Source organism: Mediterraneibacter catenae (assembly GCF_008691045.1).
Lineage (GTDB): Bacteria > Bacillota > Clostridia > Lachnospirales > Lachnospiraceae > Mediterraneibacter > Mediterraneibacter ornithocaccae.
Window position 1 is genome coordinate 1 of the sequence record NZ_VMSO01000015.1, and the last position, 57,671, is coordinate 57,671.

Below are 57,671 nucleotides of genomic sequence, written 5' to 3' on the forward strand. Positions count from 1 at the left end.
GCCATTGCCGAGTATGCGAAGCATGACCGAGCCGAGTTTGTCCGTGTGGTGCAGGAAGCGCAGTCCAGCCAGCAGACAGCAGAGGTTAAGAAACAGCGGATACGCCTTGCCACCGCAAAGCAGAGAGTGTCCGAGCTGGAAGTCCTGCTCTGTAAAATCTATGAGGACAACATTTTAGGAAAGCTGTCCGACAGCAGATACGCCACTCTGGACGCTCAATACGAAAAGGAACAGTCCGAGCTTACCGCCGAAATCTCTGCTCTGGAAAAGGCTGTCAAGAGCTATGAGAAGCACGAAAAGGACGCTGATCGTTTTATCGCTCTGATTGACAAGTACGAGAACTTCGACAAGCTGACCATTGCCATGCTCAACGAGTTTATCGAGAAAATCCTTGTGCATGAGCGTGACCGCAAAGGCAGTATACAGACCACACAGGAGGTCGAGATTTACTTCAATTTTGTTGGGCGATTCGTTCCCCCGGCGTTTGGAGAAGTGGAGCTGACCCCGGAAGAATTAGAGGAAATCCGCAAGCGTGAGGAACGCAAGGACAGGCTTCATCAGAACTACTTGAAGCGGAAAGCCAGCGGAGCGCAGAAGCGATACGAGGACAAAATCAAGGGGAGAAAAAAAGCAGAAATCGAAGCCAAGAAAGCCGCCATTCGTGCAGAGGACATTGCAAAGGGCGTGTTCGTCCCTGTCAGCAGTTTACCGCAGAGAGAGCCGCAGAAAGGAGCGCAGATAGCATGAATATCACTTACAGGCAGAACGGCGATTATCTTATCCCGAACATCATTATCCGCAAGACCAAGCCCATCGGACACTACGGCAGACTTCGCAAGGCGTATTTAGAAATGCACCGCCCGATACTGTTCAATGAACTGGTGCTATCCGACAAGCTCTTTGAACATTGCGCCGAGATTGAAGAAGCGGCACGAAACCGCATGGAGCTGATCGTGCGGTCACTGGCAGAGCAAAACGGCGTGACCGAGCAACTGAAAGCTGAAAACCAAATGGAATGGGTGCGGCAGATGAACGCTTGCAAGGCGCAGGCAGAGGAAGTTGTGAAAGCAGAGTTGATTTATAATTGAGCGAGGAAGTCCGGGCAGAAAACTGTTCGGACTTTTCTCATATAGTCCAAAGTTGCGGTAGAATTGTTCACAAGTTTTATGGTATAATTTGAATACGAAATTGAGCAACAAATCGGAATTTGAAAGGAGAAAACTCATGTATCCGTTAATATCTGTTTTTATTATAGTAGTTGGTGCGCTACTATTGGTTTTTGCAAATAAAATTATAAAAAATAACAAGGTTAATCGAATTGGCATTAAAGTGGTTGGCGGTATTCTAATTATAGTTGGTTTACTTCTGCTGTATTTTTTATTATCAGGAAAATTGACATTGCCATTATCTAAGTAAGTGAAATTCAAGTTTATTGGGAAGTCGCAGAGAACGAAAAATCGGAATTTTGCGGAGATGATAAGATGGTCAATATAACAGATGTAAAACAGATTCTTCAATTTGCAATAGATGCGGAGATTAAAGTCTTTCTTGATGGCGGCTGGGGTGTAGATGCTCTTCTTGGATATCAGTCAAGAGCCCATAACGATATTGATATTTTTGTAGAAAAGAAAGATTATCAGAACTTTATAGAGATGATGAAAGCTAATGACTTTTATGAGATTAAGATGGAATATACAACATTGAACCATACTGTATGGGAAGATGCGAAAAACAGAATTGTTGATTTGCATTGTTTTGAATATACGGGCGAAGGTGAAATTCTTTATGAGGGGGATTGTTTTCCGATAGAAACTTTTTCGGGCAAAGGAAAAATTGAGGAGATAGAGGTTTCCTGTATTGAACCATATAGTCAAGTAATGTTCCATCTGGGATACGAATTTGATGAGAATGATGTGCATGATGTGAAGTTATTGTGTGAGACATTTCATATCGAAATTCCAAATGAGTATAGATAACTACAAATTTCAGTTTGTCGCACTGATAAAATCCCTTTAGGAACTAAAGGGCGCACTTCTATACTCTCCTATCGGGAGTATCGTGCGTCCTGCGGAGCTTCATTCTCCGTCAGCAGAAGAAAACTGCTTGACCGAGAATGTTGCGTCACTTCGTTCCGTCAAGGTGGCTACACCCCCTTGCGCCGCTAAAGCGGCTATCCCTTGTGGACTTGCCGTCCGCAAACAGCATAAAATGCTGTTCGTCGCCAGCAAGTTTGAAAAACTGAATACCGAAAAACTGACCGTTGACTGGTCGCACTATGCGAAAAGTTGACGGTCTTTTTTTATCCCCAAAATCAAAAAAGGAGGTCAAGCACAATGACAAAACCGAAAACCCTTGAACAGCTCCGAGCCGAAAAGGAACGAGCTGAGACGCAGCTTGCACAGGAGAAGCACAAGCTCAACCGTCTTGAGAACAGAAAGAAATATCTGGAGAAAGGCGAAAGGCAGAAACGCACCCATCGTCTTTGCAATCTGGGCGGCACGATTGAGAGCCTTGCCCCGGAGGTCAAAGATCTCACACGCACCGAAATGACAGAGCTGATGGAGTACATCTTTTCTCTGTCCGAAGTCCAGCGAGCCGTCCGTCACATGGCGATTACCCACATCAAGCAAGCAAACAGAGAAAAGGAGTTGAAAGCCAATGGCGCTATTTCATCTGAGTGTCACACAGACTAAGCGAAGCGCAGGACAGTCCGCTATTGCTTCTGCCGCCTACCGTGCCGGGGAGCGATTGTATAGCGAGTATTACGGAGAGTACAGCGACTACACCCGAAAGGGCGGCGTGATCTGCTCTGACATTCTCCTGCCGTCCCATGCACCGCCCGAATACGCAGACCGCCAGACGCTATGGAACGCCGTGGAAAAAGCCGAGCGTGGAAAGAACGCCCAGCTTGCATACAGCTTTGACATTGCCTTGCAGAATGAATTTTCCCTTGAGGAAAACATCGCTCTTGCAAGGCAATTTTTGTTGGAGAACTTTGTGAGCCGTGGCATGGTGGTTGACTTCGCCGTACACCAGCCAGACCGTGAGGACGGCGGCATACCAAACCCGCATTTTCATGTGCTTTGCCCTATCCGCCCCATCGAGCAGGACGGCAAATGGGGGCTAAAGCAACGCCGGGTGTATGAGCTGGACGAGGACGGCAACCGTATCCGAGACCAGAACGGCGAGTTTGTTTTCAACGCCGTTCCCACTACCGACTGGGGCAGTCCCGAAACGCTGGAATACTGGCGGCAGACATGGGCGGAGCTATGCAATGCCAAGTTTGCGGAAAAGGAGCTTGACGTTCGTATCGACCACCGAAGCTATGAGCGTCAGGGCGTGGAGCTTCTTCCCACCGTTCATGAGGGCGCAACCGTCCGGGCAAAGCACGTCGAGGACACCATAGAGCAGAACGACAACAATTTTGACGGGATTATCAATAACACGCCGCAAACGCCCACCGTCGCAGATTTGGAGCAGCGGGCAAAGGCGGGCGAAGCAATTTCCGTTACCGACCTTGCGAAAGCGGTAAAAGCCGAGAAACGGGAGCAGCCGCAGAAAAAGCCCTCTATTCTGAAAAAGCTGGACGAGTATAAGAAACAGGCGGCGCAGCAGCCGAAAGATAAACAGAAAGAGCATAAAAAGGATTTGGAGGTTTGATAGCATGAATATCTGCTTTACCATAGAGGAAGAAAACATTGTTGCGATCTACGCCGAGGACAGCCGAGAAACAACGCTTGAAAATATCCTTGCCGCCATGCCCTACATGGACGAGGATATGCGTCAGCTTGCCGCCGCAACGGTAAACAAGCTGCAAGCCATGACGGACAGCGAGTTTTCTGAACGGGAGTTTATCTTGACCGACGAGGAATAGTCCATAGAAAACAGGGGCGCGGTTGCCGATTTCCGGCGCCGCGCCCCTGTTCTTTTTTGTCCTTGCGTGGACAATTAGAAAGCCGTTTTTGCGGGTTTGAATATAAAGTATCGTCTACGCCGTTTCCCCGCGCTGGAAGCCGCAGAAATACAGGCGTTTTCAGCCCTTAACATTCCACTTGTTACCCTTGCTTTTCTAAATTAACCGAGCAACAATTTTGAATTTGCATGGGTGATAGTAAAACCCATTTTCTTTAATCCATGTCTTTTCATATTTCTTGGTAGAATGAAACAGTTGGATATGGTATAATAAAAAAGCACATTGTGCTTTTTAGAACTCTAAATTCAATAAATGAGGTGCAAAGGAATGAGGAAACTTCTATGTGCCATTTCGATGGCAGCTTTATTGGTAAGTATGACGGCCTGCAATTCATCGCAGGATAATTTTACGCCTGATTATGAATCGGCGATAGGGGCAATTTTTATAAACAATGAGCAAGAGTTGCCGGAAAATACAAAGGTCTATGCGGATTTTGCAGATAATAGCTACTCATTTGATTTGGACGCTGCTTGCGTATATTATTTCTCTGCCAGTGCAGATGTTGCTTATGCTGGAGATCAGAACTTTACCAGTATGACGTTTGGGGCAAACTTGGACAATGATTCCGTGGGTGCTGAAGGCGCGATAGCATATCTTCCGCAAGAGGAATCCGAAAACTCTGTTACAGCTTACTATCTGTATCATGATGAAGAAGGGGTATATTTTGATACAGAAACTTATTTTGACCGCATGGAAATCACTGATCAATGTGCCATGACAGGAATTGATTATTCCTGCCAAGTTACATTTGAAATTCAACAACCGACAACATCTTTTTCCATGATATATTATGATGAAAACCATTCGGAAATCTCCAAAACAGATTACACCCCAGAGGAAGTTACTGACTATCAAACCTTTGAATTAGGGAGTGAAGTTGGTTCGGTGGAAATCATTTGTTATGACGCTAATGGTTCAGAATTAGAAACAATGACAATTACTCCGGATAATCCCAGTACGGTGATTTGTTTTGATGATGGAGGGCAGATTCTTGCCAGCCGGTATCTCCGCTTTACTTGGGAAAAGTAATCTTGAGTTATCAAGCAGTACCAGTAAGGACAGCCGAGTAAATCGACTGTCCTTTTTATTTATGTTTGGTTTATCGCTCCTGCTCCCGCGCCTTGCTTTGGGACGGGTAAAGAATACTATCGACGTTCTTTTTGACAATGCCGTACTCCTGCATTTGCTTTTTCGCTTGGCGGTAATCCTCATACAATTTGCTTTTCCTGTCGTTTAAGCTGCTATACTCCTTGCGCAGCGCGGCGAGATCGGGCAGCTTCTTTATCTGCATTTCCCGGAGTGCCTTTGCCGCAGCTTCAAACAGGATAATTTCGCTTTCATGCCCCCGCAGATACTTTTCCTTGTCCCGCGACTTCTTGTATTCCTCGTAAATCGGTTTTAACTGTCGGTATGTGGTGGTGTGCTTGATAAGCAGCGACAAATCAGACATACGCTGTTCTACCTCTTTAACCGCCCTTGCCGCCGCGTCATGGGCGGTCATAATATCCGCAATTTTGCTTTCAAGGTCGCTGTAATACTCAATCTTGTTTTCGGTTAGGAAGTTCATGCTTTTAGCAGCCTGTTTCAGATTATGGATTTTCGCCCACCGTTCATAGCCCGCCGACTGTTGGGCTTTGATACTGTTTTCAAGATCGACGACAAGCCGGATTTTCTTATCTTCCCGCAGCGTTTTTGTTTTGGCAACATACACGCCCTTGATACGCTCCTTTATCGCTTCTTCCGTATAGGCCGCGCCGAGCGTCTTTGTGCGGGTAAACCGTTCCTGTCCGGCAGCGCGAAAGGAAATGTATTTGCCCTGTTTGATTTCATACCCCATTTCCTGCAAGCGGCGCAGCAGTTCGTCAAAATCTTTCACTTGGGGAATGAGAGTATCTATCGCCGTTTTCAGCTTTGCTTTGTAGCTTGTCCCTTGCTTTTCGGCGGTGTATTCTGCATAGCTTTTTCCCTTGTCCTGTCCCGGTACGACGACGGATAGCCCATGCTCTTTACATATCCTGTCGCTGGTGCGCCGGATAAAGTGATAGCTTTGCTTGTTGGAATGGTACTTTTTGTAGTCAACGAAGCTAACCGCGTTGAAAATCAAGTGATTATGCAGATGGTCTTTATCGACGTGAGTTGTCAAAACAAACTCATACTTGCCGCCTAATACCGCCCCGGCAAGTTCCATGCCGATTTTGTGCGCTTCTTCCGGTGTGGTTTCTCCCACCGCAAAGGATTGTATCAAGTGCCGCCCTAAATGTGTGCCGCGATCTCCGGCAGCTTCCCGCGTCCATGCAAACTCAATATCGGCGGTTTCCAGCCCGCAGCCGAAAGAGGACGCAAGCAGCTTCCCGTCTGTCTTTTCGGGATTTAAGATATAGTCTATCGCAGCCTTTAAGGTTGATTTAATAGGGTGCGTCTTTGTAACCGCCATATCTCGTCCACCGCCTTTTTAATGTCCTCTATATCCTGCCTGTAAACCGTCCCCGTCGCATTGGCGCGTTTTGCAATTTGGTTGATGTTCCGGCTCACCGCTTGCAGTTCCCGGATATATGCTTTTGTGTCGCTTCGGTCAACGACAAGAATATACCCGTCTATCGCCATTTTACGGAAGTATGCCCCATACTGCTTTATGGGAAGCTGCTTCATCTTCTCGTCGATCAGCCGCTTTTCTTCTTCCGTAACGTAAAACTTCATCTGTATATTTCTCTTTCGGTTTTCCATTTCCGCACCGCCTTTCGGTATAAGGGTTTGGGATTATCCCAACAAGCATTTTCCGCAAACGGGTACTCGTTTGCTGTGCTTGCTATCTACTCCATACCCCCACCGAAAGGCGGTATTTGTTGCGCGTTCCTTTGATTTTGGACGCAAAAAAAGATTGCAGCCGCCATGCGCTGCAATCTCCCGATTTCTCATATTGTGAGGTTAATCCTCTGCTTTTTCGACTTCCGTTATCTCCCTTGCTGTTGCGGTTACAATCCGTATGCCTTTATCGCTCATACCGTCCAGCAGCGCGTCAAGCTGCCGCCGCCCGGTGGATTTCTCCGCATTGCTGTTCGGGAAGAAAAATTGATCTACCGAAATATGATACCGGGTTACAAGGTCATAGAATACCTGTAAACTCGGCTGTTGTCCCTTGTTCTCGATATTCGCAAGGTAGCGCGGGGAAATATATAACTCGTCGCTTACCTTTTTGCGGCTCTCGCCGTATTCATTTCTCGCGGCTTTTATAGCTGCCCCGAAAGCCTTAAAGTCGTACAATGGTACGGGTCTTTTTGCCATTTTCATTCACCCTGTTACATTTTACAGTTCACCTTTCTTTTTGGATATGTCCACACAATTCATATCATTAGGTTAAATACTTCCTGTTGTGTATTGACAGTAGACTGATTTTCTGATAAAATAAAATTTATGTAAAAGGAGGCGGCGTTTATGTTGCATAGCATGCGTATTAGATAAGCATTGAAAAAAAGGATTTTCCCATTTTCAACATGGGCTTTTTTGTCATGCTTATTTTGCGGATGCTATACAAAAAACTAACGACGTATAGATATAGTATAGACATAGTGCAAGCTATGCCTTAGTTTTGTTGTACTGCTCTGTGCATTATAAATGCAGGTCAATGCTCATGTTGAGGATTGACCTGCATTTTTTTGTGTAAAAAGGACGAGTGAAATATAATGCTTAAAAAATATTGGATAAAATGTCCGATTTGTAACGGAAAGACGAGAGTTCAAGTATTTCATAATACTGTATTAAAAGATTTTCCTCTTTTCTGCCCTAAATGCAAATTGACGCATATCATTGATGTAGAAAAATTAGAGATTGTAATCAAAAATACAGAAAAACAAACTTTTATTATTTAGAAGAAAGGATATAAAAATGAAACGTTTACCTAAATATACGCCTGCGGAAGTACGGAATGATCCATACGGATTTACTTACAAAGAAATGTCGGAAGTTATTGGCGAGAATGAAGCAAAAGCCTTATATGAAGAATTATATAAGCAATTACCACGCAAAAAAAATCTATCAATGTTGGTAAAAAATATTTGCAAAAGCAGTGATACTGAAAAGTATGTTTACGAACTGAAAGACAACAAATACATTGAAACGGTTTTTATCAAGCGGCGAGATGGTGGAACTGTTTGCGTGAGCACACAAGTCGGTTGTCCTGTTGGTTGTATTTTTTGTGAGTCCGGGCGAAATGGCTTTGTTCGTAATCTAACATCGTCAGAAATCGTACAACAGATTATATTGTTGCGTCGAAAAGTAAACCGTATCGTTTTTATGGGTATGGGAGAGCCTTTATTCAATTATGACAACTTGATAAAAGCAATCCATATTCTCCGAGATAGATATGGGCTCAACTTTCCAACCGACGGCATTACCATATCAACAGTTGGTCCGGTCGATCAATTAAAAAAATTGCGCGAGGAACATCTTAAAATTCAGTTGACAATATCTTTACACGCAGCAACACAATCTGCAAGAAATCGTATTATTCCTCACATGCGCATATATGCTATTGAAGATGTTGTTAAGCAAGCCTTATCCTATTCTGAAAGGCATAATCGCAAAATTGTCTTTGCGTATTTGCTTTTACCGGGTATAAATGACCGGCCCTCAGATGTAAGACAACTTGCAAAATGGTTTCGGGGCAAAAAAGTTATGATTAACGTGTTACAATACAACCCAACAAGCAATTCAAGAATTAAAGCACCACAGAAACGGGAAATAGTTGCATTCAAACATCAATTAGAGCAAGCAGGACTTGAAGTTACTATGAGAGTTTCTCATGGCAGAGAGATTAACGCGGCTTGTGGACAGTTAGCTAACACATATAATAAATTCAAAAAAAAATGATTAAAAGTGCCAGACGCATAGACGCAGAGCCGATAACGCATTAGGTCAAAAAACCTATGTGTTATCGGCTTTTTTATTTAATATTGCGCAAAAGCCGCTGTTCCCTATTATAGAATGGATTGCGGGTAGTGTATTAAAGTCGCCCTTTTTTAAGGATACGGCGGTATCGGGGAGGTATCGCCGTGTCCATTTTTATTTACTGTAACCCGCCTAATGCTTTGCGGTCAAAAAAAGCTATGCTCCGCAAGCGGGATATTCCGGCTATGAATGTGAACTGTCAATACATTTAGCTACTGCTTACATTTCCTTTGCGCCCGTCCGCGTCTTGCGGACGGGCGCATTTTGCTTTTTTCAACTTTTTTCTGAAAAGCGCACTCAAGAGCCATCTCCCGAACGGGTACGGAGCGAAAGGGGCAGAGAGGACAAGCCCTTAACTCCCGTCCTCTACTCCACGCGGGAAGGAGGTGAACTCTATGGAGCTATCTTCTTCCGACAAGGAAAGAATACAACATCAGTACGACGCATTAGCAAAGAAAACTTTGGTCGGCGAAGCGAAAAGCCACCGCCGCACTCTTGCGAAACGCGCAGCACGCGAAGTTACTTTTTCGGATTTGAGCGAAAGCGAACTCGCGCAGCTTTTCACAACGGACGAATACGAAAGCGATTATTTCCGTTTTCAAGTGTCCGGCTTTGATGTACTCGTCAAAAATGAACTGCTTGCCGAAGCCCTTAACGCTTTGCCCGAAAGGAAACGCGACATTATCCTTTTGTCCTACTTCTTGGATATGAGCGACGCGGAAATTGGCGAACTGCTGAATGTTGTACGCACGACGGTTTTCCGGCACAGGAAATCCGCGCTTGCGAAAATCAAACAGTATTTGGAGGGAAAAGCAGATGATGAATACCGTTAGGAAATCTGAAAATCTGTTGCCGTTCCCTGTCATTTCCGCAGCGGCAAACGGCGACACAACCGCCATGTGCGCGATCTTGAAGCATTACGAGGGTTACATAGCGAAACTTTGTACCCGCACGCTGAAAGACGACGCGGGCAATACCTATTCCTATGTGGACGAGGAAATGCGTAACAGGCTGCAAGTGCGCCTTATTACCCGCACCCTTGCTTTTCATGTAGGATAATCTTTTAGCCCATGCGGGGAGCGTGTCCCCTTTCCACGATTCCCGTTATGGGCTATTTGTCGTTCCGCAAAAGCATATCCGCTGTTGATGTGCTTTTGCAGGCCGACAAAGCCTATTGTAACTTGACAAAGAAAGCGACCTTTGGTGCGCAGCATAACAGGCAACGGGTACATTCCGTCTGTATCGAGCCAGTCGGCGGGTACGCCATGACAGCTTTTCCCCTACGGGGAAAAGTCGAGCGACAACTACCGCGCCGTAAAACAGGTTTAGCAGCTTGTGGGCGACGACATACAAGGCGGCACAATGATACTCCCGCGTTGAACACCCTCAAAGTATTGCGCGGCGCACCCATAAGCATGGGCCGGGGTGAAACTCCCGTGAGGTTGCAGCTAACAACCGCCCGTTTCAGCCTTATTTCTCATATCGTACAAGCCGGAGCGCATATTCTGTACTATGCCGCTAACCGGGAGGGAAAGAAGATGATTACCAAGTTACAACTTCAACAAATGAGAAATGTTGATATTACACAGGTTGACCGCAGCACTTTGGTTGATATTCGTAATATCCATATTGACAGTTCTTTGCCAGCAGCAAAGAAAATGCAAAGCTACTTTGAGCAGATTGTAAATCCATACTGTTTTCTTTGTGGTGATACACCCGTAAGAATACGGTTTGTCGCAGAGGATAGAACGCTAAAGCAATCATTGTGTGATTACTTTTTAAGTCTGAAATAACCGCCGACTTTCCCTAACTCTACGGGTAAAGACCTTGTGATTACGGGGCGAAAATGGTATAATTAACTCGTAATTATAGGGGGAAAGGAGGTATAATGCCCCGCATACGCAAAGACAAAATGGCACGCAGTTATGCAGAGCCGTTTTGGAAAATTGGGCTATACATTCGACTATCCAGAGAGGACGACAACGAGGACGAAAGCGAGAGTGTTATCAACCAAGAAAAGATACTCCGCGACTTTGTAGACAGCTATTTTGAGCCGGGAACCTATGTGATTGTAGACGTGTTTGCCGACGACGGATTGACAGGCACCGACACAGCGCGACCAAACTTCAAACGGCTTGAGGGCTGCATTGTCCGCAAAGAAGTAAACTGCATGATTATCAAATCCCTTGCACGCGGTTTCCGCAACCTTGCCGATCAACAAAAGTTTTTGGAGGAGTTCATACCCATTCACGGCGCAAGGTTTATTTGCACAGGCACGCCATTTATTGACACTTACGCTAACCCCCATTCTGCAAGCGGTCTTGAAGTACCTATTAGGGGAATGTTCAATGAGCAGTTTGCCGCGACCACTTCCGAAGAAATCCGCAAAACATTCAAGATGAAACGGGAGCGCGGCGAGTTCATAGGCGCGTTTGCCCCTTATGGCTACAAGAAAGACCCAAACGACAAAAACAGCTTGATTGTAGATGAAGAAGCAGCGGAAGTTGTCAAAAGCATTTACCATTGGTTTGTCAATGAGGGGTACAGTAAAATGGGGATTGCAAAGCGGCTTAACCAAATGGGAGAGCCGAACCCCGAAGCCTATAAGAAGAAAAAAGGCTTTAAGTATAACAACCCTAATTCCGACAAAAACGATGGTTTGTGGTCTGCCAGCACGATTGCAAGGATATTGCAAAATGAAGTTTATACGGGCGTAATGGTGCAAGGCCGTAACCGCGTAATAAGCTACAAAGTACACAAGCAGATCAACGTCCCCGAAGAAGAATGGTTTGTCGTCCCCAACACACACGAAGCGATTATTGACAGGGAAACATTCGAGAAAGCGCAAGCCCTACATAAGCGCGACACAAGGACAGCCCCCGGCAAACAGGAAGTCTATCTCATGTCCGGCTTTGTCCGTTGCGCGGATTGCAAAAAGGCCATGCGGCGCAAAACCGCCCGTGATATTGCCTACTACTCTTGCCGTAGCTACACCGATAAGAAGATTTGCAGCAAACATTCTATCCGGCAAGACAAGTTGGAAAACGCGGTATTGGCAGCGTTGCAAATGCAAATTGCCCTTGTAGATCGGCTTGCAGAAGAAATTGAACGGATTAACAACGCGCCTGTTATCAACCGGGAAAGCAAGAGATTATCCCATTCCTTGAAACAGGCAGAAAAGCAGCTAAAACAGTACAATGACGCTTCCGACAGCTTGTACCTTGATTGGAAAAGCGGTGAGATTACCAAAGAGGAATATCGCCGCTTGAAAGGCAAGATTGCAGAACAGATACAACAGCTTGAAGCGAACATCTCCTATCTGAAAGAGGAAATGCAGGTAATGGCTGATGGTATCGGAACCGACGACCCGTATCTAACCGCCTTTCTGAAATACAAAAACATTCAGAGCCTTAACCGCGGGATTATGGTTGAACTCGTAAAAGCGGTTTGGGTGCATGAGAACGGGGAAATAACGGTTGACTTCAATTTTGCCGACGAGTACCAGCGAATTATTGATTACATTGAGAATAACCACAACGTTATCCGAGTGATTGAGAACAAGGCAATCTAACGGCTTGCCTACTCAACACAAAGGAAAATCTAATGTTGTGCATAAATACACGGCTCTACTGCTGCCAATGCGCCTGTACCGACAAACTTACCGACAATCACAGCATCCGCCATATTATAAAACTGCTGAAAGACATTGCCGATAAAAATCGGCAGAGTAAAATTAATGATGATCTTCATCGGCTTTCCTGATGTCATATCCTGCTGTACTGTCTTCATGATAAATACCCTTTCTGTTATAAAATCATAGTGGCCCAACAGATAGCTGAACTGTTACGCCAAAGGCAGATTATATAGCAGAAAGGGTATCTTGTAAATACTGTTTTATAAAATTTAACTCGTCTTTTTCACATGTTTTATTTAGGTCTGGAAATCAGCTGCTTTATTTCAAAAATAGAAGTTTCTCCTCATCAAAGGCGAGATAATCCGGCATTCCTCTCTCCTCCAGTTCCCTCACCTTTTCTCTCTGTACAAACCAGCAGACCGTCTTTCCGGCATTTATGTAATAATTCTTCTCAAACGGGAGTTCTGCGCTGCTCTCCAGCTCAAACCGCAGCATACCATTTCGGTCGCTGCCTGCTCCGTCCGCCCCGCCCTGTTCTGCATTCCAGACCGGTATGAAATCGTGCGCACGGTAACCGATGTACTCTGTATAATCCGGTATTCCCCGCTCCGTCGTGAACGTGATGCCCCAGTCTTCTGCTTCGATCGTATGCGAGTCGATCCTGCGGGCTTTCGAGAAGTTTTTACACCCGGTCAGGTGGGCTGCCTCTTTACTTACAGGATTCTGGAAGATCTCTTTCGTTTTTCCCGATACCGCAATCTTCCCCTGATCGATGACAAGCAGCTCTTCACTGAAACGGTAAACCTCATCTCTGTTATGGGACACCATAATAACAGTGCCCTCATAGTCTGAAAGCATCTCTGCAAGTTCCCGCTGAAGCTGGTCTTTCAGATACATATCGAGCGCGGAAAACGGCTCGTCCAGCAGTATCATATCCGGCTCATACGCCATAATACGGGCAAGCGCAACTCTCTGCTGTTGTCCGCCTGAAAGCTGTCCCGGCAGCCTTTTCTCCAGTCCCTGCAGACGGAACTTGTCTGACATCTCACGGACACGTGCCTCTTTCTCCTGTTTGGTACCCTTCAGCCCTGCGGCAATATTTTTTTCCACCGTCATAGTCGGGAACAGGGCATAATTCTGAAAAAGATATCCCACATTTCTCATCTGCGGCTTCAGGTTTATCTTTTCGGTCTTGTCAAACAGAGTCCTGCCTTCAACTTCGATATGCCCCTCATCCGGCAGTTCAATACCCGCTATACTCTTGAGTGTCATACTCTTCCCGCATCCCGAAGCACCGAGGATGCCGATTCTTCGTGAATCACTGTGGAAATTGATATCCAAAAGGAAATTATCAAGTTTCCTTTGAATCTTTACCGTGACTGCCATAGTCTACCACCTCCCGATATGCTTCATCTTACTGCCTGATATGAGATTCATAAGAAAGATGACAAGAAAGGCGATGATCATGACAATTACGACCCATATGCCGGCTGTAAGGTAATCGCCATCCTGAATGACCATAGCGATCTTCTGGGAAATCGTCCCTGTCTTGCCGGGTATATTTCCGGCGAGCATGGAGGTAGCCCCATACTCTCCAAGAGCCCTTGCAAATGTAAGGATCGTTCCTGAAGCGATTCCCGGTCCTGCCGTGGGTACTATAACCGTCCAGAATATTTTCGTATCTGACATTCCAAGCGTTCTGCCCGCATAGACCAGATTCATATCAATCTGCTCCATAGCCGCACGGGCATTTCTGTACATAAGAGGGAAAGCAATAACTGTTGCCGCGATCACGCAGCCAAGCCACGTCTGTACAACTTTAAAATCAAACTGTTCAAACAGGAACTCCCCCAGAGGTCTTCTCCGGCTGAACAGAAGGAGAAGGAAGAAACCCGCAACCGTAGGCGGCAGCACCATCGGCAGTGTAAGAATACCGTCGATGACCGCCTTCTTTCCCGGCGTTGCCTTTACCACTTTTCTTGCTGCAAATATCCCGAGAAAAAACGAGATAAACGTCGCTACCACTCCGGTCTTCAGGGATATAAAAAGCGGACTCCAGTCCAGGTCTTTTAATATCTGCATGATTTCTTCCATAACTTCTCCCTTTATACGTTCGTATCAAAATAGTATGAATCAAAAACAGCTTTCGCCTCATCCGAAAGGATAAACTGAAGGAAATCTTCTGCCGCTACTGTCTGTGCATCGTCTGCTTCCTCATTTACCACGCGTGCAATCGGATAAATAACATCGCCTGTCAGATCATAGCTTACAGTCTGCAGGATATCAAGGTCATCCTCGTATCCGTATGTATCAGAATAATAAGTCGTTCCTACTTCACAGGAACCTTCCACGACTGCAGTCAGCACCTTGCTCACATTGTCCTGCTCGCTGATCTCAACGCCGCCAAGAGCCTCGGATACTTCTTCTGTGGTGATAGAAGCCGGGTCATCTGTCTCTGGCAATGTGCCGAGATTGACGAGCGCCTGTCTCGTGTACCGTCCTACCGGAACGCTTCCGCCTGCCAGAGCGATACTCTCCGCTTCGTTCAGGTTCTCCAGTCCCGTCACCTTTGTTCCGCTGTCTTTTAATGATACCACTACAACCTGGTTGTTGACAACGTCCGTCCTTGTTCCTTCTACCATAAGCCCGTCCGCCTCGAGATCGTCCATCTGCTTCTGTGCCGCAGAAAAGAAGATATCACACTCGTATCCTTCCTGGATCTGTGTCAGGAGTGTACCTGAGCTGTCCGGATTGTATGTGATCTTAACCTCCGGATGTTCCTCATTGTACATATCGGCAAGTTCAGTCATTACTGTATTAAGGCTTGCCGCTATAAATACCTGAATCTCCGTCTCTTCTGCCGTTTCACCAGAACCGCTGTCTTCAGAAGATGCGCTGTCAGACGCCGTATCATCACTGCTGTTGTCCGCGCCGCCGGAGCATCCTGCCATTGATAATACCATTGCCCCTGCAAGCATTGCTGCCAAAATCTTTTTCTTCATACTTTTTATCCTCCTGTTTTCTTCTAAGTCATATGCGCACATTTCTACTCATAAGTATAACCGATTATTTTTTAAAAAACAATCGGTGTTTAATAAAAATCTGCTCCTGTGATAATCCGGCTCTGTGCTGTCAGGAGGCAGATTTATACATATATTAGAGGTCCGCCAGCTGGGAGGCACAAATATTTGGCTGCTATACCTTATCCTCCTAAAAGATTTCCCTGAATTTCTTCTCGGTAAACTCCGCGACTTCCCTCTCCAGACGCTCATACTTCTCCATAAGGATGTGTCCTGTGTCGCTCACCTGTGCAATCCCGCCAGATTTCCCGCCGGGGCTTCGCTCCACAACGGGACAGCCAAGCTCCTGTTCAGCAGTCCGGATCAAAGACCAGCCCTTGCTGTACGACATCCCCGCCTTCTCACATGCCTCACGCACATTACCGAGCATATCAATCTGCTTTAGCAGCACCATCATCCCAGGCCCGAAGAATGCTTCATTTCTCATGATCTGAAGTTTCACTTTCGGGTGGATAGCAGTCTTCTTCTCCGTCGCCGCCAGTTTCTCAAAATTATCCTCGCTGCGCGCGCGCACGAGCACCCCTTCATCATCCACTGACAGAAAACATATCTCCGCTCCCGATGCATCGATGGCTCCCTTTAAGCCCCGATTGCCCTGATATCCTGCGATACCATCCGTCAGACCCGCATTGATCAGAACAGGATGTCCTTTCCTGCCGTCACATACCGGAATTACCACCTGAGTATCCTGCAAAAGCATCAATTTCAGTGTATTCTCTGTAAAAAGCGGGACATCAGCCGGACAAAAAAAGAACTTCCCACAGTTTTTCAAATACTGAAATCCTTTAACTGCAAGATCGAGCATCTGCACATTCTCATAATCGGCGCACCTTAAGAATACCGCTCCAAGCTTAGCAAGACTCTTCTCCGTCTCTTTCGCCCTGTATCCGGTCACTACTGCCACATCCTCCACTCCCGCATGGCGGAATGTGTAGATCATCCTTCTCAACATGACATTTCTGTCTGTATTTTTCAGTTTGTCATATGCCCGGAAACCGCCCGGCCTACCCGCGGCGGCGATCACTGCTCCGACTCTCATGTGGTGGTCTCCTTTCTCCCATCATCACTGACATTATCACTATATCATCTGTAGGTCTGTCTGTTAATCGAAACATCACTCTTCACCATTTCTTTATACTAGCATTTCCTTTCTGTACCAGATAGTCCTAATCTATTATTCTAATGCCTTCTTCAGATCCATGATGAACTGTGCCTGCTGTTTTTTCAGGTAGGTTTTTAGAAATGGCTTCATAAAGATTTTTTTAGCTAATACATACTCTGTAAAATCTATTTCTGTTTCTTCCCCTTGGGATGTAAAAACACCTGTCCAATGTCCTGTCATATTAGTATTATCCATATCAAACTCCCATCGTTTATATAGTTTCATAACAGTAACAGTAAATTTAGTAGGATAGCCTGTCCGGGAATATTCAATGAACTGCTTTTCATTTACAACTTCTGTTTTGCTCAGATCACTTCGCCACATACTATACTTCTCAACTGCTAAAACAGTTTCCCATACTTTATGAATATCACTCTTGATAACTGCTTTGACGTTCGAAGTTGTCATTTTGCTCTGTCCTTTCTTGCCTTTGCATGTATATATACGCATACCAATTTATCTCATGCAGGCTTTTACAAATTTAAGTGGCACGTTCATGCGCTCTGCCATCTGTTCCGGCGTCATCCCGCTATTCAAGAAACGCTTACAGACAACTTTCATATTTTCACCAACCTCAATAATATGCATGTCCGGATCATAAAAGCGTACTACCCGCTGTCCCCATGAATGCTCTTTGATTGGATGCACATATTCAACATTACATTCTTTCAGTTTCTCTGCAAATCTGTCAAAATCATCCTCTTCAAAATAAAGTTCAAAATTGTTTCCACCAAAAAATATATGATCCGTACTGATAAATTCTTTGTATGTTTCTGCCGTCTGTAATGACAAACCGCCGGTTAATGTTTTGTTTGCCCCAAAATCCATAATAACGTGAAGCCCAAACACTTTTTTGTAAAATTCTACTGATTTATCTATATCAGTTACCACTATCATAGGATTTTTAAATTTCATTCTCATTCCACCCGCTTTCCTTATTACCAGTAATTCTTCTATAGCGCCATAATATATCCTCAAGAACAATTCATTAATGAATCTCAGACTCTGATTTCATAATTAAAATACTGTTCCTGAAAATCAACCTGCGCCTTTATTTCTTCTACTGAATACGTTTTCTCCACAGGTGCCACCACCCATTTTTCTTCTATATCATCATAGCGGTGGATAACAGCAATTACCCTGCCTGTAAATTCATCTACCGGATGATCTACTCCTAATATATATGCATCCTGTTCCTCCCCGTCCGGCGACATTATACCTTTTATGTATCCATAATTAACCGGATAGCATATATCTCTGTGGTTTGGGTGATAACTTCCCAGAGGTCTGTCGACTGTTACTTTTACGATTTTTCCCATCATATCCAAATAACACTCTCTTTTACTTTCTGTTTCACATCGTTTTCATCTGCAGCAACATCTTTCAATTCCATATCTCAGGATTCATCTGCAACCAGTTCTAATATATTCTATTAAAGTTTCCACGTCATCAAAATCATCATAGTCGCCATTTATGCCTTCACGATGATAAACTATTCCTCTATTTTCATTTCTTTCAAGGCAGTCTAAGAGGCAATCTTCACCATATCTTCTGACAAACTCAGTGAACGCATACGGTTTGATTTTACTTAATAACCCTTTTCTACACTTTTCATTGCACTCATAACAATGTTCAATCTTTTTAGAAATTGAACATTTTCTGTTTTCACACCATTCTTTATCAGGACACTCTCCTGAATCGCAGCCTTTACAGCTTATATTTTCAGAACATAAACAGCAGGCAAGTCCGCATCTGGCGATTCCTAATTCTCGTTTCATGACAACGTCTCCCAATACGTACATCTTATCAATTTATCCATTTAAGACAGCATTATAAATCTATCTGACAATTTCTCACCGTCTTTAACATTGAGCACATTTCTTCTTATTTCTTCCTAAGAAATGTCCATCGTGTTCTGACCATATCTGTTTAAAAAGAGTTTTTTCTCCCTAAATTATATAGGCAGATACTAACGCATAAATTACAGTACAAATCTTAATCTCTAATCCAGTGTTTAAACATTTTCCAGAAGTTCCAGTGCTCTTTTATACAGTGGGTCCAATTCGCATCCGCACCATCCTTCCACACAAACAAATTGATCACTGTTGCGGCGTCACTACCGGTTTTCCCTCTTTATCCAGCAATGGCGTAAATCCCGCCGCATTCCCGTTTCTATGAAATACATAATTTACACCTGTTTCTGTGTCGATTCAGATTTCAACCACATCAATAGCTCCCTGCTGATAAACTTTTTTAAATCGTTCCATAAATTTCACCCTCCTGTATAATTTCTTTCAAAATAAAAATTACTGTTTTCGATTCGGTTTTCTCTTAACAGCCAGTAATTTCATATAATCATCAAATTCAGAAGTATCTGTCGGTTCAAACATTACCCATTTTCCATCACGATAGGTCTTTGCTTCATCATACCGCCTGCAGACAGCATCAGAAAGAGTATCCCTTATATCCTCAAATTTTTCTCTTTCATTTTTTCCAAAAATAATCATGAAACCAAGACAATTATTTTTTGCATACAGACTGCAAAGTGTTTTACCGCCCAGGTCATTGTCGAAGAGCCGACAAGAGAGGATGCCGAGTTGAACATCCAGAAATTAATCACCCCGTCACAATGATTCGTTCCGGGAATGAAAAAGAGAGGAATGTGCCAGAAAATCCAAATAACTCCGACTAAAACAGATGCTGAAAAAAAAACATATTTTTTGTCCAACCGGGGCTGCAACACATACATCCATCCTGCTTCCTCCAGTCCGCCAATGATAAGATTACCCGGTAATGAAAGGAAAAACATATACATGGGAAGTATCATTTCCACACGCCCTGCCGCTATCATATGACACCCGAAAAACAGCACGATTCCTGCAGCAATAACCAAATATACAGAAATCTTATTTTTTACAAAAAATACAGTTTTGACCCACTCTTGCACATTTACTGTTCCGCTGCCCTTCAAAACAATATAGGAGGCAATCGCAGGAGATAAAATATAAACAGCAAACGGGATGTTCATCGCAAATTGCTGTATGGAATCAACCAGACCATAAACTCTATACCCAAATTGTCCGAGAGCAATCAACACGCCAGATACGCCATAAGCAATGCAAAAAGTCAACGCTACAAACCGCAATGCAACTTTCTCATCTGTTTTTAATCTCGAATACATTTTTTAATCAATCACTCTTCCATTTTTCATATAATCCGTCTTTCGTCCATTATACCTTTGCCGATTCTTATTGAAAAGCTATTTCACTTACGATATATTTAAAAATCCACAATCGCAGAAAGGGGATCATGACCTCCACAGATCATAATCCCCTTGGTTTTCTCTATTTGACAGCTTTCTGTTTCTTTGAGTAATATGTATCTTCCATCGGCAGTTTCGTCCTGAGCACATGATCCATCGCGTAGTACGCGCCCTGCGCCGCCGGAGCTGTCGGGATGGTCGCGATCTCTCCGATTCCCTTTGCGCCGTATGCGAACGGAAGGAGTTCTTCTTTCTCCACGTAGATTGCATGGATATCCGGGATCTGGGTAGATCGCATCAGTCCCAGTGTACCGTATTTCGCCTGAGGCACGCCGTCTTTAAGCGGAAAATCCTCAGTTAACGCATAACCAAGTCCCATAAGCACACCACCCTCGATCTGCCCCTGTATGGAAATCGGATTTACGACTTTTCCGGAATCATGAGCTGCATACACTTCCTTCACCCGTCCGTCATCGTCGAGGATAACTACATGAGTGGCGAATCCGTATGCCACATGGCTCTTCGGATAAGGCACGTCAGCTCCTAACTTGTCTGTCGGATCGAAGAATTCTGCAAAGTATTCTTTTCCTTCCAGTTTCGACAGGTCGCCGCCCGCCTCCTTCAAATCTTCGTTCAGGTCAGCGGAAGCCATACGAACCGCCTCGCCGGTGATAAGCGTCTGTCTGGAACCGGACGTTGTACCGGAGTCCGGCGCCACCTCGGAGTTAGCGCCCTTGTTAACGATCATCTCTTTTCCCAGGCCGGTCGTCTCGGCTACCATCTGGACGAATACCGTGGCGCATCCCTGTCCGATATCGGATGCCGCACTGTACAGCTCGACTTTCCCGTCATGTACGATCAGTTTTGCACGGCCTTTATCCGGCAGGCCGACGCCGACGCCTGCGTTCTTCATGGCACAGGCGATGCCCGCCCTGCCCGGGTTGCTCTCATAGGCATCCTTTACTGCAAGGAGTGTCTCTTTCAGTGCCGTGGAGCAGTCTGCGATCTGTCCGTTTGGCAGTACCTTACCCGGCTCGATGGCGTTGCGGTAGCGGATCTCCCACGGGGAAATTCCGACTTTCTCTGCAAGCAGATTGATATTGGACTCCAGAGCGAACTCACTCTGGCACACACCAAAACCACGGAATGCTCCTGCCGGCGGATTATTTGTATAGTATCCGTATCCCCGAATATCTGTGTTCTGGTAACAGTACGGTCCTACGGAGTGAGTACACGCCCGCTCAAGGACAGGTCCGCACAGGGATGCATATGCACCTGTGTCAAAATAAATCTCGCAGTCCAGTCCGGTAAAGATACCGTTCTCGTCGCATCCAAGGGTGAATGTCCCCTCCATGGCATGACGCTTCGGATGGAAGTTGATCGATTCCTGTCTGGAAAATGTCACTTTCACCGGCCGGTTCACCTTTAACGCCGCAAGCGCCGCGATATGCTGTGTGGACACATCCTCTTTTCCTCCGAAACCGCCGCCGACCAATTTGTTTTCCACGACGACACGCTCCGGATCCCATCCGAGCATGATGGAGATTTCCTTTCTTGTATCGTAAACCCCCTGATCAGATGAAAGGACTTTAACGCCGTCTTTATATGGAAATGCGACTGCTGACTCCGGCTCCAGAAAAGCATGCTCTGTAAACGGAGTCCTGTATGTCTGCGTGACAACATATTTAGATTCTGCCAACGCCTTTTTTGCATCTCCCCTCGTCACGTGACGGCTCTGGCAGAGATTTCCTTTTGAATGTACTTTCGGTGCATCTTCCGCCATGGCTTCTGAAATCGAAGTGACAGGTTGCAGCTCCTCATAATCTATCTTCACGAGCTTCTTCGCCTTCTCCAGTATCTCCCTTGTCTCGGCAACCACCAGGCAGATAGCGTCACCCACGCACCTTGTGATGCTTCCCTTTGCGATCATCACATCCCAGTCCTGCTGCAGATGTCCCACCTTATTATTCGGGACGTCATCCGCTGTCAGGACGGCGAGCACGCCGGGCAGGGCTTCTGCCTTCTCCGTGTGGATATCAAGGATACGTGCCCGCGGATATTTGGAGCGGACTGCCGATGCATAGACCATGCCGTCCATCTCCACGTCATCCGGATACTCTCCATATCCAAGCACTTTTTCACGCACGTCGAGACGGAACGCATGCTGCCCTACGCCGTAGACATCTCCTTTTTCCAGATCTGTCTCGATCTTCGCGTCTCCCCGCAGGATTGCAGCGGTAAGCTGAATGCCTTCAATGATCTTCTTGTATCCGGTGCAGCGGCATATATTTCCCTTTAACGCAACTTTGATCTCTTCCTCTGTCGGGTCGGGGACTCTGTCGATGAGTGCTTTCCCTGCCATGACCATGCCCGGGATGCAGAATCCGCACTGGACTGAGCCTTTCGATCCGAATGCATAGACAAATGCTTCTTTCTCCTCATCGCTGAGTCCTTCTGTGGTTATAATGTTCTTTCCCACGGCGCGCTTCGTCGTCAGAACGCAGGATTTCACCGCCCTGCCGTCCACAATGATAGTACACGTCCCGCAGGCGCCCTCGCTGCATCCGTCTTTCACCGAATGGAGATGCAGATCATCCCTCAGATATCTCAGGAGAGGTTTATCCTGATCCGTACTTCTTTCAATACCGTTTACTGTAAAAGTGTAAGTCTCTTTCATGATCACACCTTCGCTTCCCGGACCGTAAAGATCCCGTTATAGTCTCTGATCACCCCGCGCGGACATTTCACAGCGCACATGCCGCAGGTGATACATTTTTCCTCATCGATCACAGCATGATTATTCTCAATGCTGATCGCGCCCATCGGGCAGTTCCTGACACAGATCCCGCAGGCGATACACCCGGTATCGCAATTCTTTCTCGTCTGCGCCCCTGCGTCCTCACTGACACATGCCGGATAAATATTATATTCTTCTGTGGTGATCCGGATCAGACCGCGGGGACAGGCTTTCGCACATAATCCGCACCCCACGCATTTCTCCGGATCCACTTCGGCAGCGCCTCTGTCATTGATGTGGATTGCCTCAAGCCGGCAGGCTTCCACACAGCTGCCGCCGCCCAGGCATCCACACTCGCACGATATCACAACAGACTCTGTCTCGATCATCTGCTGACAGTTCACACCGTTCTTACTTCCGCCCTTCTCCTTTTCCTGCTTTCCATCTGCCAAAGCGCCCGCTGTATCTGCGGACTGCACCGCCATCTGTCTGACGCAGCCGCCCAGACACTGTACGACCGCCACTTTCTTTTTCCGTACCCGCGCCATACGACTCATCTCCTCTCTTTTATATCAAATCTTCCCGCCTGTCGATATCCTTTAATTCTTCGGGATCTGCCTGTACGATTTTCACTTTTTCTCTGTACTTTCTCATGATCTGTCTTCCCCCCTCATCTCCTTCAAGAGTGAGGAGTTTCGGGAAAAACGTCCGGTCCCAGCACACAGGATTGCCGGTCCGTTCTCCGCTCCCCGCACATACGATACTTCCCGGATGACGGGATGCCGTGCGGAAGATCTGCTGCATAGTCGACGTATCAAGTCCCGGCTGATCGCAGACAGTAAAGAGAATGCCTTTTAATCCAGGTCTGTCCTCTAACGCCTTCTTAAGGCCGAGCGTAAGGGAAAGCGCTATGCCTCGTTCCGGCTCTTTGTTCCACACCGTCGCGATGTCTTTCTGTTCTGCTTCCCGGGCGATTTCCTCTGATCCGGTGACAATATATGCCGGAAATGCACTGAATGCCTCTACTCTCTCTAGTGTATGCTCGTAAAGAGGCTTATTCCTTACAAGTGCGTTCAGCTTGTTTCCGCCGAACCTTGTTCCCGCTCCCGCGGCAAGGACGACAATGGCAAACTCATCTTTCATCCGCTCAAATCCCGTGACTGCTTCGAGCACGCCACCCCCGATGGCTCTCGCCTTGTCGGAAATCGTATAGCAGTGAGAGATTTCCGCCCTTGCATCGATATCCCCGATCTTAAGATTCTTACTCACCTGTACACCGGGTTGGAGCATCCCGCGCACAATCCCTGTCATCTGTGCATATACCGGTACTCCCCCTGTCACTGCAACAACTGAGCTTTTCTCAACATAATCACCAATCTTTGCTTTCGGCTCCAATATACCGGCAGCTTCTGCACGGATCAGACGCTCAATTGTATATCCTGCCACATTTCCCGGAACTCCGGTATTTGGAATAGCCGCTCCTCTCCAGATAATATTTCCCAGAGTGTGACCTCGTTTTGTCTCCACCACACAGTTACAGTCAACTCCGGCTGTAAATCCCGGGCCCACGCCAATGACAAACGGAGCGTCCGTGATCTTCGTCCCGAGATTTTTCTTTGCAAGGATCGCGTCCACGATCACATCCGGTCGGAACCATTCACAGCAGACGGCTTTTTCGTCCACCACGACCGCAATATCACCGTTCTCCATGACTTGCTCTGCCCCCGCCTGGTCTTTCACAAGGACGCCCTTCATCTCCTCTACCTGCGCGCTCCCCTCATAAACTGCTCTCGAGAGCGCTACCGTACGCCGTACAGTGAGCGGAACAGCTATCTCGGTCATAAGGATCTGATGCCCTGCCCCGTAGAGTCTGGAGGCGATCCCTGTCGCCAGGTCCCCGGCTCCTCTGATCAATATTTTCATTCGTCTGTATCTGCCTTTCTGCTGTACCGTTCCAGTCCCGCATGACCGGACCAGTGTTACTGTTATATAGTCCCCGCCCTCTGTGCTCCGGACTCCTGTCCGGTCACGATCACCTGCCGGATTCCTCTTTTCCTAAGCTCCCGGCATATCTCAAGGGCGGTATCTATTCGTCTTTTATCGTCTGCTTTATTCAAAACGACTGTATATACGGCTGAACCAGGACATCCTTTTCTCCCCGCAGATCTCGCTGCGGCGAGCACTGCAATATCCTCAGCCGTAACACATTCGGTTCTTTTCTTATTCAGTAGTTTCTCCGCCAATTCCGAGCGGAATACGGTTTCCTCTATCCTTTTCCCGACACTGTCCAGACCATACACGGACAGGACATGCGTCGTCTCCGGCAGGATGACCGGTTCATGGTCTGCAGGCACTTTAAGCGGAAGCCTTTTCGCCCCATCCGCCTCTATGAGCAGGGGAACTTCCCACCGCAGGAGTTTCTCAATCTCATGATCGGAAAGCCTCGCAAGCTTCCCGCCGGGCGCAGGCGCTCCAATCCACACCTGACCTGCCTTCTGTAATTGTTCTCTTATCTTCTCTTCCAACAATCCGGACAGGAACCACTCTCTGTCCTCTTTCATGATATGTGTCGTGGTCGTCACGATCACAGGAATACCCGCGCGGACATACTCATCAGCTAACCGGTGCAGGGTTGTTGTCTTTCCCCCTGCTCCGACCGCCGATACGACCGGGCGCTGTCCCCGGATCCCTTCGGTCTCCAGTTTCAGCGCCTGTCTTAAGGAGTCTGTCTCACACAGCCTGTCCTCATTGTAAATATAAATCATCTCAGTTGATCCTGAACTGTTATTTCTCTCACTCTGCTCCGTGGCGGACATACACACCGCTTTTTTCCTCAAGCACTCTGCCGTTCTCCGCAGCCAGCCTGCCTCTTAAATAAACCTGTTCCGCTCTTCCGTGGATCTCTGTTCCTTCCATAGGGCAGTAATCACATGCAGACTGCTGCTCCTCTGCCGTCATCGTCCACTCGGTATCCGGATTCCAGACAACGATGTCCGCATCACTTCCGGGGATGAGGGCTCCTTTCCACGGATAGAGTTTATAAAGCTTCGCAGGATTCTCCGACAGATAGATACACATCTGCTCTGCCGTGATCTTATTCTCCTTTACACCGAACTGCCAGATGAGCGCCGGACGTTCCTCTGCCCCCGGCATACCACAGGGCGTCTTTGAAAAGTCTTCGGCTCCCGCCATTTTCTGCTCCTTCGTAAAGCTGCAGTGGTCAGTCGCAATTGTCTGGATACGTCCTTCTTTCAACGCCTGCCAGAGCACTTCCTGATTTTTCTTCTTGCGAAGCGGCGGCGCGATCATGTAATGTCTCGCTTCCTCTGCGGGAAGGGAATATTTGCTCTCGTCCATCACAAGGTACTGCGGACACGTCTCGATATAGACAGTCTGCCCCGCCTCTCTGGCGCGCAGGATCTCGCGGTATCCCGCCGCAGTGCTCAGATGTACGACGATGACCGGTGTATCTACGCATTTCGCGATCTTGAGAAGCCTTGATACAGCTTCAGCCTCGGCTTCTTTCGGGCGTGTCCACGGATAATCCGATACATCCTTTCTGCCGCCTTTTGTCTTCTGGACTTCTTTCAGCCTTGCCTGGATGATGCCGTTATTCTCACAGTGCACTCCGGCGATCCCGCCCAGTTCTTTCAAACGGGAGAGGATCTCGTACATTGTCTCATCGTCCACCATCGTATCATAGGTCATATACAGTTTGAAAGAGCATGTTTCCTTCTGCACGATTTCTTCCAATTCGCGGCTGATGTCTTCATTCCAGTCTGTAAGCGCCAGGTGAAATGCATAATCGCAGGAAGACTGTCCGTCCGCCTTCTTATGCCAGTTATTGAGCGCTTCTCTCAGGCTCTCACCCGGATACTGGGTGGCGTAATCCACGATACAGGTCGTTCCTCCTGCAAGTTCCGCCTTTGTTCCGGTTTCAAACTTATCCGCCGTGATCGTATTGCTCACTTCAAGCGCCATGTGGGTGTGTGCATCAATAAATCCGGGGAAGAGAAGCTTCCCGCGAACATCAACGATCTGAGCGTCTCTGAACTCCAGATCTTCACCAACCGCAAGGATCTTTTCTCCTTTTACCAGTATGTCCAGTTTCTTCATGCCGTCGCCGCTGACGATCGTACCGCCTTTAAATAAAAGTTTCATGCCAACTCCCTCTTTCTGTTATCTCAAAAGATATGCATACTCCTTGCAGACCGTCTCCATCAGTTTCTGAAGTCCGTCCGGTATCCTTGTCTCCTCGCCTTTTGTCCAGATATATGTCTCGCCGAAGAAGCGTACCTTACATTTCACCTGATCTTTGTCGAGCACCGTGAATCCCTGGTTCCTGCTGTCTTCCATATCTTTCTCATCTGCGAACAGTGTGAATTTATCAAGATACGGAGCGCTGTCATACGGACAGAAGCTCTTACAGTTGCCGCACTCGTTGCACATGTAGTCCACATGGATGATCTGATGTTTCTCCATGCCCGGCACACGGATGGAGATATTTGCCCGGTTTGGACATACCTCGACGCAGTTCTCGCAGATACCGGAGCATCCGAGACATCTTCCGCTCTCCTCTCCGCCGTCTTTCTTGTCGGAGATATTGCCTTTTCTTCCGTAGATCGTATCTTCGTCTGTCTCCGGCTCAAAGTCTCTGACCAGAGTCTCACCGAGGATTGCCTGTGCAGCTCTCAATGCATCACTGATGCCCTCTACTACAGTGGCCGGTCCGCCCAGTCCGTCTCCTGCAAGATAGACGCCTGCACGGCTCGTCTCACATGTCTCCTCGTTGACAATGGCACGTCCTCTCTCATTTACATTGATACCGCAGGACTCATAGAATGCTGTCGGCACTCTCTCGCCTACCGCTGCGATAACTGTATCTGCCGGGATCTCTTTCTCTTCGCCGGTCTCCACCACGCCCCTTCTTCCGGAAGCGTCGTAGTCGCCCAGTTTCATCACTTTACAGAGGAGTTTGCCGTCTTCCAGTTTCACCGGGGAAAGCAGTTCCATGAACTCTACGCCGTCGTCCACTGCCATGACAAGTTCTTCCTCATCGGCAGGCATATAGCGCTTTGTCCTTCTATATACAAGGTACGCGTGCTCCACGCCTTTCGTGCGCTTCGCAGCTCTCGCCGTATCCATCGCCGTATTTCCGCCGCCGATGATGACAACATTCTTACCGATATCAAGATTTCCGTCCTTCGCCTTGAAGTCTGAAAGGAACTCAAGCGCATTGATCGGCTCACCTTTTTCCAGTTTCAGAACACCCGGCTCGGAAGCACCGACTGCCAGGACGACTGCTGTGTATCCTGCATTTTTCAGCATGTCCAGATCTGTGATTTCTGTGTTGAAGCAGATATTCACGCCCATTTTCTCAAGAAGTGCCGCATCTTTGTCGATAGCGCTGTCGGAGATACGGAATCCGGGGATCACGTGGCGCACTACGCCTCCGAGAGCATCTGTCTTCTCGAACAGCGTCGTCTCCATGCCTGCACGGCGGAGGAAATATGCCGCAGCCATTCCAGCCGGTCCGCCTCCGATCACAGCCGCCTTGCCGCTCTTTGTCACAGCCGGAGCTGTGAGACTGTCTGTCAGGGCATCATATCCGTTCTCTGCCGCGATCAGTTTCATGCCGCGGATATAGACGGACTCTTCGTAGAAGTTACGGGTACATTTGCTCATACACGGATGCGCACAGATCGTTCCTGTAATGAACGGAAGCGGGTTCTTCTCCGTGATGACTTTCATCGCTTCTTCATATCTGCCTGCTTTTACAAGCTGTAAGTATGCCGGAATATCCTGATGGATCGGACATCCTTCTTTACATGGTGCCACGAAGCAGTCAAGGAGCGGCACCTGTTTCTTCATCTTTCTGGACGGAAGCGGTTTTACTGCCTTCACATGATGAGGGTTTGTTCTTGCATCATCTGCAAGCTTACGCACCGCTTTCGGATCTACGCCTGTGAATACGACATTTTCCTTTTCCAGAAGTGATACCATCTGGGACATTCTGTCATATCCGCCCGGCTTTAACAGCGTTGTAGCCACAGTTACCGGCCAGATACCTGCATCAACGATCTCTTTTATATTATGATAATCTGCGCCGCCGGAGTAGGATATGCGGAGTTTCCCGTCAAACTCTTCCGTGAGCTTCGCTGCCAGTGAAATTGACAGAGGATACAGGGATTTTCCCGACATATACATCTCTTCACTCGGAAGTTCGTTCTGCTTTACATCCACCGGGAATGTATTAGTAATTTTTACACCAAACTCGAGATTTCTCTCCTCACAGACTTTCATCAGTCTTGTCAGCATGGGCACTGCATCCTCATACTGCAGGTCGTCCTTAAAGTGGAAATCTCCGAATGCCACATAATCATAGCCCATTTCGTCCATGATTTTTCTGGCAAATTCGTATCCGAGCAAGGTCGGGTTGCATTTAATAAATGTGTGGAACCCTTTCTCCGTGATCAGATACATAGCGATACGCTCGATCTCCTGCGGAGGACATCCGTGCAGTGTTGAGATCGTGACGGAGTTACAGATATCGCCTGAAATACTCTCAATATCTTCTTTTGTCACTTTTTCGAACAGATCTGCATGACCCATAAGATATTCCTTGCAGGAATTAAAAATATCCGAGTCCTGTGCATGCTGCATCGTATTTAAAAAATTGTCGATCTTCTCGGATTTGATACCGGCAAGGTCGTATCCCACACTGATATTGAACTGAAATCCGTCCATGCTGCCCAGCTCAAACTCCTTTGCGATCACTTTGCACAGGAACCACGCCTTGATATACTCTTCCATTGCCTGGGGAACATAAAGTTCTGTTGACCACTCGCAGTTATAACACTCGTCATCCGCTTTGATACACGGTTTATTCACACATGCAGAAAGCTCCTCTCCGTCCATGATCTGCACCGTCTTTAATTCGAAGAAACGGCTGCCAGTGTAATATGCTGCCACAATATTCTGTGCAAGCTGCGTATGCGGTCCTGCCGCCGGTCCGGCAGGCGTCTCAAGCGGTCTCTCAAAAATCGTCCGGTTATACTTTGAATCCGCATGATAGGGATGATGTTCCCCGAATACAGTTCCGTTCTTCTTATATTCTGTCAAAGTCCAGTTTAAAAGCTGTTCAAAAGACATTGGTCTCATAATATCACTCATTATCATTTCCTCCTGTTATTATGGCCGGATTTCCTGTCCGGCAGCCGCTGCGTCGGCACCGTCCGGTATCCGGCCTTATTTCCGATATGCATTTTGTCTACTGTGCGTCCGGTTTGTCTTTTGGCAGAATCAGGTTCAGAATTACTGCAAATATCGTCGCCAGTACGACCGGCGATGATGCAAATGTATTGTTGATAATGGACTGGAAGCTCTCAAGGCTCATGCTCATGTTGAGTGCGTCATGGATGCTTGCCGTCATCTGGTTTAAGCAGCCGTCGCTTAAGGATACGCCCATTCCGATGGCGATGGACAGTCCGGCAACTGTTGTATTTCTGTAAGTCAGTTTCTCAGTCACGAGTAGTTTGATACCTGTCATAGCAATGGATGCAAATACCGATGCAACTGCGCCGCCGAGTACACACTGCGGGATCGTACGGAGAAGTGCTGAGAACTTCGGGATCAGTCCGGCGATAAGCAGGATGACTGCTGATGCCGTGAACACTTTTCTCGCAACAACCCGCGTGGAACCTACGATACCTACATTCTGGCTGTATGTAGCCGTCGGCGGGCATCCGAACAGAGCGCCCACGATGTTGCTGACACCGTATCCGATGATACCGCCGTTCAACTCATCATCTGTCGGCAGCCTGTCCATACCGCCTGTCGTCGTCGCGGAGAAGTCTCCCATTGCCTGGATCGAGTTCACGAGGAACAGGATCGCCAGCGGCAGGATCGCCGATATATCAAACCTGATGCCAAATGCAAGCGGCATCGGAACCTGGAACCATCCTGCGGAAGAAAGCGCGGAGAAATCTACCATCCCGAAACAAAGAGCCACTATGTACCCGCAGACAAGTCCGATCAGGATAGAAGCCAGTTTGAACAGGCCTTTTCCATAATGATTCAAAAGAACTACGATCGCCAGTGTGATAAATGCCACCAGCCAGTTCTGCCATGAGCCGAATACAAGCGCCTCAGTCTTTCCCTGCTGCTCCACAATCACCTCATATGTATTAGAAGAATTTCCTGCCATATAATTGACTGCCGTACTGTAGAGCGACAGACCGATCGCAAGGATAACCGTACCGATGACAAGCGGCGGGAACACCTTTCTGATCTGCCTGATAAAGAGTCCTACGAGAATCGCTACCACACCGCCTATGATCATGGCGCCGAAGATCGTATTAACGTCTTTTGCCTGTGCGGCAATGGCTGTCATTGTAGGAACATATGCGAAGCTGACACCAATGATGACCGGAAGCCCGCTTCCTAATTTAATCTTCTGTGCATATAACTGTAATAGTGTAGACAGTGCAGCGAACACAAGAGATACCTGAATCAGAAGTCCCATATCTACATTTCCGCCCGCATTATTTGCAGCATTTGCCACAAGGATAGCCGGCGTCACGCAGCCAACTACCGCTGCGAGCACATGCTGTGCCGCCAGGGGAAGCACCTGTCCGAACGACGGATTGCCGTCCCATTTAAATAACTCTGCATTGTCCTTTTTCTGCTTTGTATCATTCATTTTTATTCACCCTATATTGCCCCCGGCAGATACATTGCCGGGCCCTTCCTTACTCAAATTATGTCAGCCCTTATGCTGCTTTTGTCTGTTAACCGTTGATACGGCCGGCAAGTTCTTTGGCCGCCTGTCTGCAGTCTGCCATCACTTTAGCCACATCGATCTTCGTCAGTCTCCGGTCTTTCATCAGGATTTCACCGTTTGCCACTGTAGTTACAACATCATGTCCGGTCACGCCAAACAGAAGATGGCTGTTGATATTGTCCGCAGTAAGCGGTGTGAGCGGATCATATGCGACAATGATTACATCGCCCGCAGCGCCTTCTTTGAGGACACCAAGTTCCGGGGCAAAGTACCTGCCCGCAATCTTCGCATTGTTCTCAAAAAGCATCTGCGGCACCTCTCCCCAGGCTGCATTCGGATCACAGAGATGATGCTTGTGGAGAATGTTCGCAACTTTCCATGATTCCATCATGTCATGGGTATACCCGTCTGTTCCAAGGCCGGTGAGGATTCCTCTGTGCACCAGCTCCATTGTCGGAGGGCATCCGCATGCATTTCCCATATTAGACTCCGGATTGTGAACGACCATCGTGTCTGTTTCCTTAATGAGATCCATCTCATGGGAGTTAATATAGATGCAGTGTCCGAGGAGTGTCTTCTCGCCCAGAATACCGTGATCCATCAGACGGTCCACGATCCTTTTCCCGTAATGCTTCAGGCAGTGGTGCAGATCTTCGATCCCCTCTGCCACATGGATGTGATATCCGACTTCATCCGGCTTGTTTGCAGCGGCAAGTTCCATTGTCTCATCCGAGATAGTGAACTGTGCGTGCATACCCATCATTCCGGCGATCATTCCGGTATCGTCCTGAAGCGCATGGCGGATGAACTCGGCATTTTCCATAACAGACTCTCTTGCCTTGTCCATACCATCCCTGTCAGAAATCTCATAGCAGAGGCAGGAACGGACTCCTGTCTCTTTTGCCGCTTTCTCAATTTCAAAGAGTGAGCCTCTGATCGAGCCGAAGCTTGCATGATGGTCAAAAATTGTCGTTACACCGTTTCTGATACAGTCGATATAAGTAGCCATAGCGCTTAAATATGTATCGTTCAGTGTAAGATTACGGTCAATCGTCCACCACTGTCCGTCCAGGATATCGAGAAATCCCTTCGGGTCATAACCTTTTATGGAAAGGCCTCTTGCAAACGAACTGTAAATATGCTCATGTACATTAATAAAGCCGGGCATGATCAGGCCGCCTTTGGCGTCGATGTACTCTGCTTCAGGATATGCATTTTTGATATCCTCAGTACTGCCCACCTTGCAGATCTTGGTTCCGTCGATAGCAACCGCACCGCCTTCGATCAGCGGACATGCAGCATCTCTTGTGATAACTTTTCCATTACCTAAAACCAGCATGTCATTTTCTCCTTTTTATTTATTTTCCACATACTGTCCTCAATGTGCTTTTACATTTATCTGTGCAATTCGCACATTAAGACCTGTCACTATCTATAGAATACCATTAATATTGTATAAATGCAACATGAATTCTAAATAATTTTTAGAGTACCTAAAAAATTTTTAGAAAAAGTATTGACTCTGTATTTTTTTATGCTATGATGGGTTTAGAGACACACAGCAGACACACTTTTCCTCTCGAAAGAGAGTGAAGAAAAGGCAGGTGAAGTAATGGATCGGAAACTCGACTTTCTCAAGCAGCTCGCACATGGACTGGCAGCTCAGTTCGGGAGCTCCTGCGAAGTCGTCATTCATGATCTGACAAAAAAAGATCTGGATAAGTCTATCGTTTATATCGAAAACGGACACGTATCCAACCGGCATACCGGAGACGGGCCGTCAGGCATCGTCCTCGAGACGCTCAGATCTGATCCGGGAAAGATAAAAGACAAGCTCGCTTATCTCACAAGAACAGACGACGGCAGGATCTTAAAATCCAGTACACTCTATATTCGCGATGAAAAAGGGAAGATCATTTATATCTTTTCCATGAATTATGACATCACCTCCCTGCTCGCGGCAGAGAACTCCATACGCGGCCTGATCCAGACAGAACCGGAAAACGATACGGAAACAGACAGTTCTGCCACACCACAGCGGATCACCCACAATGTAACCGAGCTTCTCGACCTTCTGATCGAGCAGGCAATCGCCCGGGTGGGAAAACCTGTCGCAATGATGAACAAAGATGACAAAGTAGCTGTGGTACAATACTTAAACAACGCCGGTGCTTTCCTCATCACAAAATCCGGCGACAAGGTCTCTTCCCTCCTCGGGATATCAAAATTTACTTTGTATAGTTACATGGACAAAGGGTAAGCAACAACATTTCACATATTTAAGGAGGTTCCACAATGGACGCAATCAAATGGGCAGTGAACAAGATGCCGAAAACGGAAGATTCCAACCTGAAAGTAATGGGGTTGGACGAAATCAAAAAGGCGCGCGCTTTCCATGAGAGTTTTCCCCAGTACAGTGTCACACCGCTGGCAAAACTGGATCACATGGCAAAACGCCTCGGACTCGGTGAAGTATATGTAAAAGATGAGTCCTACCGCTTCGGGCTCAACGCTTTTAAAGTGCTCGGCGGTTCATTCGCTATGGCGCGTTACATAGCAAAGCAGACCGGGAAAGATGTATCCGAGCTGCCATACAATGTCCTCACTTCCGAGAAACTTAAGGAAGAGTTCGGGCAGGCCACATTCTTCACCGCCACGGACGGTAATCACGGACGCGGTGTCGCATGGGCTGCAAACAAATTAGGACAGAAGTCAGTCGTCCTCATGCCGAAAGGAAGCACACAGACGAGACTGAACAACATTCTCGCCGAAGGCGCTGAGGCGACGATCGAAGAATACAACTATGACGAATGTGTCCGCATGGCAAACGCTATGGCCGAGAAGACAGAAAACGGCGTCATGGTGCAGGATACTGCATGGGACGGATACGAGGAAATTCCGTCATGGATCATGCAGGGATACGGAACAATGGCTATGGAAGCGGATGAGCAGCTCCACGACTATGACTGCGAGCGCCCGACACACGTCTTCATTCAGGCAGGCGTGGGATCTCTCGCCGGAGCAGTCCAGGGATACTTTGCAAACCGCTATCCTGAGAATCCGCCGAAAGTAGTCGTTGTGGAAGCCGAAGCCGCCGCATGTCTCTATAAAGGTGCATGTGCGGGAGACGGAGATATCCGCATCGTGGACGGTGACATGGTCACGATCATGGCGGGACTCGCCTGCGGAGAGCCGAATACGATTTCCTGGGATATCCTGAAAAATCATGTTGATACATTTATCGCATCACCCGACTGGGTGGCTGCAAGGGGCATGCGTATGCTCGCTGCTCCCGTCAAGGGCGATCAGCCGGTAACATCCGGCGAATCCGGTGCCGCACCGTTCGGAACACTTGCGTGTATCATGACAATGGATGAGTACAAGCCTCTCAGAGAGCATCTCGGACTGGATGAGAACTCCAAAGTCCTCCTCTTCTCCACCGAGGGAGACACTGATCCCGAGAGATACGAATCCATAGTCTGGGGCGGGAACGACAGATAAACCGTCTGTTCCATATAAATAAGGAAACTATTCAACTCTGTCTGTTCAGGCCGTCCGGATCTGCGCCCTCCGCAGTCCGGCGCCTGATGAAACACGTTTTATAATTCAGAGTCACACCGCAAAGGGTGTGCCACTATGCCGTATAAAGCACGGCAGCGACAAAGAAAGGAGAATGAAAGCTATGGACTTCAACAAAATCAAGGAAGCTGCACAGGGTTATCAGAAAGACATGACCGCATTTCTTCGCGCTATCGTGAAGAATCCGGGAGAGAGCTGCGATGAGAAAGCTCACATCGACACTATCGCCGCTGAGATGAAGAAACTGGACTTCGACGAGGTCGTTATCGATCCTCAGGGAAATGTCATCGGTTACATGGGAACAGGCGATAAGATCATCGCTTACGATGCACATATCGACACAGTAGGTATCGGAAATATCGACAACTGGGACTTCGATCCGTACGAAGGATATGAGAATGACACGGAAATCGGCGGACGCGGCGTATCTGACCAGTGCGGCGGCCTTGTATCCGCAGTTTACGGCGCAAGGATCATGAAAGACATGGACCTGATCCCGGAAGGATGCAAGATCATGGTTGTCGGAACAGTTCAGGAAGAGGACTGCGACGGTCTGTGCTGGCAGTACATCATCAACGAGGACAAGATCCGTCCTGAGTTCGTTGTATCCACGGAGCCGACAGACGGCGGTATCTACCGCGGACAGCGCGGACGTATGGAGATCCGCATCGATGTCAAAGGTGTTTCCTGCCACGGTTCCGCTCCGGAGCGCGGTGACAACGCAATCTACAAGATGGCTGACATCCTCCAGGATGTACGTGCCCTCAACGAAAATGACGACGCAGACGAGACAGAGATCAAAGGTCTTGTAAAGATGCTGAATCCTAAATACAACCCGGACTGGGAAGAGGCGCGTTTCCTCGGACGCGGTACCGTAACTGTATCCCAGATCTTCTATACATCACCGAGCCGCTGTGCGGTAGCTGACTCCTGTGCGGTATCACTTGACCGCCGCATGACATTCGGCGAGACATGGGAGAGCTGTCTGGACGAGATTCGTGCACTTCCGAGCGTACAGAAATACGGCGACGATGTAGTCGTATCTATGTATAACTATGACCGTCCTTCCTACACAGGATGCGTATACGAGATCGAGTGCTACTTCCCGACATGGGCAATCCCGAAAGACCACAAAGTGACAAAAGCGCTCGAGAAAGCGTACACATCACTCTACGGCGACAAGAGGATCGGCGCGGAGGAAACTCTGGAAATGCGTCAGAGCCGTCCGCTCACAGACAAATGGACATTCTCAACAAACGGCGTGTCCATCATGGGAAGAAACGGAATTCCGTGCATCGGATTCGGACCGGGTGCTGAAGCTCAGGCACACGCGCCGAATGAGAAGACATGGAAACAGGACCTTGTAACATGTGCCGCTGTATACGCTGCACTGCCGAACTGCTACTGCGAGTAACACAAGCTGAACTGTTATAATTTTCAGGAAGTATTTTAATTTTATTTATATCAAGGAGGATAAAGAACAATGAAAACATTACAGGACTATATCGATAAGCTGAACGCCCTGAACTTTAAAGATATGTACAACGGAGACTTTTTCCTGACATGGGAGAAGACAGACGAAGAACTGGAAGCCGTATTCACCGTAGCTGACGCTCTCCGCTTTATGAGAGAGAACAACATTTCCACAAAGGTATTCGAGAGCGGTCTCGGAATCTCCCTCTTCCGCGACAACTCCACACGTACCCGCTTCTCCTTTGCATCTGCATGTAACCTGTTAGGTCTTGAGGTTCAGGATCTGGACGAGGGCAAATCCCAGGTTGCACACGGCGAGACAGTTCGCGAGACAGCAAACATGATCTCCTTCATGGCAGACGTGATCGGTATCCGCGACGATATGTACATCGGCAAAGGAAATGCTTACATGCATGAAGTTGTTGACGCTGTAACACAGGGAAATAAAGACGGCATCCTCGAACAGAAACCAACGCTCGTAAACCTTCAGTGTGACATCGACCACCCGACACAGGCTATGGCTGATATGCTCCACATCATCCACGAGTTCGGCGGTGTCGAAAACCTGAAAGGCAAAAAGATCGCTATGTCATGGGCTTACTCTCCGTCCTACGGCAAACCGCTCTCCGTTCCGCAGGGAATCATCGGTCTGATGACACGTTTCGGAATGGACGTTGTGCTTGCTCATCCGGAAGGATACGAGGTATTCCCGGAAGTTGAGGCTGTTGCTGCCGAGAACGCAAAGAAATCCGGCGGTACATTTACAAAGACAAATAATATGGCTGAGGCATTCAAAGATGCCGATATCGTATATCCGAAGAGCTGGGCTCCGTTCGCTGCTATGGAGAAACGTACAGAGCTGTACGGAAACGGCGACTTCGAGGGAATCAAAGAACTGGAGAAAGAACTCCTCGCTCAGAACGCACAGCACAAAGACTGGGCTTGCACAGAGGAACTGATGAAGACGACAAAAGACGGAAAAGCGCTCTATATGCACTGTCTGCCGGCCGACATCACAGGCGTAAGCTGTGAGGAAGGCGAGGTTGACGCAAGCGTATTCGACCGTTACAGAGATCCGCTCTACAAAGAGGCAAGCTACAAACCGTACATCATCGCGGCTATGATCTTCCTCGCAAAATTCGCAGATCCGGCTGACATTCTCAAGAAACTTGAAGAAAAAGGCACACCGAGAGTGTTTAAATAATAGTTCAGCCATCTGGCGTCAGTCAACAGTTTTATGCTCGCATAAGGATCTGTTGACTGGCAGACAGATGTGTTGAGCGTCTGGATATGAGCAAAGCAGCGACAACGTCGCAGTAAGCACGTAAGTGCGGCTTTGCGAATGGCGCGGGCTGAACATACTGAACAGTTACTAATCTAAAAGAATCATTAGGAGGTATTTATATCATGTTAAAATATGTAGACACAAAAAACGCACCTGCAGCTATCGGACCATATTCACAGGGAATCGTTCTGAACGGGATTGCATTCTTCTCAGGACAGATTCCGCTCTCACCGGAGACAGGCGAAGTCGTAGGTGCTGACATCACAGAGCAGGCTGAGCAGGTTATGAAAAATGTAGGTGCTCTTCTGGAGAGCCAGGGCGCATCTTTCACAGATGTAGTGAAAACAACCTGCTTCCTCGCAGATATGGCTGACTTCGCTGCATTCAACGAAGTATACGCTAAATACTTCACAGGCAATCCGGCACGTTCCTGCGTTGCTGTAAAGGCTCTTCCGAAGGGAGTTCTCTGTGAAGTAGAGACAATCGCCGCTGTAAAAGAAGGCTGATTCCGGGAGGCAGCTTATGGAAAAGAAAAAACGTATCGTCATTGCCCTGGGCGGAAACGCCCTCGGCAATACTCTGCCGGAACAGATGAAAGCCGTTAAGATCACGTCCCGCGCTATCGTGGATCTGATCCAGGAAGGCTGCGAGGTCGTCGTTGCACACGGCAACGGACCCCAGGTGGGCATGGTAAATAACGCCATGATCGCACTTACCCACGAAGATCCGCAGCAGCCGAACACACCGCTTTCTGTCTGCGTTGCCATGAGTCAGGCATATATCGGGTACGATCTTCAGAATGCACTCCGCGAAGAGCTCTTAAACAGAGGAATCACGGACATTCCGGTAGCGACTATGATCACGCAGGTGCGCGTTGATCCGGATGATCCGGCATTTGAGCATCCGTCCAAACCGATCGGCCGTTTCATGACAAAAGAACAGGCTGATGTAATGGCAGAGAAATATGATTACATCATGAAGGAAGATGCAGGCCGCGGTTACCGCCGAGTGGTAGCATCACCAAAGCCGCAAGAAATCATCGAGATCGGAACGATCCGCAATATGGTGGACTCCGGCGATGTTGTCATTGCCTGCGGAGGCGGCGGTATCCCTGTCACACGTCAGGGTAACCACTTAAAAGGCGCCAGTGCCGTCATCGATAAAGACTTTGCAAGCTGCCTGATGGCAAAAGAACTGGATGCCGATTTCCTCATCATCCTGACTGCTGTCGAGAAAGCAGCTATCAATTACGGGAAACCGAACGAGAAATGGCTCGGCGACATTACCGTGGCCGAGGCAAAACAGTACATAGATGAGGGACATTTTGCACCGGGTTCTATGCTCCCCAAAGTGCAGGCGGCTGTTGAATTCGCAGAATCAAAGCCGGGCAGACAGGCTCTCATCACACTGCTTGAAAAAGCAAAAGACGGAATCCTCGGCAAAACCGGTACAAGGATTCATCTGTAGAACAAATCATCAAACTCCTAAAATATATAATACAAAAGGAGGACATCCGACAGTTATGCCATGTACTGATCGGATGTCCTCTTTTTATTTGATAGTTTCTTTTTCAGACTTCTTACCCCTCTACAAGCCAGACACTCTCAGACTGAAGTTCTCTTTAACAGGGCACTTCAAAACTTCAATTTATTTTATCTGTACTTCCCAGTCTCTTCTTCATCGTCTTCTCCACAGCATTCAGGATATTCTCATACCCTGTACATCTGCACAGATGTCCGGAGAGCAGATTCCTGAGCTCGTCTCTTGTATACTCTTTTCCGCTCTCAAGGATTTCAACGGCGCTCATGATGACGCCCGGCGTACAGAATCCACACTGCACTGCCGCCTCATCGATAAATGCCTGCTGGATATCAGAGAGTTCGCCGTCCGGTCCCATCAGTCCTTCCAGAGTGCGGATCTCTTTTCCGTCCGCCCACACTGCAAGATAGATGCAGGAGTTAAAGCACTCACCGTCAATGATCACATTGCAGGCGCCGCACTCTCCCACCTCGCAGCCTTTCTTGACACTGGTCAGAGAATAATCATTGCGAAGCATATCGGTGAGTGAAGCTCTTACATCGACCATCGTCTCACGCTCCACACCGTTGATACGGCAGCGCACCAGTTTATACTGCTTTCCGCTCTCGGAATCGGTCATGATCGTATGGCGGGATGCTCCTGATGCCGCTCCCGGCTGTTCTTTCTTCTCCGCGGGCTCGACCGTCTCACTGTCCGAAGCCGCCGGATTTTGTTCCGCAGTCATGCCGCCGGCCCTTCTGACCGCCTCACGCAAAGCTCTTTTACAAAGAACTTTTGAGATATGTTCCCTGAACGCCTTGCTGGCACGCCAGCTGTCGCGGGGCGTAACGTCCTCGAGCACAGTATCGCCGAGCTTCTCAATGCTCTCCTCCGTAACTTCAAGACCTCTCCCGGCCGCTTCTGCATGTGCTGCACGCATGGGAACCGGACCTGCAACTCCGTATGCGATACGAATATCTGTAAATGTTTTCTTGTCATCTGAAAGTTTTACATTTACAGAGCATCCCAATGTAGCTATATCCATTGCATTTCTCATTGCATACTTAATGTAATGGCCGGCATAACCCTCATAGGATTCTCTCGGAATCAGGATCGCTGTCTGGATTTCGCCGGGTCTTATATCTACTTTACCTGCCTTTATGTAAAAATCCCTGATCGGAAGCACGCGCACGCCCTCCGGCCCTGTCAGCTCGATCCGTGCGTCCCACGCAAACAGAGTGGACGCCGAGTCTGCCGAAGTCACGCCATTACATGTATTACCGCCGATCGTACCGATGTTTCGGATCTGGGGACCGCCTACCATGTCCACCGCTTCGCCGAGCACACCTATATGCTTCTGAATGAGCGGATCTTTCGTGATATGGGAGAAGCTCGTCAACGAGCCGATCCGGATAGTTCCGTCCTCATCCATCGTCACGCCGCGCAATTCGTCTAATCCATATATGCTCACAAGCTCAACGCCGGCACGCTTCCCCTCTCTCATCTGGACGAGAACGTCGCTGCCGCCGGCAATAACCTGCGCTTCCGGATGCTCCTGAAGCAGCCGGATCGCATCCTCCACACTTTTCGCCTCATACAGTGCCTTCATATCATACATAATCTTTCACCTCATTTCCGCCGTGATCAGATCGTAGCAGTCCTGCTTTTTGGAACTCGTCGAACAGCAGATGCGGTCTCATCGGTATCTCATTTAACGCAACGCCCGTCGCCTGCAGTATTGCATTGCGGATCGCCGGAGCAGGGGAACATGCCGGCGGCTCCCCAAGTGCTTTCGTTCCGTATGCACTGGTCGGCTCATAGTTCTCGACAAATGCCGCGTGAAGATCCGGATGGTCCATAAATGTCGAGAGTTTATAATCCAGAAGATTATTGTTCAGTGGTCTTCCGGTCTTCTCATCATAGAGCAGCTTCTCTGAGAGTGCATAACCGATCGCCATACTCATGCCGCCATGCACCTGCGCCTCAGCAAGCGCCGGATTGATCAGGCGCCCACAGTCGTGGACGTTCAGGATATCCGTCACCTCTGCCCTGCATCCCGGAATATCTACCTCTACCTCCACAAAAGTGCACCCGAACGAATATGCATTATTCTTAATCTGATAGCTGCTCTCCGCCGTGAGATGTCCGTTATTTGTCAGGCTGTACAGTTTCTCTGTCGCCAGTTCGCCAAGAGACATAAGCACCTCTCCGTCCGTCGTTCTGACAATATATCCGTTTACAATGTCAAGATTTTCTTTCATCTGGCGTGTCAGCTCGTGTGCAGTCTCTATGATTTTCTCTTTCAAAAGCTCCCCGGTCTGACGGATAGAGAATCCCGCCATGTAAGTCTGTCTGGAGGCATACGCGCCGGTTCCGAACGGTGTCACATCCGTATCCTGAGTGGAAACGACATGCACCATCTCGAACGGAATCCCCACCGTCTCCGCAGCCATCTGCGCGAACGCCGTATCCGCGCCCTGTCCGATCTCAGTCTCTCCTACCTGCACCTGTATGCTTCCGTCCTGATTGAGCACCATACGGCACGCGGATGTCTCAAGGGAGATGGGCCACACACCAGTGTTATACCAGAAAACAGACATTCCGACGCCACGGCGGACATCTCCTGTCTGATGGGAATATTTTTCAAGTCGCCTGTCGTAGTCGAATTCCTTTCTTCCCTTCTCCATACATTCCCGGAATGTATCATAATAGTTTACATTTTTCGAGAAACCGTCTTTAAATCCCTTCGGCATGACATTTTTCATACGGAACTCATACGGCGGTACTCCGATGGCACGCGCCACATCGTCCGTATGGCTCTCCATAGCAAACATGGCCTGCGGGATGCCATAGCCTCTCATGGCTCCGGAAGCAGCCTTGTTGGTAAATACTGTATATGTGTCTGCCTCAATATTCGGACACGGATAAAGCTGCGGAAAACATCCCATTCCTTTTGCTGCAATGCTGTGTCCGTGTGACGCATATCCGCCCTGATCCGAGAAACTCTCAAATTTCCGGGCCGCATATGTGCCATCTGGTCTTACATACGAGATAATATGGAAATGGATCGCATGTCGTACTCTTGTAGATGCGAATGTCTCCTCCCTGGAAATATCCATTTTGACCGTTCTTCCGCCTACCACCGTAGTCAGATAAGCACAGAGCGGTTCGTAGAGGACGTCCTGCTTATTTCCGAATCCACCGCCAATGTACGGCTTGATGATACGGACTTTCCCCCACGGTACCCCCAGCGCCTGGCCGACAACACGCCTGCAGATATGAGGGATCTGCGTCGACGTAACAACCACGATCCGCCCCTGCTCCATATAGGCATAGCAGACGGGATTCTCTATGTGACAGTGCTGCACAGTCGGAGTCTGATACCATCCCTCTACCTTTGTAAGTCCGGGTTCCTTTATGGCGTTCTCATAATCGCCGTTCCGGATCGACGTGTGTTTCAGGACATTATTGGGATATTTCTCGTGTATCTGCGGGGCATCGTCCTCCATCGCCTTATGTACGTCAAGGACAAACGGCAGTTCCTCATACTCCACTTTCAGTGCCCGGAGCGCCTGAGAAGCCGCCACTTCATTTTCCGCTATCACGGCTGCCACATCGTCACCGTAATATCTGACATGCCGCTCTAAGAGCAGCCGGTCTGCCACATCCTGATGTTCCTCTTCCGTTGACCACGGATGTCCGGCCGTCGGGAAATAATACTCCGGCACGTCAAAGCATGTGACAATTTTGACCACACCTGGAATCTTCTCTGCCCCGGACGTGTCGATAGACTTCACATACCCGTGAGCGATCGTGGAATGGAGCACCTTCGCCACATATGCATTTCTGTCACACAGATCTTCCGTATACTTAGCACGTCCGGTCACCTTTTCAAATGCATCCACACGTTTCACACTTTTACCGATTACATGTTCTTTCCTGACAGTATCTTTTTCTGCCATATCATCACCTCCCGATCTCTGCTATCGGTCTGCATCACTGCTGACAGTAATTACTGGCCATTTCAGAGTTTACACTCAGTTAAGATCAATCTCCTGCCCTTTGACATATTTTGCACGTATCTCCCGGTCGTCTGCCAGATAGATCATACGCTCCAGCCTGCTCCGGATGTCCAGCGGCTGCGGATGCTTTAATCTGCTGTCATCCAGTACGACCGCATCAAACTCGTATCCCGGTTCAAAACTTCCAACCTTACCGAAGAACTCCCCGCCTCCTTTCGTCGCCATATAGAAGACTTCCTCTGCCGTAAGCCCCTCCAGACTGTCATCCTGCAGTCTCCATCTCAGTTTTGACGACTGCACGGCATGCGCCATAGCCCGGAAGAGATTCTCTGTGGAGCCGCCCGCCACATCACTGCCGATACCGACATGCAGCCCTTCTTCCAGGAACTTTCTCACCGGCGCGATTCCCGAGGATACATTCATATTTGACTCCGGACAGTGAGCGATGAACACGCCGTTCTCTTTCATCCGGGCAATCTCGCTGTCATCACTGTATACACAGTGTGCCATAACAGTCCGGCAGTCTGCGCCAAATAATCCAAATCTGTCATATACGTCCCCGTAGAATTCTGACCAGGGACAGAGTTCTTTCACCCACGCGATCTCTCCCGGATTTTCCGACAGATGAGACTGTACCGGAAGATCATAACGCATCTGGAGTTTTTTCAGCTCTTCCATCAGTTCATCCGTACAGCTCGGCGTAAACCGCGGTGTCAGGATCGGATGTGTGTTCTGATATTTCCGATGGTTTACATCCTTGATCCACTCCAATGTCTCATCTGCCGACTCCTGTGTCTCTTCACAAATATATTCCGGACAGTTCCTGTCCATATTTACTTTGCCGACATAGGTATCCAGTCCGGTCTTTTCAAGCATATCCATAAGAAGCAGTGTAGCAGGGCGGTGGACCGTACCGAAAATACATGCTCGTGTCGTGGCGCTTCTTCTTAAGTTCTCCACAAAAATGCCGTATGCCTTTTTCGCGTAATCCACGGACTCGAACTTCGCCTCCTCCGGAAATGTATTCACCTCCAGCCACTCTAAAAGTTCCATATCCATCCCCAATCCCCTGTAGGAATACTGCGGTGCATGGATATGCAGATCCACAAGTCCCGGTATGATCAGACAGTCACCGTAATCCCGGATCGGATTGCCTCCCAGCCTGAATGGAAGTGTCTGATATATTCCGTCAACTTTACCGTTTCTACAGACAAGATATCCATGTTCATATATAGCTAATTCTTTCTCATTTCTGCTGTATACGATATTTCCTTTTAATATAAAAATAGGTTCACTCATCAGTCTAATCTCCTCTCCTGTTCAAATAAATATACCGGTTAACGCACTCTTACGCCCGGCATACTTATAGTCAGCCGTTTCCGGCGGCTGGTAGAGACGTTCAACCGATTATGAACCTATATAAGTATGCGATATTTTCTCTCTGTAAATATGGTAACACTGAAGAAAAAAAGTGTCAATCGCCTCTTTTCCCTCTATTTAAACTATCGTTCCACAGCCTTATACTTTCTCCAACATCACTTCCACAACTCCACCGCAGACCATTCCCTCATCTTCAGCCTCTCCGGCTGTCATGTCTACTCTGCAGATCTGGAAATCCGGCGCTTTCGTGCGCATCATGAGAAGTGCTTTCTGTATGATCTCACTCTCTATGCAGCCTCCGCCAATCGTATCGATCGTTCTGCCGTCCTCGATGATGAGCATTTTTGTCCCCACTCCCCGGGGTGCAGATCCCTTACGGGAAATGATCGTCGCAAGCACTTTCTGCAGTTCCGCAGGATCTTCTCCACTGTTTCCTGCATTCAGGATACAGGAGATGATTTCCTCAGAATAGCCGCCCGTCTTGCCTCCGTCGCTCTTGTTCTGTGTACTCTTCACCTGTATGATCTCAGCCATAACGGACACTGCGATCTCTTCGGGCGTCTCGGCGCCGATCTTAAGGCCGATCGGAGTGTGTACCGCATCCAGCAGATCCCGGCTGATACCTTTTTCTTCAAGCTGATCTTTCACTATGGCAACTCTGCGCCTGCTACCCATCATCCCCACATAGGCAGAGCGCTTCTGCAGAATAGCTTCGAGACACTCCGAGTCATAGCGGTGCCCCCTCGTCACGATAATGAACCAGGAGTCCGAGTCACCTCTGATCTGAGCAAGGCCTGATGCAAATGGCTCACATATCACCCGGTCTGCCCCTGCTGCCCTTGCATTGTCCGCAAATTTCGGGCGGTCTTCTATGACCGTCACAACGAATCCAAGCATTTTCCCCATCCGGATGATCGGCATTGACACATGCCCGGCTCCGCATACGATCAGTTTCGGTGTACGGCCGATACGCTCACAAAATACATCTGGAAATCCGGCAGTTCTATCTGCTTCTGCCGGTCTGGCATGGAGTAAATATTTCTCTCCGGCATGTTCTCCCGACAGGACCGTCTCAGCCCATATATCGCCCTCTGACGTTTCCAAAGCTTCTTTTAGTTCTGTGTAAAATCTGTTCATTTGATAATTATTCCTGGTGCTTACGCTGCCGCCAGTCTTGCCAGCACATCTTTGAGCAGTTCGTAGAACCGTTCAAATGAATCAAGCGGCACATTTTCATCCGGTGTATGAACGTTGTAGAGTGTCGGCCCTACTGCGATGGCGTCCAGCCCCGGAAGCGCCTCAGAGAAGAGGCCGCACTCCAGACCTGCGTGGAGAGCTTCCAGTTTTAGTTCCTCTCCAAACAGCTCTCTGTAACTTTCCTTAAAGACTTCACGTATCTTAGAGTCTTCTTTGAAATCCCATCCCGGATATTCTCCGCTGTATTCAATATCAAATCCGAATGTCTCCGCAAGAAGAGCGAGTCTCTCTTTAGTGTCTTCCTGAAGCGATGCAACAGAAGAACGAGGTGATATAACGATCACAAGTTCGTTTTCATTTGCTCTTACCACGCCCATATTTGACGATACAACTACAAATCCGTCCATCTTGATATTGCGTCTGTATACTCCGTTCGGTACAAGGCGGATCGCGCTGATAAACGCTTTCGCGTCTTCGTCTTTCAGGACTGCCGCCGACTGTCCTTCCTCGATCGATACTTCGCATGCGAAATCCGGCTCAAAGGATGAAATTTCTTCTGAAAATGTTTCTGCCAGTGCACAGGCGAATTTTTCTGCCTTCTCTGCCTCTGCTTTATCTGCGTATAGCAGAGACGCCTCGCACTCTCTTGTGATTGCATTATCTTTTGTTCCGCCCGCAAATGCAACGAGTTTTCCGTCTGTATTTTTCATCAGATTTTCAATCATGCGTGCCATCAGGATGTTGGCGTTCTGACGCTCTTTGTCAATATCTGTTCCGGAGTGTCCGCCCAACAGACCTTCAATCTTGATCTGTACAAGAGTTCCCTCTGTGGTTGTCCTCTCTACCGGTCTTGTAAGCTGGACTCTTAAGCCCCCGGCGCAGCTTATTGTTGCAACGCCCTCTTCCTCTGAATCCATGTTGATCATCGTCCTTGCCGTGATCTGGGATTTATCCAGGGCCTGAGCTCCGTTTAATCCCACTTCTTCTTCTGTAGTAAACACACACTCTACCGGAGGATGCTTAATGTCCTCATCATCCAGCACCATCATCATAAGCGCAATTGCAACACCGTTATCTGCTCCGAGCGTTGTGCCGTTTGCAAAAAGCACGCCGTCTTTGAGCACAAGGTCAATCCCCTCTGTCCCAAAATCATGCTCTACCCCTGCGCGTTTATCGCACACCATATCGATATGTCCCTGCAGCATGACAGGCTCTTTGTCCTCTGCGCCTTCGCTGCCGTTTTTCTTGATAATAACGTTATAACTGTCGTCCTGGTATACCCAGAGACCTCTGTCTTTTGCAAACTTTACAAGGAAGTCGCTGATTCCCTTCTCATTTCCTGATCCTCTCGGAACAGCACATACCTCTTCAAAAAAATGAAATAACTTTTCCGGTTTATATCCGGTAATCTTGTACTCCATGATAGAATCCTCTTTTCTTTGATCTTTTTTCAGCAGTATGAGACCTGCCTTTTTATTATACCAGATTCTGCTCTGTTTTTCACTCTTTTCAGAGACAATATCCGTCTTTTTTTAATTTCCGGCCAGTCTCCACATACGACCAGCTGCTGTCATACAGTTTCCGGCGCTCTTCTTCAGTAAGACTCCTCTTTACTTTTGCCGGGCATCCCACCGCAAGACACCCGTCCGGTATCACGGTGCCCTCGAGCACAACGCTTCCTGCCCCTATCAGGCATTCCTTCCCGATCTGTGCACCGTTAAGGACGATGGCGCCCATACCGATCAGACTTCCATCGCCGACAGTGCATCCATGCACAACAGCATTGTGCCCCACAGTTACACAGTCTCCGATCACCGCAGGATATCCTCTGTCCGCATGTACGGTGCAGTTATCCTGAATATTGCTGCATTTTCCCACACTGATGCTGTCGTCATCTCCTCTTAATACCGCGTGGAAGAGCACTGTAGAATCCTCACCTATCGATACATCTCCGAGAATCACTGACTCTTTTACAATGTTTGCCGAAGGGGCGATGTTATTAGTCTTTGTCATAATATCTGCCCTGCCGCCTTTCTTCACCATTTCTTATATCTGTTTCTTTTATATATTTACCGTTTTCCCTATGCAGCACCGGATCAGAGACCCAGAAATGCACAGATTAGCGCTATGACAATAGCCGGGAGCATATTCGCAACTTTCAATTTCTTTTCCCATAACAGATTGACACCCACACAGAAAATCAGCATGGAACCGGTCAGGGAAAGGTTGGAGAGTGCGCAGTCCTGTCATGATATATACCTCTTGCTGTAATATTTAATAAAGTATACTCTTTTCCAGCATAAATAACAAGAATAACAAGCGGCTGCGCAGATGTATCCCCCAGGGCTAAAGCATTTCCGTCCGCTTGACTTTAGGCTGTACCCTGACTATAATTCTGGATAATCACTGCTGTGATTTACTCAAAATACACTCTGGAAATAACATCTATAGCAAAAAGAAAAGAGGATGAATATGCAGTACGATTTTACCAGTATTCTGGACAGAAAAGGGAAAGATGCGATCGCCGTAGACGCCCCTGATATGAAGAGTGGTTTCGGTGCAGACTATTTTGCAAAAGCAAAGCTGAAGCCGGGATTTGACCGCATTCCCATGTGGGTGGCAGATATGAACTTTCCCACGGTCCCCACAATCCCGGAAGCGATCATTGAGAGGGTAAAACATCCTGCCTACGGCTATTTTGTACCTAGGGATGAGTATTATGAAGAAATTATGCAGTGGCATGAGAAACGAAATAGAGTCACCGGACTGAAGAAGGAGCACATCGGCTATGAAAACGGAGTGCTGGGCGGTGCAGTAAGCGCGCTCAACGTACTCTGCTCCAAAGGGGACTCCGTACTCCTCCACTCGCCCACATATATCGGATTTACCGGAGCCCTTACTAACAATGGTTACAACATAGTTCTCAGCCCGCTTGTACAGGATGACAAAGGCATGTGGCGCATGGACCTCGAAGATATGGAAAGAAAGATCATCGAGAACAAGATCCATGCAGCTATCCTCTGTTCCCCTCATAATCCGACCGGAAGAGTATGGGAAAGGGAAGAACTTGAAAAGATGATGGAGCTCTATCGGAAGCACGATGTCTATGTCGTCTCCGATGAGATCTGGTCTGATCTGATCCTTACAGGTCATAAACATATACCGGCCCAGAGTGTTTCCGAAGATGCGAAACAGCGGACGATCGCGCTCTATGCGCCGTCCAAGACTTTCAATCTTGCCGGGCTGATCGGGAGCTATCATATCATATATAATAAATGGCTCAGAGACCGAATGGACAAGGAAACTTCCCTGCCGCATTATAACGATATGAATGTATTGTCCATGTATGCCCTGATCGGCGCATATAAGCCGGAGGGATATGAATGGGTTGACCAGCTCTGCGAAGTACTCACAGGAAATATAGATTATGCCTACCAATTCATCCAGGATCATTTTGAAGGAGTGAAAGTCATAAAGCCGCAGGGCACTTATATGCTCCTTCTGGACTGTGAAGAATGGTGCAGGGAACACGACCGGACAATCGACGAACTTCAGACTGCAGGGCTGGAAGTCGGCGTACTCTGGCAGGACGGCCGCCCGTTCCACTGCCCGTTCGGCATCCGCATGAATCTGGCACTTCCGCTCTCAAGGGTGAAGGAAGCGTTTGACCGGCTTGATAAATACGTATTTAATGCGAATGTCGTGAACTGAACTGTTACATGTCCAAGCCACGGAATACTGCAGAATTTTTTCTTGACATCGGCATTTCATTGAACTACAATGTACACGTACAAAAACAGAATACATCATTCGGTAGGTGAGGTTACCACAGGGATTGGGATATACCCGAAGATTGCTGCCGCGAGATCGTGGAGACACGATAAGATGGTCAGCAGGCTGTGTCGTGAAGGTGCAGCCTAATGCAATTGATATGCCCTGTGATACTAAAGCTTGAACGATGCATCCCGGTCATGTTTATTTTCATGGGTTTATTATGACTCCGTCATTGTTCAGGCAGTGACGGAGTTTTCTGTTTGTAATTTTGCTCGTTCACACTACCCACCACCCGCATGCGCATTCGTCGCGCTGACGCGCTCCAGTCTCGCACTACGTGCTAAGATTGCTTATTGCGGATGGTTGGTAATGTGAACTGCAGTCAAAGGAGGTGAGGTTATGGATTCTGGTGCCAGTTGCCATTTATGTAGCTTGATAACAAAAAATAACATAAAGAGAGGTATTTATCATGAACAAAGATATTTTTGTAAAACTTCTCCAGCAGCGTCAGTACAAAGCTGTGAGGAGTATTCTGGATGTTATGAACGAAGTGGACATAGCCTCACTGCTCTCAGAGCTGGATGACAAGGAACTGGCTCTGGCTTTCCGCCTGATTCCGAAAGACAAAGCAGCCGAAGTATTCGCCAACATGGACAGCTCTATGCAGACATATCTGGTTGAAATATTTTCAGAAAAGGAATTGAAAGAACTGCTTGATGATCTGTACATGGACGATACCGTAGATCTTCTGGAAGAGCTTCCTGCGAACCTGGTCAACCGTATCCTTGATACTGTCAGCACATCAGACAGAGCTCTTATCAACCAGCTTCTGAACTATCCGGAAGACAGCGCCGGAAGTATTATGACTACAGAATATGTAGATATCAGAGAAAACATGACTGTTGCCCAGTCCATGGCTCATATTAAAGAAACCGGAATACATAAAGAAACAATCTACACCTGCTATGTAACTGACAGGCGAAGGCTGATCGGTATCGTCAGCGCCAAAGACCTGATGACAACAGACGATGATGTACTCATAAAAGATCTGATGGAGACTGAGATAATCTCTGTAAAAACGCACACAGACAAAGAAGAAGTGGCAAAGCTTTTTACAAAATATGATTTTCTCGCCATCCCGGTCCTGGATACGGACGGACTGATGGTCGGCATTGTCACATTTGATGACGCCATGGACGTTATGGTAGAGGAAGCGACCGAGGATATCACAAAGATGGCTGCCATCAATCCGAGTGAAAAGACGTACTTTGAGACGTCTGTATTTGCTCATGCAAAGAACCGCATCCCATGGCTCCTCATCCTGATGTTTACATCAATCATTACGGGAACGATCATCACGAAATATGAAAATGCATTTGCTGCGATTCCACTTCTTGTATCGTTTATACCAATGTTGATGGACACAGGCGGAAACTGTGGTTCCCAGAGCTCAACTCTGATCATTCGGGGACTTGCTCTGTCGCAGGTTCGTTTTAAGGATATCTTCCGGGTAATATTTAAGGAGTTCCGCATCTCCCTTATTGTTGGAGCGGTTCTCGCCCTGACAAACGGCATCCGGATCATGATCCAGTATGATAACGCCGGGCTTGCGCTCGTCATCGCATTATCACTGATCGGAACTGTCATTGTCGCGAAAATGGTCGGATGTATACTGCCGCTGCTTGCAAGCAAAATTCATCTTGATCCGGCGATCATGGCTTCTCCTCTTATCACGACACTGGTTGACATATTCTCGATACTGATCTACTTTAATATTGCAACTATGTTGTTTAATCTGTAATAAAATGAGGTAATGACAAATGGGAAACTATATTCTTGAAGCCTGTGTAGACTGCGTAGAATCAGCACTGGCTGCTGAAAAGGGCGGTGCAAGCCGCATCGAGCTCTGCAGCGATCTCGTAATAGGCGGTGTATCGCCTTCGCTTCCGCTGTTCCGTCAGATCCGGAAATATACCGGACTTAAAATCAGAACACTCCTGCGCCCCCGCTATGGCGATTATTGCTACGACAAATATGAGTGCGATGAAATAAATGAAGAGATCCGGATGTTCCGCGAGGAAGGCGCCGACGGCGTCGTTGTCGGTATCCTTAATCCGGACGGCACTCTCAACACAGAACAGCTTGAGCGTTTCAAAGAGACAGCGGGTAAAATGGAAATCACGCTCCACCGCGCATTTGATGTATGTCTTGACCCCATGCAGGCAATGGAGCAAGTCATTGAACTGGGATATGATACAATCCTTACAAGCGGACAGAAACCTACCGCATGGGAAGGTCGCGATCTACTGAAAAAACTACAGGAGGAGAGCCGGGGACGGATTGAGATTCTCGCTGCCAGCGGAATCAGCTGTGAAATAATCGAAAAACTTGTCCCCTATACAGGGATTTCCTCATATCATATGTCAGGGAAAATCGAAGCAGACAGCGCAATGACTTTTCGCAAACCCGGAATCGGACTCGGACTCTCCGAGCAGGATGACTATAAACTATTCCGCACCGACAGCTCTGCCGTTAAAGCATCCGTCGATTATTTGCATAAGACATTTGTCTGACTATCACAGTATTCTTTCAGACCACATCCTGTAAAAGAGCGGGAACGCCCGGACCGCTATCCGTCCGAATGTTCCCGCTCTTTTATGTTGGGGGGCCAAAACCCCCAACTATGATGCCTACGGATTGTTCCGTGCTGCGCAGTCTTCGCTGCCGCTTCGGTCGGCGCTAAGCGAACGTCCACCGGACGTTCAGCGCCCCTCAATCCTACCCAATATCATATAGAATAATTACTCGATTACTTTGATCCATCCTTCCGGAGCCTCAATGTGTCCCATCTGGATACCTGTCAGCGTATCGTACAGTTTCTGAGTAACCGGTCCCATCTTCTCCATACCGCTCGGCAGGCAGATTTCCTCGCCGTGGTTTACAATCTTTCCTACCGGTGAGATTACGGCTGCCGTTCCGCAAAGTCCGCATTCTGCGAAATCTTTCACCTCATCAAAGTATACGTCTCTTTCTTCCACTTCCAGTCCAAGATAATGCTCAGCCACATACATGATAGATCTTCTCGTGATAGACGGAAGGATCGTATCAGAATGAGGTGTTACGACTTTATTGTCTTTTGTGACGAAAATAAAGTTCGCACCGCCCGTCTCTTCTACCTTCGTCCTTGTAGCAGAATCAAGATACATGTTCTCATCAAATCCATTTGCGTGGGCTGTGACAATCGCATGCAGACTCATTGCATAGTTCAGTCCTGCTTTAATGTGACCTGTTCCGTGCGGTGCTGCTCTGTCGAAATCTGAAACGCAGATCGTGATCGGCTTTGCACCGCCCTTGAAGTACGGTCCTACCGGAGTTGTAAAAATTCTGAACTGGTACTCATCCGCCGGCTTTACACCGATAACCGGATTGATTCCGAACATATATGGTCTGATATACAATGTAGCGCCTGACCCGTACGGCGGAACATACGCTGCATTTGCTTTAACAACCTGCTCTACAGCATCTACGAAACGCTCCTCCGGGAACGGCGGCATTTCGAGACGTTTTGCAGAATCTACCATACGAGAGGCATTCAGATCCGGACGGAATGTCACGATATGTCCGTCTTCCGTTGTATATGCTTTAAGTCCCTCAAAAACAGACTGTGAATACTGAAGCACTCCGGCACATTCATTCATCACGATATTCGGATCGTCGATCAGAGCGCCGTCATCCCATTTGCCGTCTTTATAGTTTGCCACATACCGCTTATCAGTCTGCATGTAGCTGAATCCCATATTTTCCCAGTCAAGATTTTTCTTCTCCATTGTGTTTTCCTCCTCTGCTTGGAAAAGTCCGTCATTACTCTACGGTGACCATTATAATACTGTGATTAATAAAAATCAAGAGTGCGCTCGGTTTTTTGAATATCTTTGAACAATAGTTCAGCCCGCACCATTCGCAAAGCCGCACTCCGTGCTTACTGCGGCTTGTGCCGCTTCTTTACTCATGTACAGGCGCTCCCCTAATACATATGTCCGTTCGCGGAAATATGCAAGCATCTTTCCTTCTCACGTCCAATGTATTGCTGAACTATCGTTCCATCATGCTGATAGACTCGATTCCGACGCTCCCGCCTCTTACGACTTCGATGCTCTTGAATTCCTCTTTCATAAGCTTCACCACAGCATCATTCTTAGTCGCAGTCTGCACGAACTCTACAAGCACGCTGTCCCTGCCGTAGTCGATTACTTTTGCCTTAAATGTCTCCGCGATCTGGAACACTTCTACTTTGTCCGCAACAGAGCATTTGAGTACTTTCACATAAAGAATCTCTTTCATTCGCACAAAGATATCTGTAAAGTCAATTACCTTTATCACCTCTATCATACGGTTAAGCTGCTTTTTAATCTGCTCAAACGTCTCATCGTCGCTTACCGTGGCGATCGTCATCCTTGATACGGTAGGATCTTCGGTCGTTCCCACGGTCAGACTGTCCAGATTGTATGATTTTCCGGAAAAAAGCCCGGAAATCTTAGAGAGCACGCCCACCTGATTTTCTACATAAAGTGAAATCCATCTTTTTTTCATAGTATTATCCATTCTCACGCACTCCTTTCTAACAATCCATGATCATCTCTTCGAGCGTTCCGCCCGGCTGAATCATCGGGTAGACCATTTCTTCCGGATCTATGATAAATTCGATCAATGTAGGTGTCTTTGTATTTTTCTTCGCTTCTTCGAAAGCGGCTGCAATATCTTCTTTTTTCATTACGCGGATTCCCTTTGCGCCGTAGCTTTCTGCCAGTTTCACAAAATCCGGAGTGTATTCCGGCATCTCTTCTCCGTTTGTCCTGCGGAACAGAGCACCCGAACGCAGATTTGTCATTCCATAGCGCTTCCCATAGAAAAGCTTCTGCCACTGACGCACCATGCCGAGATATTCATTGTTGAATACGCACAGGATGAGCGGAAGTTCCTCAAGTACTGCTGTGGCGAACTCCTGAATATTCATCTGCATGCCGCCGTCCCCGGAAATTGCGATTACCGTCTTATCCGGATTTCCCAGTTTTGCACCGATTGCCGCCGGAAAGCCGTATCCCATCGTTCCGAGTCCGCCGGATGTAACGAGCTGCTTCTTCTCTGTTATCTCCGCATACTGTGTAACAAACATCTGATGCTGTCCGACATCCGTCGCAATGATCGCATCATCAAACTGCCGGTTCATCTCCTGAATGATATCCATCGGGCTCATCTGGCCGCGGTCTTTCATTGTCAATGGATGCTCTTCTTTCCATTCTTTAATCTGTTCCAGCCACTTCTTTGTCTCACACGGTTCCACATATTCGTTCATCTTTGTCACGGCCTCCAGGGCATCAGCCACGATCGGTACATGAACATGGATATTTCTGGAAATAGACGCCGTATCGATATCAATATGGACGATCTGCGCCTTTGGAGCAAAAGCATGAAGTTTCCCTGTGATACGGTCATTGAACCTTGTTCCGATAGAGAACAGCAGATCACACTCACTCACAGCCATGTTTGCCGCATACTGACCGTGCATCCCGAGATTTCCGATGAAAAGCGGATGGTTCGTGGGCACTGCCCCCCTTCCCATGATCGTCGTCACGACCGGTACATTCGTCTTATTGACTACTTCTGTAAACGTCTGATTCGCACGGGCAATATTCACTCCGCCTCCCGCGAGGAAGAGCGGTCTCTTCGCTTTCTTGAGCATCTTGAGTGCTCGTTTGAGCTGTCCCATATGAACACTCGTATTCGGTTTATATCCGCGGATATTGACTGTTTTAGGATACTCTGCGCTGCCAAGTTCACACATCACATCTTTCGGCAGATCGATAAGCACCGGTCCCGGGCGTCCCGTTCTCGCAATATAGAATGCTTCTTTTATAATACGACCAAGATCTTCGCGGTTTCTCACCGTCACGCCATACTTTGTGATACTGCGTGTAATGCCCACGATATCTACTTCCTGGAACGCATCGTTCCCGATCAGATGCTTTGCCACCTGTCCCGTAAAACATACAAGCGGTACACTGTCGTAATTTGCCGTTGCCAGCCCTGTGACAAGGTTCGTAGCGCCCGGTCCGCTCGTGACCAGACATACACCGACTTTCCCCGTTGTCCTGGCATATGCATCCGCTTCATGCACGAGTGCCTGCTCGTGTCTGGGCAGGATAACTCTGATATCGTCCTGCTTATACAGCTCATCGCTGATATCTATCGTACACGCTCCCGGATACCCGAAGATCGTGTCCACTCCCTCTTCCTTTAATGCTCTTACCAGCAATTTGTTACCTGTAATCTGTCTCACACTTCTACCTCCTCTTTCTATAATTACGATATCCGGAAAAAGAAAACCCTGAGCATCATATGCCCAGGGCGAATCTTTCATCCGTGTTACCACCTGAATTCAGAGACAAATCTCTGCTCTTAGCCGGTACGGGAATTCCTCTTTCTCACCGCTTTCGCTGCGCTGTGTCTGTCTTCCGATACCGTTTCCCTATAACGTGGGAATACGTTGGAGCCTACTGGTACTCGTCCGGTACGTTCAGTCCACTGCTCGAAGGCTACTTCCATAATCCCGTCACGAAGATTTACACCTGCCATCTTCTCTCTGTGCATCTGAAGATTATGTACTCCTCCTTGTCACTGCATTTCTGATAGTTAAAAATTTAAATACATTATAGTGTGTATTTTTATCCTTGTCAATCACGTTTTCTTGATCTTTTTTAATCAGTGAGATTTCTTTTTCGTCATTACATTCTTCTCATAATCCTTAAGAGACGTCAGAGCCTTCGGAGCAAGAGGGATGAGAGCGATCATATTGAACACGGTCATAAGCCCTACTCCAAGATCCCCCAGATCCCACACAAACTGGTACGCTGCCAGACCTCCGATAAAGAGCATGACGAGCGCCAGCACTTTATACAGTGTCTGGGAAATCCAGTTGTCGCCGAAGAGATACGCCACATTCGATCTGGCATAGAACAGGATGCCGAGAAATGTGGAGAAACTGAACAGCCACAGAATTACCGCGATAAATACAACTCCGAACTCCCCAAGATGATACTGCATTGCTGTCTGGAGCAGGTCCATCCCCTCAAGACCTTTTGTCATGGCCTCCGGTGTCAGCAGCATGATCATAGCAGAGCAGGTACAGATTACAAGAGTATCAATAAAGACACCAAGAGCCTGTAAGAGTCCCTCTTTTGCCGGGTGGCTGATGTCAGCCGCCGCAGCCGCACATGGTGCAGAACCCGATCCGGCTTCATTGGAGAAGAGACCTCTCTTTGCCCCATTCATGATCACTGCCCCAATTCCACCGCCTGCTACCTGGCGGATACCGAATGCCTCTGAAAAAATTCTTCCAAACACTGCCGGAAGCTGACCCGCATTTGTCACAATAATGAAAATCGTAATAAAGAAATAGCACGCCGCCATAATAGGAACGATGATGTCAAGCACTTTAACCGTCGCATTCTTTCTCAAAACGATAATTGCAGCTATTACCACAAGAACAACGGTGGAGTAAATCGGCGGAACGTGGAATGCATTCTCAAAAGAAGATGAGATAGAGTTACTGATCACCTGGCTGATCCCGCACCAGCAGATCAGACCGGATACAGCAAAAAGCACTGCCAGTATGGATTTCTTCTTTTTGCTTCCTTTTTTGATAAACAGTGCATGGATGTAATACGCCGGGCCACCCCGGTATCCGCCGTAGAGCGGATCTTTCTCTTTATAGAGCTGTGCCAGCGTAGCCTCGATAAAGGCAGTCGAAGAACCTACAAGAGCAATTACCCACATCCAGAATACAGCTCCCGCACCGCCGGCGGAGATTGC

Annotated in this window: 52 protein-coding genes, 6 pseudogenes, 2 riboswitches and 1 other annotated feature (1 of these 61 running past the window's edge); of the genes and pseudogenes, 23 read left to right on the forward strand and 35 right to left on the reverse strand. The window is 47.9% G+C overall.

The window, feature by feature from the left end; translation table 11 throughout:
- The 8 genes and pseudogenes from FNY66_RS11070 to FNY66_RS11110 form a co-directional block, all read left to right on the forward strand.
- Window positions 1-747, forward strand: a 747-nt coding sequence (locus FNY66_RS11070) for a DUF4368 domain-containing protein (protein ID WP_150311200.1), incomplete at its 5' end; no start/stop codon positions are given.
- Window positions 744-1,088: a TnpV protein gene (locus FNY66_RS11075; RefSeq protein ID WP_016147250.1), complete on the forward strand. Its 345-nt coding sequence runs from the start codon at window positions 744-746 to the stop codon at window positions 1,086-1,088. The genes FNY66_RS11070 and FNY66_RS11075, both read left to right, overlap by 4 nt.
- A 136-nt stretch (window positions 1,089-1,224) precedes the next feature.
- The gene (locus FNY66_RS11080) at window positions 1,225-1,416 is read left to right on the forward strand and encodes a hypothetical protein (protein ID WP_016147249.1); all 192 of its coding nucleotides are present in this window, start codon (window positions 1,225-1,227) and stop codon (window positions 1,414-1,416) included.
- A 65-nt stretch (window positions 1,417-1,481) separates the two neighbouring features.
- On the forward strand, window positions 1,482-1,976 hold the full coding sequence (gene lnu(C), locus FNY66_RS11085) for a lincosamide nucleotidyltransferase Lnu(C) (protein ID WP_016147248.1): 495 nt from the start codon (window positions 1,482-1,484) through the stop codon (window positions 1,974-1,976).
- Window positions 1,977-2,333: 357 nt separating this feature from the next.
- Window positions 2,334-2,693 carry a DUF3847 domain-containing protein gene (locus FNY66_RS11095; RefSeq protein WP_016147247.1) on the forward strand — a complete coding sequence of 120 codons (360 nt, stop codon included), beginning with the start codon at window positions 2,334-2,336 and terminating at the stop codon, window positions 2,691-2,693.
- Window positions 2,659-3,384, forward strand: a pseudogene (gene mobQ / locus FNY66_RS11100) (MobQ family relaxase); the annotation flags it as partial. The gene FNY66_RS11095 and the pseudogene mobQ, both read left to right, overlap by 35 nt.
- A gap of 280 nt (window positions 3,385-3,664) precedes the next feature.
- Window positions 3,665-3,874: a transposon-transfer assisting family protein gene (locus FNY66_RS11105; RefSeq protein ID WP_007860197.1), complete on the forward strand. Its 210-nt coding sequence runs from the start codon at window positions 3,665-3,667 to the stop codon at window positions 3,872-3,874.
- Window positions 3,875-4,240: 366 nt separating this feature from the next.
- Window positions 4,241-5,002, forward strand: a complete 762-nt coding sequence (locus FNY66_RS11110; protein ID WP_007860195.1) for a hypothetical protein — start codon at window positions 4,241-4,243, stop codon at window positions 5,000-5,002.
- A gap of 70 nt (window positions 5,003-5,072) precedes the next feature.
- On the opposite strand, the gene FNY66_RS11115 is transcribed toward FNY66_RS11110, so the two are convergent.
- The 3 genes from FNY66_RS11115 to FNY66_RS11125 form a co-directional block, all read right to left on the reverse strand.
- Window positions 5,073-6,407, reverse strand: a complete 1,335-nt coding sequence (locus tag FNY66_RS11115; protein WP_007860193.1) for a relaxase/mobilization nuclease domain-containing protein — start codon at window positions 6,405-6,407, stop codon at window positions 5,073-5,075.
- Window positions 6,368-6,697, reverse strand: coding sequence for a plasmid mobilization protein (locus FNY66_RS11120; RefSeq protein WP_002584958.1), 330 nt, complete (start codon window positions 6,695-6,697; stop codon window positions 6,368-6,370). The genes FNY66_RS11115 and FNY66_RS11120 overlap by 40 nt, the downstream gene beginning before the upstream one ends.
- Before the next feature lie 201 nt (window positions 6,698-6,898).
- The gene (locus FNY66_RS11125; protein WP_002584957.1) at window positions 6,899-7,255 is read right to left on the reverse strand and encodes a helix-turn-helix transcriptional regulator; all 357 of its coding nucleotides are present in this window, start codon (window positions 7,253-7,255) and stop codon (window positions 6,899-6,901) included.
- Between the two features lie 398 nt (window positions 7,256-7,653).
- Between FNY66_RS11125 and FNY66_RS11130 the strand changes: the two genes are divergently transcribed.
- From FNY66_RS11130 to FNY66_RS11160, 6 genes are all read left to right on the forward strand, one after another.
- Window positions 7,654-7,839: a cysteine-rich KTR domain-containing protein gene (locus FNY66_RS11130; protein WP_003431289.1), complete on the forward strand. Its 186-nt coding sequence runs from the start codon at window positions 7,654-7,656 to the stop codon at window positions 7,837-7,839.
- Window positions 7,840-7,855: 16 nt separating this feature from the next.
- A complete protein-coding gene (gene rlmN, locus FNY66_RS11135; RefSeq protein ID WP_002584956.1) occupies window positions 7,856-8,839 on the forward strand; it encodes a 23S rRNA (adenine(2503)-C(2))-methyltransferase RlmN in 984 nt (327 codons plus the stop codon).
- A gap of 473 nt (window positions 8,840-9,312) precedes the next feature.
- Window positions 9,313-9,750 (forward strand): sigma-70 family RNA polymerase sigma factor, encoded by a 438-nt coding sequence (locus FNY66_RS11140; protein ID WP_002604474.1) that lies wholly within the window; start codon window positions 9,313-9,315, stop codon window positions 9,748-9,750.
- Entirely contained in the window at window positions 9,734-9,976 is a 243-nt protein-coding gene (locus FNY66_RS11145; protein ID WP_002604473.1) for a helix-turn-helix domain-containing protein, read from the forward strand. The genes FNY66_RS11140 and FNY66_RS11145 overlap by 17 nt, the downstream gene beginning before the upstream one ends.
- A 47-nt stretch (window positions 9,977-10,023) precedes the next feature.
- Window positions 10,024-10,710, forward strand: a complete 687-nt coding sequence (locus tag FNY66_RS15810) for a DUF6870 family protein (protein WP_205123935.1) — start codon at window positions 10,024-10,026, stop codon at window positions 10,708-10,710.
- 95 nt (window positions 10,711-10,805) lie between these two features.
- Window positions 10,806-12,488, forward strand: coding sequence for a recombinase family protein (locus FNY66_RS11160; protein WP_007860184.1), 1,683 nt, complete (start codon window positions 10,806-10,808; stop codon window positions 12,486-12,488).
- Window positions 12,489-12,544: 56 nt separating this feature from the next.
- Here FNY66_RS11160 and FNY66_RS11165 read toward each other — a convergent pair.
- From FNY66_RS11165 to ssnA, 20 genes and pseudogenes are all read right to left on the reverse strand, one after another.
- Window positions 12,545-12,706: pseudogene (locus FNY66_RS11165) on the reverse strand (MATE family efflux transporter); the annotation flags it as partial.
- A 163-nt stretch (window positions 12,707-12,869) separates the two neighbouring features.
- Window positions 12,870-13,937: a sulfate/molybdate ABC transporter ATP-binding protein gene (locus FNY66_RS11170; protein WP_150311201.1), complete on the reverse strand. Its 1,068-nt coding sequence runs from the start codon at window positions 13,935-13,937 to the stop codon at window positions 12,870-12,872.
- Between the two features lie 3 nt (window positions 13,938-13,940).
- Window positions 13,941-14,645, reverse strand: coding sequence for a molybdate ABC transporter permease subunit (gene modB, locus FNY66_RS11175; protein ID WP_087151363.1), 705 nt, complete (start codon window positions 14,643-14,645; stop codon window positions 13,941-13,943).
- An 11-nt stretch (window positions 14,646-14,656) separates the two neighbouring features.
- The gene (modA, locus tag FNY66_RS11180; protein ID WP_150311202.1) at window positions 14,657-15,553 is read right to left on the reverse strand and encodes a molybdate ABC transporter substrate-binding protein; all 897 of its coding nucleotides are present in this window, start codon (window positions 15,551-15,553) and stop codon (window positions 14,657-14,659) included.
- A 208-nt stretch (window positions 15,554-15,761) separates the two neighbouring features.
- Window positions 15,762-16,670 (reverse strand): NTP transferase domain-containing protein, encoded by a 909-nt coding sequence (locus FNY66_RS11185; RefSeq protein WP_150311203.1) that lies wholly within the window; start codon window positions 16,668-16,670, stop codon window positions 15,762-15,764.
- 135 nt (window positions 16,671-16,805) lie between these two features.
- The gene (locus FNY66_RS11190; protein WP_087151406.1) at window positions 16,806-17,201 is read right to left on the reverse strand and encodes an SRPBCC family protein; all 396 of its coding nucleotides are present in this window, start codon (window positions 17,199-17,201) and stop codon (window positions 16,806-16,808) included.
- A gap of 48 nt (window positions 17,202-17,249) precedes the next feature.
- Window positions 17,250-17,708 (reverse strand): VOC family protein, encoded by a 459-nt coding sequence (locus FNY66_RS11195; RefSeq protein ID WP_087151407.1) that lies wholly within the window; start codon window positions 17,706-17,708, stop codon window positions 17,250-17,252.
- An 83-nt stretch (window positions 17,709-17,791) separates the two neighbouring features.
- Window positions 17,792-18,115 (reverse strand): inorganic diphosphatase, encoded by a 324-nt coding sequence (locus FNY66_RS11200; protein WP_087151408.1) that lies wholly within the window; start codon window positions 18,113-18,115, stop codon window positions 17,792-17,794.
- A gap of 81 nt (window positions 18,116-18,196) precedes the next feature.
- The gene (locus FNY66_RS11205) at window positions 18,197-18,571 is read right to left on the reverse strand and encodes a DUF3795 domain-containing protein (RefSeq protein ID WP_087151366.1); all 375 of its coding nucleotides are present in this window, start codon (window positions 18,569-18,571) and stop codon (window positions 18,197-18,199) included.
- Window positions 18,572-18,892: 321 nt separating this feature from the next.
- Window positions 18,893-19,060: pseudogene (locus FNY66_RS15815) on the reverse strand (DUF6440 family protein).
- 39 nt (window positions 19,061-19,099) lie between these two features.
- Window positions 19,100-19,300, reverse strand: coding sequence for a DUF3788 family protein (locus FNY66_RS16170; protein WP_334296423.1), 201 nt, complete (start codon window positions 19,298-19,300; stop codon window positions 19,100-19,102).
- Window positions 19,297-19,974 (reverse strand): type II CAAX prenyl endopeptidase Rce1 family protein, encoded by a 678-nt coding sequence (locus tag FNY66_RS11220; RefSeq protein WP_150311204.1) that lies wholly within the window; start codon window positions 19,972-19,974, stop codon window positions 19,297-19,299. The genes FNY66_RS16170 and FNY66_RS11220 overlap by 4 nt, the downstream gene beginning before the upstream one ends.
- Window positions 19,975-20,137: 163 nt before the next feature.
- Complete coding sequence (gene xdh / locus FNY66_RS11225) at window positions 20,138-22,732, reverse strand: selenium-dependent xanthine dehydrogenase (protein WP_087151409.1); 2,595 nt, start codon at window positions 22,730-22,732, stop codon at window positions 20,138-20,140.
- Window positions 22,733-22,734: 2 nt separating this feature from the next.
- The gene (locus tag FNY66_RS11230; protein ID WP_150311205.1) at window positions 22,735-23,340 is read right to left on the reverse strand and encodes a 4Fe-4S binding protein; all 606 of its coding nucleotides are present in this window, start codon (window positions 23,338-23,340) and stop codon (window positions 22,735-22,737) included.
- 19 nt (window positions 23,341-23,359) lie between these two features.
- Window positions 23,360-24,715 (reverse strand): selenium-dependent molybdenum cofactor biosynthesis protein YqeB, encoded by a 1,356-nt coding sequence (gene yqeB, locus FNY66_RS11235; RefSeq protein ID WP_150311206.1) that lies wholly within the window; start codon window positions 24,713-24,715, stop codon window positions 23,360-23,362.
- Window positions 24,716-24,777: 62 nt separating this feature from the next.
- Window positions 24,778-25,557 (reverse strand): selenium cofactor biosynthesis protein YqeC, encoded by a 780-nt coding sequence (gene yqeC / locus FNY66_RS11240; RefSeq protein WP_150311207.1) that lies wholly within the window; start codon window positions 25,555-25,557, stop codon window positions 24,778-24,780.
- A 28-nt stretch (window positions 25,558-25,585) separates the two neighbouring features.
- Window positions 25,586-26,953: a dihydropyrimidinase gene (gene hydA, locus FNY66_RS11245; protein WP_150311208.1), complete on the reverse strand. Its 1,368-nt coding sequence runs from the start codon at window positions 26,951-26,953 to the stop codon at window positions 25,586-25,588.
- Between the two features lie 18 nt (window positions 26,954-26,971).
- Window positions 26,972-29,965 (reverse strand): putative selenate reductase subunit YgfK, encoded by a 2,994-nt coding sequence (ygfK, locus tag FNY66_RS11250; protein ID WP_150311209.1) that lies wholly within the window; start codon window positions 29,963-29,965, stop codon window positions 26,972-26,974.
- Window positions 29,966-30,062: 97 nt separating this feature from the next.
- Entirely contained in the window at window positions 30,063-31,493 is a 1,431-nt protein-coding gene (locus tag FNY66_RS11255) for a uracil-xanthine permease family protein (protein WP_087151374.1), read from the reverse strand.
- An 88-nt stretch (window positions 31,494-31,581) separates the two neighbouring features.
- Window positions 31,582-32,913, reverse strand: coding sequence for a putative aminohydrolase SsnA (ssnA, locus tag FNY66_RS11260; protein ID WP_087151375.1), 1,332 nt, complete (start codon window positions 32,911-32,913; stop codon window positions 31,582-31,584).
- 273 nt (window positions 32,914-33,186) lie between these two features.
- Between ssnA and FNY66_RS11265 the strand changes: the two genes are divergently transcribed.
- From FNY66_RS11265 to arcC, 6 genes are all read left to right on the forward strand, one after another.
- Window positions 33,187-33,834, forward strand: coding sequence for a helix-turn-helix transcriptional regulator (locus tag FNY66_RS11265; RefSeq protein ID WP_087151376.1), 648 nt, complete (start codon window positions 33,187-33,189; stop codon window positions 33,832-33,834).
- A gap of 35 nt (window positions 33,835-33,869) precedes the next feature.
- Window positions 33,870-35,075, forward strand: coding sequence for a diaminopropionate ammonia-lyase (gene dpaL / locus FNY66_RS11270; protein ID WP_150311210.1), 1,206 nt, complete (start codon window positions 33,870-33,872; stop codon window positions 35,073-35,075).
- A gap of 181 nt (window positions 35,076-35,256) precedes the next feature.
- Window positions 35,257-36,567 (forward strand): YgeY family selenium metabolism-linked hydrolase, encoded by a 1,311-nt coding sequence (locus FNY66_RS11275; protein ID WP_087151378.1) that lies wholly within the window; start codon window positions 35,257-35,259, stop codon window positions 36,565-36,567.
- 69 nt (window positions 36,568-36,636) lie between these two features.
- Window positions 36,637-37,830, forward strand: coding sequence for a knotted carbamoyltransferase YgeW (gene ygeW, locus FNY66_RS11280; RefSeq protein ID WP_087151379.1), 1,194 nt, complete (start codon window positions 36,637-36,639; stop codon window positions 37,828-37,830).
- 203 nt (window positions 37,831-38,033) lie between these two features.
- The gene (locus tag FNY66_RS11285) at window positions 38,034-38,417 is read left to right on the forward strand and encodes a RidA family protein (protein ID WP_087151380.1); all 384 of its coding nucleotides are present in this window, start codon (window positions 38,034-38,036) and stop codon (window positions 38,415-38,417) included.
- Between the two features lie 16 nt (window positions 38,418-38,433).
- Complete coding sequence (arcC, locus tag FNY66_RS11290; protein ID WP_087151381.1) at window positions 38,434-39,378, forward strand: carbamate kinase; 945 nt, start codon at window positions 38,434-38,436, stop codon at window positions 39,376-39,378.
- Between the two features lie 175 nt (window positions 39,379-39,553).
- On the opposite strand, the gene xdhC is transcribed toward arcC, so the two are convergent.
- The 8 genes and pseudogenes from xdhC to FNY66_RS16185 all read right to left on the reverse strand — a co-directional run.
- Window positions 39,554-40,069 carry a xanthine dehydrogenase subunit XdhC gene (xdhC, locus tag FNY66_RS16175; protein WP_150311222.1) on the reverse strand — a complete coding sequence of 172 codons (516 nt, stop codon included), beginning with the start codon at window positions 40,067-40,069 and terminating at the stop codon, window positions 39,554-39,556.
- Window positions 40,070-40,174: 105 nt separating this feature from the next.
- Window positions 40,175-41,047 (reverse strand): annotated as a pseudogene (xdhB, locus tag FNY66_RS16180) (xanthine dehydrogenase subunit XdhB); the annotation flags it as partial.
- Window positions 41,040-43,391: a xanthine dehydrogenase subunit XdhA gene (gene xdhA, locus FNY66_RS11305; RefSeq protein WP_150311211.1), complete on the reverse strand. Its 2,352-nt coding sequence runs from the start codon at window positions 43,389-43,391 to the stop codon at window positions 41,040-41,042. The pseudogene xdhB and the gene xdhA, both read right to left, overlap by 8 nt.
- Window positions 43,392-43,466: 75 nt before the next feature.
- The gene (locus FNY66_RS11310; protein WP_150311212.1) at window positions 43,467-44,750 is read right to left on the reverse strand and encodes an amidohydrolase family protein; all 1,284 of its coding nucleotides are present in this window, start codon (window positions 44,748-44,750) and stop codon (window positions 43,467-43,469) included.
- 47 nt (window positions 44,751-44,797) lie between these two features.
- A riboswitch (purine riboswitch) is annotated at window positions 44,798-44,894 on the reverse strand.
- 75 nt (window positions 44,895-44,969) lie between these two features.
- A complete protein-coding gene (locus tag FNY66_RS11315) occupies window positions 44,970-45,968 on the reverse strand; it encodes an XdhC family protein (protein ID WP_150311213.1) in 999 nt (332 codons plus the stop codon).
- A gap of 20 nt (window positions 45,969-45,988) precedes the next feature.
- Window positions 45,989-47,449, reverse strand: coding sequence for an aminoacyl-histidine dipeptidase (locus tag FNY66_RS11320; RefSeq protein WP_150311214.1), 1,461 nt, complete (start codon window positions 47,447-47,449; stop codon window positions 45,989-45,991).
- Between the two features lie 88 nt (window positions 47,450-47,537).
- Window positions 47,538-48,041: a gamma carbonic anhydrase family protein gene (locus tag FNY66_RS11325; protein ID WP_150311215.1), complete on the reverse strand. Its 504-nt coding sequence runs from the start codon at window positions 48,039-48,041 to the stop codon at window positions 47,538-47,540.
- A gap of 83 nt (window positions 48,042-48,124) precedes the next feature.
- A pseudogene (locus tag FNY66_RS16185) lies at window positions 48,125-48,253 on the reverse strand (DUF554 family protein); the annotation flags it as partial.
- Window positions 48,254-48,500: 247 nt separating this feature from the next.
- Here FNY66_RS16185 and FNY66_RS11335 point away from each other — a divergent pair.
- From FNY66_RS11335 to FNY66_RS11345, 3 genes are all read left to right on the forward strand, one after another.
- A complete protein-coding gene (locus tag FNY66_RS11335; protein ID WP_150311216.1) occupies window positions 48,501-49,739 on the forward strand; it encodes a MalY/PatB family protein in 1,239 nt (412 codons plus the stop codon).
- A gap of 91 nt (window positions 49,740-49,830) precedes the next feature.
- A riboswitch (M-box (ykoK) riboswitch) is annotated at window positions 49,831-49,998 on the forward strand.
- A 273-nt stretch (window positions 49,999-50,271) separates the two neighbouring features.
- Window positions 50,272-51,603, forward strand: a complete 1,332-nt coding sequence (gene mgtE / locus FNY66_RS11340) for a magnesium transporter (protein WP_087151388.1) — start codon at window positions 50,272-50,274, stop codon at window positions 51,601-51,603.
- Window positions 51,604-51,622: 19 nt separating this feature from the next.
- On the forward strand, window positions 51,623-52,375 hold the full coding sequence (locus tag FNY66_RS11345; protein ID WP_087151389.1) for a copper homeostasis protein CutC: 753 nt from the start codon (window positions 51,623-51,625) through the stop codon (window positions 52,373-52,375).
- A 228-nt stretch (window positions 52,376-52,603) separates the two neighbouring features.
- Here FNY66_RS11345 and FNY66_RS11350 read toward each other — a convergent pair.
- The 4 genes and pseudogenes from FNY66_RS11350 to FNY66_RS11365 form a co-directional block, all read right to left on the reverse strand.
- Window positions 52,604-53,641: pseudogene (locus FNY66_RS11350) on the reverse strand (branched-chain amino acid aminotransferase); the annotation flags it as partial.
- Window positions 53,642-53,894: 253 nt separating this feature from the next.
- The gene (gene ilvN / locus FNY66_RS11355) at window positions 53,895-54,404 is read right to left on the reverse strand and encodes an acetolactate synthase small subunit (RefSeq protein WP_087151391.1); all 510 of its coding nucleotides are present in this window, start codon (window positions 54,402-54,404) and stop codon (window positions 53,895-53,897) included.
- A 16-nt stretch (window positions 54,405-54,420) separates the two neighbouring features.
- A complete protein-coding gene (ilvB, locus tag FNY66_RS11360; RefSeq protein WP_087151413.1) occupies window positions 54,421-56,139 on the reverse strand; it encodes a biosynthetic-type acetolactate synthase large subunit in 1,719 nt (572 codons plus the stop codon).
- 61 nt (window positions 56,140-56,200) lie between these two features.
- Window positions 56,201-56,487: a binding site (T-box leader), on the reverse strand.
- Between the two features lie 74 nt (window positions 56,488-56,561).
- Window positions 56,562-57,671, reverse strand: the 3' portion of a protein-coding gene (locus FNY66_RS11365; RefSeq protein ID WP_150311217.1) for an alanine/glycine:cation symporter family protein. It continues 300 nt past the right edge of the window; 1,110 of the gene's 1,410 nt are visible here — the last part of the coding sequence; its start codon lies beyond the right edge, outside the window; the stop codon is at window positions 56,562-56,564.

Excerpts from the sequence above, each read along its gene's own strand:
- FNY66_RS11075 (WP_016147250.1), top strand. The coding sequence starts at position 744 with ATGAATATCACTTACAGGCAGAACGGCGATTATCTTATCCCGAACATC.
- FNY66_RS11080 (WP_016147249.1), top strand. The coding sequence starts at position 1,225 with ATGTATCCGTTAATATCTGTTTTTATTATAGTAGTTGGTGCGCTACTA.
- FNY66_RS11095 (WP_016147247.1), top strand. The coding sequence starts at position 2,334 with ATGACAAAACCGAAAACCCTTGAACAGCTCCGAGCCGAAAAGGAACGA.
- FNY66_RS11105 (WP_007860197.1), top strand. The coding sequence starts at position 3,665 with ATGAATATCTGCTTTACCATAGAGGAAGAAAACATTGTTGCGATCTAC.
- FNY66_RS11110 (WP_007860195.1), top strand. The coding sequence starts at position 4,241 with ATGAGGAAACTTCTATGTGCCATTTCGATGGCAGCTTTATTGGTAAGT.
- FNY66_RS11115 (WP_007860193.1), bottom strand. The coding sequence starts at position 6,407 with ATGGCGGTTACAAAGACGCACCCTATTAAATCAACCTTAAAGGCTGCG.
- FNY66_RS11120 (WP_002584958.1), bottom strand. The coding sequence starts at position 6,697 with ATGGAAAACCGAAAGAGAAATATACAGATGAAGTTTTACGTTACGGAA.
- FNY66_RS11125 (WP_002584957.1), bottom strand. The coding sequence starts at position 7,255 with ATGGCAAAAAGACCCGTACCATTGTACGACTTTAAGGCTTTCGGGGCA.
- FNY66_RS11130 (WP_003431289.1), top strand. The coding sequence starts at position 7,654 with ATGCTTAAAAAATATTGGATAAAATGTCCGATTTGTAACGGAAAGACG.
- rlmN (WP_002584956.1), top strand. The coding sequence starts at position 7,856 with ATGAAACGTTTACCTAAATATACGCCTGCGGAAGTACGGAATGATCCA.
- FNY66_RS11140 (WP_002604474.1), top strand. The coding sequence starts at position 9,313 with ATGGAGCTATCTTCTTCCGACAAGGAAAGAATACAACATCAGTACGAC.
- FNY66_RS11145 (WP_002604473.1), top strand. The coding sequence starts at position 9,734 with ATGATGAATACCGTTAGGAAATCTGAAAATCTGTTGCCGTTCCCTGTC.
- FNY66_RS15810 (WP_205123935.1), top strand. The coding sequence starts at position 10,024 with ATGGGCTATTTGTCGTTCCGCAAAAGCATATCCGCTGTTGATGTGCTT.
- FNY66_RS11160 (WP_007860184.1), top strand. The coding sequence starts at position 10,806 with ATGCCCCGCATACGCAAAGACAAAATGGCACGCAGTTATGCAGAGCCG.
- FNY66_RS11170 (WP_150311201.1), bottom strand. The coding sequence starts at position 13,937 with ATGGCAGTCACGGTAAAGATTCAAAGGAAACTTGATAATTTCCTTTTG.
- modB (WP_087151363.1), bottom strand. The coding sequence starts at position 14,645 with ATGGAAGAAATCATGCAGATATTAAAAGACCTGGACTGGAGTCCGCTT.
- modA (WP_150311202.1), bottom strand. The coding sequence starts at position 15,553 with ATGAAGAAAAAGATTTTGGCAGCAATGCTTGCAGGGGCAATGGTATTA.
- FNY66_RS11185 (WP_150311203.1), bottom strand. The coding sequence starts at position 16,670 with ATGAGAGTCGGAGCAGTGATCGCCGCCGCGGGTAGGCCGGGCGGTTTC.
- FNY66_RS11190 (WP_087151406.1), bottom strand. The coding sequence starts at position 17,201 with ATGACAACTTCGAACGTCAAAGCAGTTATCAAGAGTGATATTCATAAA.
- FNY66_RS11195 (WP_087151407.1), bottom strand. The coding sequence starts at position 17,708 with ATGAAATTTAAAAATCCTATGATAGTGGTAACTGATATAGATAAATCA.
- FNY66_RS11200 (WP_087151408.1), bottom strand. The coding sequence starts at position 18,115 with ATGATGGGAAAAATCGTAAAAGTAACAGTCGACAGACCTCTGGGAAGT.
- FNY66_RS11205 (WP_087151366.1), bottom strand. The coding sequence starts at position 18,571 with ATGAAACGAGAATTAGGAATCGCCAGATGCGGACTTGCCTGCTGTTTA.
- FNY66_RS16170 (WP_334296423.1), bottom strand. The coding sequence starts at position 19,300 with ATGATTATTTTTGGAAAAAATGAAAGAGAAAAATTTGAGGATATAAGG.
- FNY66_RS11220 (WP_150311204.1), bottom strand. The coding sequence starts at position 19,974 with ATGTATTCGAGATTAAAAACAGATGAGAAAGTTGCATTGCGGTTTGTA.
- xdh (WP_087151409.1), bottom strand. The coding sequence starts at position 22,732 with ATGAAAGAGACTTACACTTTTACAGTAAACGGTATTGAAAGAAGTACG.
- FNY66_RS11230 (WP_150311205.1), bottom strand. The coding sequence starts at position 23,340 with ATGGCGCGGGTACGGAAAAAGAAAGTGGCGGTCGTACAGTGTCTGGGC.
- yqeB (WP_150311206.1), bottom strand. The coding sequence starts at position 24,715 with ATGAAAATATTGATCAGAGGAGCCGGGGACCTGGCGACAGGGATCGCC.
- yqeC (WP_150311207.1), bottom strand. The coding sequence starts at position 25,557 with ATGATTTATATTTACAATGAGGACAGGCTGTGTGAGACAGACTCCTTA.
- hydA (WP_150311208.1), bottom strand. The coding sequence starts at position 26,953 with ATGAAACTTTTATTTAAAGGCGGTACGATCGTCAGCGGCGACGGCATG.
- ygfK (WP_150311209.1), bottom strand. The coding sequence starts at position 29,965 with ATGAGTGATATTATGAGACCAATGTCTTTTGAACAGCTTTTAAACTGG.
- FNY66_RS11255 (WP_087151374.1), bottom strand. The coding sequence starts at position 31,493 with ATGAATGATACAAAGCAGAAAAAGGACAATGCAGAGTTATTTAAATGG.
- ssnA (WP_087151375.1), bottom strand. The coding sequence starts at position 32,913 with ATGCTGGTTTTAGGTAATGGAAAAGTTATCACAAGAGATGCTGCATGT.
- FNY66_RS11265 (WP_087151376.1), top strand. The coding sequence starts at position 33,187 with ATGGATCGGAAACTCGACTTTCTCAAGCAGCTCGCACATGGACTGGCA.
- dpaL (WP_150311210.1), top strand. The coding sequence starts at position 33,870 with ATGGACGCAATCAAATGGGCAGTGAACAAGATGCCGAAAACGGAAGAT.
- FNY66_RS11275 (WP_087151378.1), top strand. The coding sequence starts at position 35,257 with ATGGACTTCAACAAAATCAAGGAAGCTGCACAGGGTTATCAGAAAGAC.
- ygeW (WP_087151379.1), top strand. The coding sequence starts at position 36,637 with ATGAAAACATTACAGGACTATATCGATAAGCTGAACGCCCTGAACTTT.
- FNY66_RS11285 (WP_087151380.1), top strand. The coding sequence starts at position 38,034 with ATGTTAAAATATGTAGACACAAAAAACGCACCTGCAGCTATCGGACCA.
- arcC (WP_087151381.1), top strand. The coding sequence starts at position 38,434 with ATGGAAAAGAAAAAACGTATCGTCATTGCCCTGGGCGGAAACGCCCTC.
- xdhC (WP_150311222.1), bottom strand. The coding sequence starts at position 40,069 with ATGACCGATTCCGAGAGCGGAAAGCAGTATAAACTGGTGCGCTGCCGT.
- xdhA (WP_150311211.1), bottom strand. The coding sequence starts at position 43,391 with ATGGCAGAAAAAGATACTGTCAGGAAAGAACATGTAATCGGTAAAAGT.
- FNY66_RS11310 (WP_150311212.1), bottom strand. The coding sequence starts at position 44,750 with ATGAGTGAACCTATTTTTATATTAAAAGGAAATATCGTATACAGCAGA.
- FNY66_RS11315 (WP_150311213.1), bottom strand. The coding sequence starts at position 45,968 with ATGAACAGATTTTACACAGAACTAAAAGAAGCTTTGGAAACGTCAGAG.
- FNY66_RS11320 (WP_150311214.1), bottom strand. The coding sequence starts at position 47,449 with ATGGAGTACAAGATTACCGGATATAAACCGGAAAAGTTATTTCATTTT.
- FNY66_RS11325 (WP_150311215.1), bottom strand. The coding sequence starts at position 48,041 with ATGACAAAGACTAATAACATCGCCCCTTCGGCAAACATTGTAAAAGAG.
- FNY66_RS11335 (WP_150311216.1), top strand. The coding sequence starts at position 48,501 with ATGCAGTACGATTTTACCAGTATTCTGGACAGAAAAGGGAAAGATGCG.
- mgtE (WP_087151388.1), top strand. The coding sequence starts at position 50,272 with ATGAACAAAGATATTTTTGTAAAACTTCTCCAGCAGCGTCAGTACAAA.
- FNY66_RS11345 (WP_087151389.1), top strand. The coding sequence starts at position 51,623 with ATGGGAAACTATATTCTTGAAGCCTGTGTAGACTGCGTAGAATCAGCA.
- ilvN (WP_087151391.1), bottom strand. The coding sequence starts at position 54,404 with ATGGATAATACTATGAAAAAAAGATGGATTTCACTTTATGTAGAAAAT.